The sequence below is a fragment of the Asaccharospora irregularis DSM 2635 genome (assembly GCF_900129815.1).
In the GTDB taxonomy this organism is placed as follows: Bacteria; Bacillota; Clostridia; order Peptostreptococcales; family Peptostreptococcaceae; genus Asaccharospora; species Asaccharospora irregularis.
On the sequence record NZ_FQWX01000003.1, the window covers coordinates 115,343 to 173,013 of the forward strand.

Genomic DNA, 57,671 nt, shown 5'->3' on the forward strand with positions numbered 1-57,671 from the left:
GGAGGGAAAGGAATGAGAATAATAAACTGTAAAGAAGAATTATTCTCAAGTTTTGATATAGCGAGTTCTGAAGCTCTATCTGCCTTTTCTAATAGCGACCTATATATGGAAAAATTTATAGAAAACCCTAGACATATTGAGGTTCAAGTGTTCGGAGATAAACATTCAAATGCTATACACCTCGGGGATAGAGATTGCTCTATGCAAAGAAGAAATCAAAAAGTAATAGAGGAATCGTTAAGTCCATTTCTTTCTGATGATCAAAGAAAGAATATATATAAAACAGCTTTGGATATAGTAAAGGGAATTGGCTATATAGGTGCCGGAACTATCGAATTTATAGTAGATAAGGATAAGAATTTTTATTTTATAGAAATGAATACAAGAATTCAGGTAGAACATACTGTAACAGAGATGATTACAGGCTTGGATCTTATAAAACTTCAAATTTTAATAGCTAATGGAGATGAAATACCTTTTAAACAAGATGATATAGTCTTTAGAGGTCATGCAATAGAATGTAGAATAAATGCTGAAGATCCTTCAAACGATTTTACTCCGTGTCCAGGAAGAATAGAGTCAATAAATATCCCTGGGGGATTTGGGGTTAGATTTGATACATTTATTTACTGTGGATATACAATCCCACCAATTTACGATTCTATGATAGGTAAGCTAGTTTGTTGGGCAGAAACTAGGGAAGAGTGCATAAGTAGAATGAATCGAGCTTTGGATGAGTTTATAGTAGAGGGTATAAAAACAAATGTAGATTTTCAAAGAGAGCTTGTGACTAGTGAAGCATTTAAAAACAATACCCATCATACTAAATTTATAGAAAATGTGTTTATAAATGAAGCGAGTACAATGTAAGGGAGTAAATAGATTATGATAAAAAAATTTCTATCATCTAAGGAATCTAAATACGTCACGATTTCTCTAGATGACAATTTTAAAGAAAATAGTGTAGACGATAAGTTTTGGATTTACTGTAAGGGATGCGATAAACATGTGTTTAGAAAAAATATAGAAGAAAATTTAAACATATGTCCTAGCTGTTCTTATCATTATAAATTTAAAGCAAGGGATAGAATAGATTTACTTATAGATAAGGGAAGTTTTGTTGAGTTTAATTCAAATATAGAAACTCAGGATCCTCTAAACTTTCCAAACTATAAAGAAAAATTAGAAAAATATAAAGAAAGTACTAATGAGTCAGAAGCTGTTATAACAGGCTATGGAAGAGTAAACGGCATAAAAACAGTTATTAGTGTAATGAATCCTGACTTTATGATGGGTAGTATGGGTTCTATTGTAGGAGATAAGATAACATATTCAATCGAGTATGCAGCAAAAAATAATTTACCTGTAATAATATGTTCGGCTTCTGGAGGCGCTAGAATGCAAGAAGGAATGGTATCTCTTATGCAGATGGCTAAGACGTCTCAAGCACTTTCTAAGCTAGAAGAAAAAGCTTTACCTTATATATCAATACTAACAGACCCTACGACTGGAGGAGTAACTGCTAGCTTTGCAATGCTTGGTGATATTATAATTTCTGAACCAAATACCTTAATAGGATTTGCCGGTCCTAGGGTAATAGAACAAACTATAAATCAGAAGTTGCCAGAGGGATTCCAAACATCAGAATTTTTACTTGAAAATGGATTTATTGATATGATAGTAGACAGAAAAAGAATGAAAGAAGTACTTTATAAAATTTTGAGTATCCACTCATAAGTTCAAATGCACGAGGAGGTGATATTTTGGCTAGTAGAGCTATATCTAAAGATGTAATAAAAGATAAAATAAAAGAATTAGAAAATGATATAAAACAGTTGATCTACATTTCTGAAAATAACAGCCTAGATTTAACTGATAAGATAAACTCACTCAAAGATAAATTAAGTAATCTTAAGGAAGAAGAGTTCTCAAATTTATCTCCATATGAAAAAGTTTGCATAAGTAGAGATATAAAAAGACCCACAACGAAGGATTATATAGATAATATATGTACACATTTTTTAGAATTACATGGAGATAGGTTATTTAAAGATGATCCATCGATAATAGGAGGAATAGGTCAAATTGATGAATATAAAGTTACCATCATAGGACATCAAAAAGGAACTGATGTAAAAGAAAATATAAAGAGAAACTTCGGAATGCCTCACCCTGAAGGTTATAGAAAAGCCCTAAGATTGATGAAACAGGCAGAGAAGTTTGGTAGACCAATAATAACGTTTATAGATACTCCTGGAGCATTTTGTGGTTTAGAAGCTGAGAAGAGAGGTCAGGGAGAAGCTATTGCAAGAAATTTACTAGAAATGAGTAAACTTTCAGTACCCATAATTGTATTTGTAATTGGAGAAGGGGGTAGTGGAGGTGCACTAGCAATAGGTGTAGGAAATGACATATGTATGTTGGAGAACTCTGTTTACTCAGTTATAAGCCCAGAGGGGTTATCTAGTATATTATTTAAAGATGCATCAAAATCTAAAGAAGCTAGTGATGTAATGAAACTTACAAGTGAAGATCTATATAACCTAAATATTATAGATAATATAATAAAAGAACCTCTTGGAGGAGCTCAAAAAGATCCAGCTTCAGTATCGAAAGAAATAAAATCTTATATAGTTGATAGATTAAATTATTACAAAAACTTTTCGAAAGAGGAGATTATAAAACAAAGATATGATAAATTTAGAGAAATAGGGAAGTGCTTATAAGGTAGACTATATCTAATTTGTAGATAATGTTAAATTTTATAGATAAATAGTAGATAAATAAAGGTTTTTTTTCTTACTTATAGAACTATATTGTAAACGACAATAACTTATTCGTAGTAGATAATTTATTAAGTATATAGTTTAAAAGGAGATGTTGAAATGGAAGTACTAAAGGTTTCCTCAAAATCTAATCCTAACTCTGTAGCTGGAGCTTTAGCTGGAATAATAAGAGAAAAAGGAAGTGCCGAAATGCAAGCTATAGGTGCGGGTGCATTGAATCAGGCCATAAAGGCAATTGCAATTGCCAGAGGTTTTGTTGCCCCAAGTGGAATGGATCTTGTATGTGTTCCGGCATTTACAGACATAATTATAGATGAAGAGAAAAAAACTGCAATAAAATTACTTGTTGAACAAAATAAGGCAAAATAAATAGTTAAAAACAAGTTTATGATTGAATTATGATTAATATTTAAATTGAACGTATAGATTAAACTATACGTTTTTTATTTTTCCTATTTTTACAATATATTGTAATTTCAAGCCTAAGAAGTGTTATATATAACTAGTCTTTAAATGTATATTTAGGGAATAGTTAAACTAAAACTTATTTATATCTACTTTTTTCTGTTAATAACAGAAATATTTCTAAATTGCTTATACTTTCTTATTTTTAAAAAATTTACATATTCCCTTACCTTGTATCTAATTATTTATTAAATGTATCTAATTATTTGTTAAGTTAAATAAAAACAAAAATTTATTATCTTTTTAGATATATTATTTATTTAGGATTAATTACAACTTATATAGATTTATTCGTATTATATTAATAACCTAATTAATATAATTACTTTTATTTTGTAAAGCTACTTCTAATTCAATTATATTTAAATAACTATGTTTATATCTATATACCTCATATCTTAATACTGCTTTTAATACTGCTAACCTTTAATGCTCTTAATAATCTCTTTGTTTATCGGTCTACCTAAAATATATAGTTTTAAGGAATAGTTGAACTTAAAAAAACTATATGTTATTTTATATTTAAGCTAACTATGGAGGTGATATTTTGAGTGACAAGAAAATAATAAAAATACATAATAAATCAGACAAGCCAGATAATATCGTGATCAGAGACAATACCCTTATAGAGCGATGTATTAATATAGAAAATAAACTTCCAAAGTTTATGAAGGACTATTTCATCTATTTAAAGGGATCTGTGGCAGTTTCTACGAGACTTGCCTACCTAGAAGACATACACTTCTTCTGTTCCTATTTGGTTGAATCACAAGAGCTTACAAATGCATCTGACATTAAAGATATTACCCAAAGTGAATTTGATAGAATTAGTGCAAGGGATGTAAACTTATTCTTGGGGGACTATTGTAGCAGGTATTATAGGCAAACTGACAAAAATACCCTAATATTTGAAAATAACAATAGAGCTTTAGCTAGAAAAAAATCTTCTATCTCTACTCTATTTAAGTTTTTATTTAGAAATGAACAAATAAAAAACAATATTACTGATGGATTTAACCCAATAAAGCTTCCAAAGCCTCAGCCAGATGCCATAAAACGTCTTGAAATCGATGAAGTCGCCAAAATGTTAGATGCTGTTGACACAGGAGAAGGTCTAACTGAAAAGGAAAAGGTATATTGGAAAAAGACTAAGCTTCGTGATAAAGCTATCTTAGCCCTATTTGTAACATATGGATTAAGGCTTAATGAACTTAGAGAATTAAATATTTCTTCATTTAACTTCTCAAGAGGTGAATTTAAAATATACAGAAAAAGAGGCAAAGAAGTTTTGATGCCTATTAACCATACCTGCGAATCTGTAATAAAGGATTATATTCTAAATGAAAGACCTCAATCTGAACTATTAGAAGAAGACGTAAGAGATGCCCTGTTTTTATCGTTACAGAAAAAAAGACTTACTCCAAAAGCAATAAGATCTTTAGTTAAAAAGTATACATCAATCTCTATGGAAACATCTAGAGAAAGCGGATATAGCCCGCATAAACTAAGAGCCACTGCTGCTACATCCTTAATCCAAACTGGTTTTTCTATTTATGATGTTCAAAATCTACTAGACCATGATAATGTAACTACTACCCAGTTATACGCTGCACATAAGAAAAATGTTAAACGAGACATTGTAAACAACTTTGAATGGATTGATGATGATAACGACAACAAAGAAATATAATTTAATCTATTTTTATATAGTATACAATAATGCAATTATGTAAACTACATTAGACTATATATAAAAATATAAAAAGTGCTAAAAATGCGACCTCCGAACAGATGTTCGCGAAGGCTGTTTTTGGCATTTTTTTATTAAATAAATAAATTTTTTCATCAAATAACAGTAAATCAAACAATTTCTCACTCTATATTAACTAAGTATTTATAAACTATACTCTAAGTATTGACCGTATATATGCCTTTAATTCAGCTAAAGAACAAATGTTTGTATAAATATTTGTATTATGTTACAATATATAGTAATAAGGTATTTATCTACCCTTATTAAGCTAAATTAAGTTTGGAAATGAGTGATTTTATGTATTTAGATTTAACTGATAAACAAGTTTTAATATTAGAATTTATAAAGTCTCAAATTATTGAAAAAGGATACCCACCTGCTGTAAGGGAGATTTGTGATGCCGTAGGATTAAAATCTACATCTACTGTCCATTCTCATCTAAATAAGCTAGAAAAACTAGGATATATAAGAAAGGACCCTACTAAACCTAGAGCTATTGAAGTTCTGGATGGAGGTAACTCTAATAGTGTTTCTGGAATAAACCAAGAAATATTAAATCTACCTTTAGTAGGCCAAATAACTGCTGGAGAACCTATATTAGCAGAACAGAATATAGAAGAATATATTCCCCTTCCAGCTAGTATAGTAAAAGGTACTAACAACTTTGTATTAAAAGTCAAAGGTGAAAGTATGATAAAAGCAGGTATTTTAGATAAAGATTATGTTATAGTTGATAAGAAAAATACAGCTTCAAACTCTCAAATAGTTGTCGCCCTTATAAATGGAGAAGCTGCTACTGTAAAGAGATTTTTTAAAGAAGAAGACAATACTATAAGGTTACAACCTGAAAATGATTTTATGAGTCCTATGATATTAGATGCTCGAAATGTTGAAATCATAGGTGTTGTTACAGGTGTATTCAGAGTAATAAAGTAAATAAAAAAAGATATGGATTTCCATATCTTTTTTATTTATAACGATTTATTTTACTACGTTTAAAGCTATCTCCATCATCTTTGTAAATGTTTCTTGTCTTTCTTGTGCTGAGCATTCTTCTCCTGTAAAAATACAATCTGATATTGTAAGTATACTCAATGCATTAACTCCTGCTCTTGCAGCATTCATATATAAAGCAGCTGATTCCATTTCTGTGCATAGAACTCCCATTTTTTTCCATCTCTTATAACTTTCTAAACCTTCATCTCCATAGAATATATCGCTAGATAATATATTACCTACAGTTACTTCTACTCCTTGTTCTCTAGCTACATTAACAGCGCTCTCTAATAAAGTGTAGCTTGCTGTTGGAGCAAATGTTCCTGGTAAGTTATATTGATGTGCATAGTTTGAATCTGTGCATGCACCCATTCCTATTACTACATCAAGCATTTTTAATTTGTCACTTATTGCACCTGCAGAACCTACTCTGATAAGGTTTTTAACTCCATAAAAATGTATAAGCTCATAAGAGTATATTCCCATAGATGGCATACCCATTCCAGACCCTTGAACTGATATTTTCTTTCCTTTATAATAACCTGTATATCCAAGCATACCTCTAACAGTATTGTACTGAACTACATCTTCTAAAAAGTTTTCTGCTATAAATTTAGCTCTTAAAGGATCTCCTGGAAGTAGTATTGTTTCTGCTATATCTCCTACTTTTGCATTATTATGTGGTGTTGGTGTTTTACTCATATTATAAATCTCCTTACTATAATCTATTTATTTAATTTAACTTAACTTAAAATAGTATCCCCTTAATTATTATTTTCCATAACATCTATCGCATGGATCGAGTTTATTACTTTCTTTTATTGTTCCTGAGAGGATAGTTTTACTTCTAATAAGTGCACTACAATCTCTTCTTGAATGATAACTTTTTCCTTTAGGAGTGTAATACACTATTTCATCATTTTGACCACTTTGCTGATTATTAATTTGCTGGTCGTTATTTTGAATATCTGAGTTGCTACTTTCTCTTTTACCTGGAGTGTAACTTCCCGCTTTACAGTTTGTTGAGACTCCATCGCCAGTTGAGATAAATATTATATCAGAACATTCATCATTTCTATGTACTTCTATTCCTAGTCTTTTTAACTTATCCATGGTCTCTTTATGTGGGTGTCCATAGGAGTTACCCTTTCCTACTTGAATTACAGCATATTCAGGAGTTGTTTTTTGTAAGAGTTCATCTGTTGAACTACTACGAGAGCCATGATGACCTACTTTTAAAAGGTCTATATCACAAAGTTTAGGCATAATTTCTTTTTCTGTTCCTGCTTCTGCGTCTCCTGTAAATAATATTTTATCATTTTTATTGGTAAAAAGTAAGACTAAAGATTGTTCATTGGTTGTACTTCCACCATTAGTGTTTAAAACCTCAAAATAAGAGTTTTCTAAGAAAAATTTATTATTTTCTAGTGGTACACTTGGAGATAGGCCTTTGTCTGACAAAGCATTTATAAAGTCTCTATAGCTTTTAGAATCTGCTGATCCATTAGATACGAATGCATTTTCAACCGCAAAGTTTTTTACTACCGCATCTAATCCACCTAAATGATCTGCATGTGCATGAGTAGATATAAGATATTTGATATTCTTTACACCCTGATTATTTAAATATCTTACCATAGAAGCTTCATCATCATTGTCTCCCCCATCTATTAGTGTGAAGGTTTCTCCTTCTTTAATTAGTATTGCATCACTATTTCCTGTATCTATAAAGTGTATTTCAGCGTTATTCAAGCTAGAAACTTGCGAATTAGAAATACTCTCAGATTCAATGTTTTCTTTTGAGGTAACTTGTTTTGGATTTTCAGTGTTATTACACCCATTTAAAAACAATGAAGTCGATACCAAAAGTAATGTCAATAAACTTTTAAATTTGGTGATTTTTTTATGCATAAATATTCCCTCCATAACAATATCAATTATATCATCATAGAGGGAATATAACAATTTTTTACCTTTATCTACATTTATTTTAACAAGCTAACATATTTATCTAATTTAGTCTATTTTAATCTCATACTTTATCTCTACTCTTCTAGATGCATCTCTATTTACCTCTCCATTACTTTCTTTTATAAGCTCAGCTTGTGATCTCCCAACAGCTATTATGTCTTTTCTTAACTTATCTTTGTATTTATAATCTCCTATTTCATCTCCAACCATATACTGTGCAACACTGTATGCTCTTCTTTGAGATAAATCAAGGTTGTATAAATAAGTTCCCACATCGTCTGTATGTCCTTCTATAACTATTTTGGATATATTTTTACCGTAATCCTTGTAAATAGTTTCTACATACTTAGGGATAAAAGTCTTTAGTATTTCTTTAGCTTCCGGCTTTAATTCTGAACTATCTACATCAAACATAGTTTTTTCTCCAAATGTTATCTCACCAGTGTTTTTATCTACCTCAACTGGAATTTTATTTTTATCTAGTGTTTCCTTTACTGAGATATTTACATTTTTGGCTAGGTCCTTTTCAACTGATCCTGCTATACTCTCTGAACTAAATAAAATTAGTATTACAACCATCAACACCGTTGATATTAAATCTGTAAATGTAGGCCAGAAACCACTTTGTTCAGATTCCTTATTTATAGTTCTTCTATATTTATTAATCATTTAAATCATCCTCATCTATATCTTTTATAATTGAGTATTCTTTTTCTATTTCATAAATTTCTTCATTAGAAGGTACTATATAATTTTTATCTTTTATTGAAGATATACCTGAAGCTTCTTTATATAAATCAAGGTAATTAAACATCATATCTAGTTTATCCTCTATATCCTTTGATGCATTTGATATTATATTACTAAGATTGTTTAAGTCTTCTTCTAGGCTTATCTTTCTGTCGTAAATATCTCTTTGGTTATCTATTATATTATCCTCTCTATCCACTAGCTTTAATAGTAAATCCTGTGCACTTCTTTCATATAATCCAAAAGTTGCACTTAGATTTCTCATATATTCACTAACTCTATATTGATTTTCTGTTAAATCATAGATTGATTTTGCAGACTCTTTTATATCGAGAAGAATTTCCTTATTTATATCCTCTTGCTTATCGTAATTCTCAAATAATCTATTAAATTTTATATTTAAAATATTGAATTGTTTATCTAGCTTTCTTATATTTTGATCAAATGTTTTAATAGAGTTTTGAGATCCTTCTAGTAATCCCTTTAAAACTTCTATTCCACCTATAAATTCCTCGTTAAATTCAGTTAAATCCTTAGATATTTTATCAAATCTTTCTATAGCTTCAATAGATTTACTTATCTGTTTTATAGTATTTTTCACTTCTTCTATTTTTGAATCAACACGTTCTGATTTAACATGTGTGACATCTGAAGTTATTAAATTTTCAAGTTTTAGCATAATTTGTACCATTACATGCTCGCAATTATTAATTTTTGTTGAGAAATTTATTATCATTGAACAAATTATACCAAATATACTAGTCGTGAATGCAGTTTGCATACTACTTATTGTACTTGGTAGAGAGTCTATAATATTTTTAGTATCTACATTTAAGAGCATCATAGAAAGTCCTACAAATGTACCTAACACCCCTAATAATATACATGTTGAAGATGATCCTTTTATACTTCTTATTTCCTCTATCATAGGCTTATTTTTATGTCTAAAATCTGAAGCCACCTCTTCAATAAAGGAAGTCATATTAATTTCTAAGTAAGGATTTTCCTGTTGATATACACTGTACTTACTTTTAGCGTTTATGTATAGTTTGCTATTTTTGTAATTGCTATTTAACTCTATTAACTCGGTATTTATGAAATTGTATAAATTTCTATTTTCTAAAATTCTTACCAACATATATAGAGTTATCGCAATTAAAAATATTACTGTTATGGAGTTTGTAAATATTGAACTAATTAAATTAGAACTTATATTACTCATTATCATCACCCTGCCTTATAATTTATTTATCAATAAATTTATATGTACTAGTTGCTAATAAAATACAAAATAAAAGTAGCCTAGTTAAATTTAACAGGCTACTTTACTTTTATTTTATAGTAATTTCCATATAATCACCAAGTGCATGTTGTATAGGAATTATAAGAGTTAAAGAATTTTTATCTCTATAACTAAATACTTCAGGATATACAAACTCTCCATTATTGTTAGAAAAATCGGCTTTTAATAATGAATCTTTTATCCATGCTTCATCCTTTTGTTTTATATAATCCTTTTGTACCTTAGCTAAGTTTTTATCCTTTGTTTTTAATTCGTACTTATCATCACTTAGTAATACTTGAGTAACTATATCTACATCCTCATAGTCTTTAAGTCTTATTTTAGACTCTTTTTCTAAGTCTATATTAGTTGTACAAGCAAAGCTAGTCGGATATGCATTGTTTGAATTATTATAATATCCCTTATACAGTATAGATATCATGTTATCATTTAGAAGTTTTATTTCATAATTAACTTCTAATGTAAAATCTTTAGAATCAGAAGTATAGTGTTTCTTTATATTAGATATGTCATCTTTTATTATAGTGTTTATCTTTTTACTTTTATCTTTATTATCCTTTAACTCTATTTGAGGATACTTTATTAATATGTCATCCATTTCGTATACCACTTCTTTTACACTCTTATCACTACTTTGTGATAAAACACTACTTTTAGATACTTCCTTTTCTTTTGATACACTTTGCTGGCTACAGCCAGTAGCCATAAATCCTACTATTATCATCATAGGTATTGCTATAAAGAATTTTCTCATATGAAATTTTCTCCCTCTTTAAATTATTTAGATAACACATAGAAATTCTTGGCCCAAGAAGCTTCGATTTGTGAACAAAAACAATTTCATCGTTGTGTTTAAATTTATTATTTTGTATTTAATTAATTCTCACTATATACTAACAATTCCTTGTTGTTTTTAAAAATTAAAATAAAATATTATTGACTGATTTTAACAAATTTTATAAAAAACCCGTCAATAATATTTTATTTGTCTATATTTAGTGAATTAACACTATATTTTAACAATATATTCTAACAATATTTTTTTAACTATTACATTTATAGCAAACACATTTGTAAACAGAATTATCACAATTACAGTTACAGTAATTTTTTTGGTCACATTCTAAATAGTTCATATTGCATCCACAATGATTTGTATAGTGATTTTCGTAGCAATCAGCTGCTTTATTTAAACACTCTTTAGCTTCATCCATCAAGTTTTCACTCATATCAGATAGTTTTTTATGTTCACACCAAAGGTCTTTAGCCCTATTTACTTCTTCATTATATTTCTCTTTAAGGCACTTAGCTCTTCTGTCTGATTCACTTGCCTCATTAGCAACTTGATTAGCCTTTTGACTTAAACAACAAGCCTTTTGACATTTTTCATTTGCAATTTCTTCATACTTTTTGCAATTAGGATTAAAACAATTACAGTTTTTATTAAAGCACTTATTTTTGGACTTATTGCTAAATTTATTATTACATTTATGGTGGTTATATTTACAAGTTTTCCCCTTATTCCAATATTGCATTCAAATCACCCTTTAAATTATATTATTTGAGACTTATTTTCATTTATTTAAATCTCTTATTGATATCATTATATGGAAGTATACCTAAAGTGTTACAAAATAACTCTATATACACAAATAAACGACATATTTCTTTTTATCTAAGGGATGAGATTATCTACCATAATTTACAATTATTTTTTTATATATGCTGATGTTATAATATTAATAGAGGTAGGTAGAGGTAAATTTTATTATATTTATTTTAAAAATATTGTAAATGGGGGAAATAATATGGCAAATGCAAACGATATCATAGTAAATGAAGAGGGATTCTGGTCTAGGGAAATCAGATGTCCTAAATGTGGAAGTTCAAATCTAAATAGCTTAGTATCTAAATCTAAATCTTTATATCAGTATTGTGAAGAATGTAATTATGAAAAAGATAATTCTTTGAAACACGTATCTATTGATTCTATTCTAATGACAATCAAAAATAATTTTAAAAAACTTGAAAAGAATAATACAAACCTATTAAGTATAGATTTAGTCCAAGAAAAATCTAAACTAAGTTTATTGGTGAATAGAGAAAATTTAATTAGCGAAAACATTCCTAATGAATTAAGCAATAATGACATATTTTTTATAAAAAATAGTATCTATTATTTAATAGAAGATTTCTATAGCTATGATAATAAAGTACATAACAATATATCTATAAACATAATATAAAACAAATATAAAACAAAATCCCTGAAACTAATTATAAGTTACAGGGACATATATCATAAAGTATTAATACCTTTACCACAATATTAACATTTTTGTAAATGCAAAAAATTCTCTAATATAATATACAGGTACAAATGATGCTTTAGATTTACTAGTGTAGAATGTAGCACTAGTAAATCTATTTTTTTTGGCTAATATACTACTTCTAAAGGCATGAAAATCTGTAGTCACAACCTTTATATTTAAGTCTTGAATCTCTTTTTTTGAATGATTTTCTATCATTTTTTTAGAGAATTTAAAATTCTCATATGTATTTTTAGACATATTTTCTTCGATTATTATATTTCTATTAATTCCATTATTTATTAAGTACTCCTTCATAGCAAAAGCTTCCGATACATTTTCTCCGCTTCCTTTTCCACCAGATACAACTATATAACAGTCGTCGTTTGTTTTGTTTATATACTCTATGGTGCTATCTAACCTTCCCTTTAATGTTAGGCTTGGTGTATTATTTTTTACAGCAGCTCCAAGTACAATTAAATAATCACAGTCATCTTTAATATTTCTTTTGGGATAAAAAATAAATACAGATTCTAGTATTAAAAATACCGTCAACAAAGTAGTAAACGATAACTTTAAAAATCTATAGAGTTTCCTATTTATTTTTTCCTTTATTTTATGGTAAATAATTAGTACTATCCCAAAAATCAGGAAAATTTCATCAAAGGATATGCCTCCAAAAAACAGCCTTAAATAAAAATAATATATTATAAACACACTAGCTATCATTAAATCTATATTCTTTTTCATAAAAACCTTCCTATCTATATAATTATGGTTTGTTCTTATATATAAGTATAATACAAAAGAGACTGTTTATAAAATGGGGAAATTATAAACAGTCTCTCTATGTTGTTTAAAAGTTAAATATCTACATCAGGGGGGATGTATAATATTTATGGGATATTGGGATAGTATATTAATACCCGGGTAATTTAGTTTAAAACATTTTTATACAAAATAAGTAAATTTTTTTATCCTAAAACTCTTTTAGTAAATTAACCATTTCTATAGCAGTAACTGCTGCATCATAACCTTTGTTTCCAGCTTTAGTTCCAGCTCTTTCTATAGCTTGTTCTATTGTATCAGTAGTTACAACTCCAAATATAACAGGTATATCGGAGTTTAAAGATACTGTTGCCACTCCTTTTGATACTTCTGCACATACATAATCAAAGTGCGGAGTTGCTCCCTTTATAACTGCCCCTAGACAGATCACAGCATCATATTTTTTACTAACTGCCATCTTTTTAGCCACTAGAGGTATCTCAAATGCGCCCGGTACCCATGCTACATCTATATTATCTTCTTCTACTCCATGTCTCTTTAGAGCATCTAATGACCCTCCTACTAATTTTGAAACAATAAATTCATTAAATCTAGCTGCTACTATTCCTATTTTTGCACCATCTGCTACTAAGTTTCCTTCTAATATTTTCATATTTTATCTCTCCCTTTTTTATTATCATATTATAAGTATATAATTTATTATTTTTAGTAAATTTATTATTCTTAGCAAGTTAACATATGTTGCATCTTCTCTTTTTTAGTTTTTAAGTAAAACTCATTTACTTCATTGTGATCTATCTCAATAGAAACCCTTTGAATTATTTCAATTCCATAATTGCTTAAACCAAGTATCTTTTCAGGATTATTTGTCATCAAATTGATTTTTCTCACTCCTAGATCTTTAAGCATTTGAGCCGCCATACTATATTCCCTCATATCTGCATCAAATCCAAGTTCTAAATTTGCCTCTACAGTATCAAGACCTGTATCTTGAAGTGCATATGCTTTTAACTTATTCATAAGGCCTATACCTCTACCTTCCTGTCTCATATATAAAAGTATGCCTCTACCCTCTTTTTCAATTTCTCTCATTGCCCTAGCATACTGATCTCCACAGTCACATCTCTTTGATCCTAAAACATCTCCTGTTAGGCACTCTGAATGTATTCTAGTAAGTACTGGTTCATCTCCACTTAAATCACCTTTAACCAAAGCTATATTTTCTTGTCCAGTAATTTTGTCTATAAATCCATACATATCAAAATCTCCATACTTTGTAGGCATTTTTACTTTTGCAACCCTCTCAACTAACTTTTCATTTGCTTTTCTATATTCAATTAAATCTTCTATAGTTATTATTTTTAAATTGTATTTTTTTGCAAATTCTATAAGTTCTGGTGTTCTAGCCATTGTTCCATCATCATTCATTATTTCACAGATAACTCCACCAGGTTTAAGACCTGCTAGTCTTGATAAATCAACAGAAGCTTCAGTGTGACCTTTTCTAACTAATACTCCTCCCTCTCTAGCTACTAGTGGGAAAATATGTCCTGGTCTTCTAAAATCATCTGCTTTTGAGTTGCTATCTAGTAGTTTTTTAACAGTATGTGCTCTTTCAAAAGCCGATATACCTGTAGTTGTATCTACATGATCTATAGATACTGTAAAAGCTGTTTCATGATTGTCTGTATTATTATCTACCATTTGACCTATATTTAAGCTACTAAGAAGCTCCTTTGTCATAGGTGCGCATATAAGTCCTCTTGCGTATTTTGCCATAAAGTTTACAGCTTCTGGTGTAACTTTATCAGCAGCTATTACTAAATCGCCTTCATTTTCTCTATCAGGATCGTCTATTACTATTACCATCTTTCCATCCCTAATATCTTTTATAGCATCTTCTATTTTGTTAAATTCAAACATAATTTTTGTTTCCCCCTCTGTGTAAAATTTTAAATTTTGTTTATATTTCGACTTATAAAAATCCATTTTCCTTTAGAAAGTCTTCTGTCAAGGATGTCTTTTTAACTCCATCTTCTTTACTTTTAAAGCCTAAAAGACGTTCTATGTACTTACCAACTAAATCACATTCAATATTTACATTTTCTCCTATTGTTTTAGAGAGTAATATAGTTTCCTCACCAGTATGAGGTATTATAGATACTTTGAATACTTCATCATCAACATAAGAAACTGTCAAACTTATCCCATCAATTGCAACAGAACCTTTGTAGATAATGTATTTTAATATATCTTTTTGAGGTCTTATTGTTAAAACAACTGCTATATCCTCCCTTTGCATTAGAATTATTTGCCCTAATCCATCTATATGTCCACTTACCATATGTCCTCCAAGCCTAGTGTTTAGACTTAAAGCTCTTTCTAGATTTACTCTACTTCCAATTTTGAGACTACCTAAATTACTTACTCTTAAAGTCTCAGCCATTATATCAGCCTCAAAAGTTTCTTTGTATATATTCTTAACAGTCAAACATACACCATTTGTACATATGCTATCTCCTACTTTAGTATCTTCCAGTACCTTATTTGCCCTTATCGTGAAGCTAGAAGAATTATCACCTTTTTTTATATTTTTAATAGTTCCTATCTCCTCTATTATTCCTGTGAACAAAATCCCACCCCCTTAACTTACCTGTTGAATTTATAAAGTAAAAATTCTAATTTAGATTTACTTGTCTATATATCCCTCAATAAGTACATCTTCTCCTATATTTGAGGTAATCATATTTTTTAGTTTAAAGCAGTCTGATAGCTTATCTATTCCAAGCCCTCCTATTGGAGTTTTTGAATTTACACCGCCTATTATTTTAGGAGCAATATAAAATTGAACCTTATCAACTATTCCCTCATTTAAAGCGGAAAAATTAAGTTGTGATCCACCTTCTAAAAGGATACTATCTATCTTTAATTCTCCAAGCTTTCTAATCATATCTTTTAAATCAACTCTGTTTTCTTTTGAGTTTGTAAACAATAGTTCAATTCCTCTATCTTTTAGTTCTTCTGCTTTTTTGTGATCTGCCCTATCAGTAGTCACTATAATTGTTCTAGACTGATTGTCATTTATAACATTAGATTCCAAAGGAATCCTAAGGGTACTATCGGTTATTATCCTTATTGGATTTTTTCCGCCCTCAATTCTACAAGTAAGCTTAGGATTGTCTTTTATCACTGTGTTTACGCCAACTAATATAGCACTAAGATTGCCTCTTAATTTATGAACTTCATCTCTTGATTTATCACAACTTATCCATTTTGAATGTCCTGAAGCTGTACATATTTTCCCGTCTAGTGACATTGCAATTTTCATAACTACAAAAGGTATTTTTTCTATTATGTACTTCATAAAAACTTCATTTAGGCGTTTATTTTCATCATCTAAAATCCCCGTAACCACTTCTATCCCATTTTCTCTAAGTTTTTTGATACCTCTTCCAGATACCAAAGGATTAGGATCATGCGATGCTATAACAACTTTTGATATTTTATTTTTTATAATCCTGTCTACACATGGTGGAGTATTTCCATAATGTGAACACGGCTCTAAAGTTACATACATAGTTGAACCCTCAATACTTTCTGTAGCACTTTTTATTGCATTTACTTCTGCATGATTTTGGCCATATTTCTCATGATATCCCTTTCCTATTATCTTATTATCTTTTACTATTACAGCTCCAACCATAGGATTAGGGTTTACCAAGCCAATACCTTTTTTCGCTAAGTCAAGCGCTAGTTTCATATAGAATTCTTCCAACCTATCTCACCACCTTATTTTTAAAAGCCCTAAGTCATAGATAACTCAGGGCTCTTGGATGAAAATAATACTATATTTTTTATAGTTATAAATAGATAATAAAAAGCTCTGAAATAAAAATATTCCAGAGCTTGATTAGACATATAAAATAACTACACTAAATTTACATATATCAAATATCTTCTTTCATCCAGACTGTACTGTCGGCTTCGGAATCTAACCGAATCATGCCATTTAGGCTCGCGGGCTTTACCGCCGGTAGGGAATTTCACCCTGCCCTGAAGACTTATATTAAGTTTATACTTAAATAATAGTTATCTTTATAAGAAATGTCAATACTATTTATCGTTAATATCAGTTAATATTTTAAGACTCCTTTTCAAAATACCGTTCATATAGGCAATAATAATACCGTAGTTAGTAAAAGGAATGTTCTGATCTATAGCGCAATTTTGACGATGTATAACCTCACGTTCATTTAACATACACCCACCACAATGAACAATCAAACTATATTTTTCTAAATCATCTTTAAAGTCCCCACCAGATGTAAATTCAAATTTTAAATTTTTCCCAGTGTGTTTCTTTATCCAGTTTGGTAATTTGACCCTTCCTATATCGTCGCATTGACGGTGATGAGAACATCCCTCACATATCAAGACAGTATCTCCATCATTTAATTTCTCGATATTTTTAGCCCCACTAGCTACTGTGTTTAATATTCCTTTATACCTTGCAAAAATTATCGAGAAGGAAGTTAATAAAACTGTTTCAGGCACAATATCTTTTACCTTAGAAAATACTTGACTATCTGTTATGACCATTTTAGGATCTTCTTTAAGTGATAAAAGTACATCGTTTAATTGTTCAGGTTGAGTAACTACGCATATTGAATTTGAATCTATAATATCTCTAATTGTCTGTACTTGTGGCAGTATCATGCGTCCCTTAGGTGCTGATAAATCAATAGGAGTCACAAGAACTACTATGTCAGATTTCGATAGTTTATCACCTATTATTTTGTTATTGTTTTTTTCTGCCTTAGCTAATAAAATAATTTTATCCTTTAACTTATTGATATTTAAATTTAGGGTTGCACTAACTGCTATTTCATTATCATTTAAATTATCAATAGTTTTTAGATCGCTTTTATTGTACACAACTAAATGTGGAATAGACTTTTCTTTAAATAATTTGACCAAATCATCATCAATATCAGTATAACCCTCGCTACTATCTACTACTAAAACAGCTATGTCTGTTTTGCCTAAAACTTGCTTTGCCTTTTTAACACGTAGGTCTCCTACTAAACCTTTATCATCAATCCCAGGAGTATCTATAATTATAACAGGACCTAAGGGTAATAACTCCATAGCCTTTTTTACAGGATCAGTCGTTGTTCCCTTTATAGGTGATACAATAGATACTTCTTGAGAAGTTAGCACATTGATAAGACTAGATTTACCGGCATTTGTCTTTCCAAAAAAACTAATATGAACTCTATCAGAATTAGGGGTTTGATTTAAATTATTTGACATAATATATCCTTAAAAACGAAAATCACGTTTACCGTTTTCAATTTCCTTTAGGTTGTTTTCACATATTTTACGAACTTTTTCTTTTGGTATATTATTTAATTCACTTTCTATCATCTTTTCCCCTACTTTTTTAGTTTTCTCACTTGCATAATCCTCTAAAAATTCTTTTAGTGTCATAAGAGCATTTGGATGGCAGCAGTTTTGAATTTGTCCAGTCTTACAAAGGCTCATAAATCTATCTCCTGTTCTTCCCTCACGATAGCATGCTGTACAAAAAGATGGTATATATCCTATTTCCATTAACCATCTTACAACCTCATCAAGACTACGTTGGTCAGATACATCAAATTGTTCAGTATCATGTGGACGTTGATCTTCTTCATAGCCACCGACACTAGTTCTAGATGCTCCACTAATTTGAGAAACACCAAGACGAATTATCTTTTCACGAACTTCCTTGCTTTCTCTAGTAGAAATTATTATTCCAGTATAGGGTACACAGATGCGTATTAAAGCACAAAGTTTCTCAAATATCTCATCGCTTATACTGTTGTCAAAAACATCTGGATCAATATCATCTGCATGCTTAATACGAGGTAGACTTATTGTGTGAGGACCAACTCCATGAACTGCTTCTAAATGCTCTGCATGCATAAGAAGACCTGCAAATTCATATCTATAAAGTTCCAGTCCAAACAATACACCCAAGCCTACATCATCAATTCCACCCTCCATAGCTCTGTCCATAGCTTCTGTATGATAGTTGTAATTGTGTTTAGGACCTTTTGGATGTAATTCTTCATAGCTTTTTTTATGGTAGGTTTCTTGAAACAAGATGTACGTTCCTATTTCTGCTTCTTTAAGTTTTCTATAATTTTCTACAGTAGTCGCTGCAATATTTACATTAACACGGCGAATTGCTCCATTTTTATGTTTTATAGAGTATATAGTTTTTATAGATTCTAGCACATATTCAATAGGACTATTAATTGGATCTTCTCCACATTCAATGGCAAGACGTTTGTGTCCCATATCTTGAAGGGCTATTACCTGTTCACGAATCTCATCTTGTGTAAGTTTTTTTCTTGTAATATTGGAGTTTTGCTTATGGTATGGACAGTATACACATTCATTTATGCAGTAGTTTGAAAGATACAAAGGTGCAAACATTACAATACGGTTTCCATAAAAATCTTTTTTTATTTGTTGGGCCATATCATAAATTTCATTTAAAATTTCAGGGATTTCACAGGCAAGAAGCACAGAAGCTTCACGGTGGCTAAGACCCTTACGCTCCTTTGCTTTATCAAGGATTTGACGAATAAGATGTAAATTATCCTTGTTTTCATCAGCATATGCTAATGATTCTATTATTTCCTCATGATTAATAAATTCTTCAGCCTTCATTGATTTTGGATTATACATTTATTTAACTCCCTTTCTTCTGGGTCAGATATAATCTTTCCCATTAGTAAATTTATATTATTTTGTAGTCACCGCGATTAACGGTTAAATTGTATCCTATATATTTAATGCTATGTTCCAAATTAAATTTATACTCTGCAGATTCTTCTTTAGAACAAGCTTTATTGTTATACAAAGTATACTTTTCTCTAACACTTTCTGGTGACAAATTAGGCATAACTACATTTGCACCTACTAAAATTCCTCTTTCCCGACCACATGGATCAATTGTTGCAAGTGCCGTTGTAGACGGTAAAAGAACATTTGGAAGCATTAGCCTAATTATACTTAGTAATTTTAATGTTAAATCTATTGTCCCCGGTGAATGATTTTTAAATGGAGTATCTTTGTGTGGTATAAATGGGCCAATACCTATCATATGTGGGTTAAGTTCTTTAATAAAAAGTAAATCCTCTACAATATTATCGAGTGTTTGATAAGGGGATCCTACCATAAATCCACATCCTACTTGATAACCAATTTCTTTTAGATCCCAAAGGCATTGTTGACGTTTTTTTAAAGACATTGATTTGGGATGGATTTTGCTGTAGTGATTTTTATTTGCCGTCTCATGCCTTAGTAAATATCTATCTGCCCCTGCATCAAAAAATGCCTTATATGATTCATAACTTTTTTCTCCTATAGAAAGTGTTATTGCACAGTCAGGGTGAGAAGACTTTATTGAACTAACAATATCTACTATTTTGTCAGTACTAAAGTAAGGATCCTCTCCACCTTGCAACACGAAAGTTCTAAATCCTAAGGAGTACCCTATGTCAGTGCAATTAAGTATTTCCTCTTTTGTTAATCTATATCTCTCAATATTGTTGTTGTTATGACGAATACCACAGTACAAACAATTGTTTTTACAGTAGTTTGTAAACTCGATTAAACCTCGAATATATATATCACGACCATAAATACTATGACTAGTATCCCTAGATTTTTCGTGTAAGTACCCAATTGATTTTACATCTTCAGTCTCTAGAATTTTTTTAAACTCATCAACTGAAAGTATCTTTTCCCTTTGAAGCTTATCAACTAATTCTTTTATCATTTATCTAACCCTATGTAATTAGAATATGCGATCTTACTGTTTATTCCATCTAGGCGTCCTATTTTACCTGACAATGCATTTATCATATCTTGTGGCGCATCTATTGCAATACTAATAATGTTAATCCCCTTCTTACGATATGGTACTCCCATACGACCTATAATATAGTCTCCGTATTCATGCAAAATACTATTTAACTTATCAATTGAGTCATTATTTTCAACAATAACCCCAATAAGTGCAACTCTTGTTTCCATATGCATCCCCCTTTTTATTCAGATTATTCTGTCAATTTATTATATTTTTGCATATAAATTTCTAATTGTCAACATATGTTAATTTATTAATAGTGTGTTTTGATATATAAAAATCCCTGAGATAAAAAACATCTCAGAGAATTTTATTATAATTATATTTAATTTATAACCATATCAAATCTATTTTTTTAATCTGCTAGCAACTCATTAAGAGCTTCATATGAAAAGTCTATTATCTCAGAACAACTTATCTTATTTTTTTTCAGTTCTGAACATATTTCTGTATTATATTTATTTCTAACTCTATTCATTAATTCTCTTGAATATTTTCTAGCATCATTAGGTTTTGAGTTATCATCTCTTCCCTTTACATACCCAACTACTAATGCCGCACCATTTACAGCCCCACATAAACTTCCAACTGTCATCCCAACACCCATACCACTTCCTAGTGATACTGGTATATTTGTATTGTGTTCTTCATTATATGATTTTATTATAGCCTCTGCGCAGTTGTAGCCTTGGCTATGATATATTGATGGTTTTGTCATTTCTTACTTCATCCCCTTAAACTTTATTTTTGATATATATTATTTATATATTTCCATAAGTTATATTACTTCACTAAAATATTTAAATCTGTGATTTTGTCACAAATACTGTAAATTTAAACCAGTAATACTTAAAGACATAAAACCAAGTATAAGTATAAAATATTTCCTTTATTATAACAAGGTTATTTAAATTATATTTTTGTTAACCACTTGCTAGTTGCTATTGCTATAATATATACTTTACGAGGAAAGACTTACAACATAGGGAGGTAATCATGAAAAAATTATGGAAATACATATTTAAATATAAACTCCTATTTTTTGCACGTATAATGACCATTTCTTTGGCTGCACTATCTGTCATTGGCTTTGATTTTATGATGGGGTTTATTGTAGATATTTTTTCTAATGGAGAAAAAGAAAAGTTCATTCCAATTATTTTAACAAGTATCGCACTTATAGTAATATTGTTTATAACAGAATATATCGATGGATATGTTATGTCATCCTATATAAAAAACACTGTAAATTACCTTAGAACAGATATTTTTACTAAGGTCCTAAATAAGGATATAAAAGATTTTGCACTCGATAATAGCGGTAAATATATATCAATACTTTATAATGATATAAAAATAATTGAGGATAGCCTTTTAAATAATATATTTTTAGTCATTTCATCTTTTATTTCATTTATTATTTCATTAGTGTTTTTATTTTCTATAAGTCCAGCTATAGTTTTATTTATAACTGTGTTTGGAACTCTTGGTTTTGTAATTCCAAATGCTCTTTCTAAAAAATTAGTGATTGAGAGAGGAAATTACTCTAATAATCTAGAGGAAATTACTTCTGTTACTAAGGACTTATTTTCTGGGTTTGAAGTTATAAAGGGATTTAATATAGGCGAGAAAGTTAATACCATATTTAAGAAATCATCTAATACAGTTGAAACTAGCAAGAAAAAATGTTCTATACTTGAGTCTATAATAAAAGGTTTTTCTCTTTCATTTAGTGTGACAATATACTTAGGTGTTCTTATTTTAGGTGGATATTTGATGTATAAAGGTGAAATTTCTGTGGGTACAGCTATTATAATAATACAACTTAGCACACATATAGTAAGTCCTGTTAAAACTAGTATCTCTTTAATAAACCAGATAAAATCTGTTTCACTTATAGCCGATAAAATAGATGAGTTGATTTATGATTCTTGTGAAGATATCGAAAAGTACCAATTGCCTAAATTTGAGTCTAAGATAGAATTCAAAAATTTAAGTTTTTCCTATACTCCTAATAGAAAAACTCTAAGTAACATAAATTTGACATTTGAAAAAAATAAGAAATACGCTATCGTTGGCGAAAGTGGATGTGGAAAAAGTACACTAATAAAACTACTAATGAGGTATTATAAGGAATATGATGGAGAAATACTAATAGATAATAAAGATCTACAAGAAATAATTACTCATGACTTGTATAAAAATATGTCTATGATTCAGCAAAACGTATTTATGTTTGATGAATCTATAAAAGAAAACGTAAAATTGTTTGCAAACTATAGCGATGAAGAGGTCCTAAATATTTGTGAGAGATCAGGTCTTTCTAATCTAATAAAATCACTTCCTGATGGAATCAACTCTTTAGTAGGTGAAAACGGAAATAAATTATCAGGTGGAGAAAAACAGAGAATAGCTATTGCTCGTTCTTTAATAAATAATACAAAAATTTTAATTTTAGATGAATCTACCTCTGCCCTAGATAATGAAACTGCTTATAATTTAGAGAATTCTTTGCTAAACATAGACGATTTGACATTGGTTGTTATTACTCATAAACTTATAAAAAATATTCTCATTCGCTATGACGAAATAATAGTTATGAAGGATGGTATGATAATAGAAAAGGGTTCTTTTGATGAACTTATAAAGCTTAAAAAATATTTTTATAGCTTATATTATCTAAAAAATGAGGAAATATAACAAAAGTGGTGAACCTAATTTAGATTCACCACTTTTCTATTTTCACTATAGTTTTATAGTTGTAATCTTTTTAATTATTACTCTGCTGTTATTGCTGAAACTGGACAGTTATCTCTAGCTTCTTCAGTACTAGCCTCTAAATCTGCTGGAACTTCAGTAGTTATAGCTACAGATTTTCCATCATCGTCCATACTAAATACCTCTGGACAGATTGATGTACATAATGCACACCCTATACAAGTATCTTTATCTACGTTTGCTTTCATAATTAAAACTCCCCTCTCTTTATATCATATAATCTTGCTCAATATAATTATATCATATAAAAAATTTATATATGGAAAAAATTTGTATAATTTGATATTTTTTTAAACAAATTTAATATGTTTAAAACATTAGTTAGATAGTTTGTTTTATATTCCCTGTTTTAAACAAGTTTTTAAATCTTCATCAGGCGTACTTATAGGTCTTAAGTCAAATGTATCAACTAGATATTGAAGTACATTTGGACTTATAAATGCTGGAAGTGTAGGTCCTAAGTATATTCCTTTTATTCCTAATGATAATAAAGCTAATAAGTCTGCAACTGCTTTTTGTTCATACCATGATATTATTAGAGATAAAGGAAGACCGTTTACATCAGTTTCAAATGCATCCGCTAATGCAGTTGCAATTCTAACTGCTGAATAAGCATCATTACATTGACCAACATCTAAAAGTCTCGGAAGACCTGCAACCTCTCCAAACTCTAACTTATTGAATCTATATTTACCACAAGCTAGAGTAAGTATCACGCAGTCTTTTGGTACCTTTTCTGCAAACTCAGTATAATAATTTCTACCAGGTCTAGCACCATCACAACCTCCTATTAAGAAGAAGTGTCTTATCTTTCCTTCTTTTACTGCATTAACAATAGTTTCCGCATGACTTAATGTAGCATGATGACCAAATCCGACTAGTATTTCATGTGGTTCTTGATCCTCTTTATAACCGCCAAGTTCTAGGGCTTTATTTATTATTTCAGTAAAGTCTTTTTTGCCGTCTTTGTTTTTACCTATATGCTTAACTCCATCCCAACCCACAACACTAGTAGTAAAGATTCTATCTTTATAAGTTTCTCTAGGTCTCATTAGGCAGTTAGTAGTCATAAGTATACAACCTGGAATACCATCAAATTCTTTTTGCTGTTCTTGCCAAGCCCCACCAAAGTTCCCTACAAGATGAGAATATTTTTTGAGTTCTGGGTAACCATGACTTGGTATCATTTCACCATGTGTATATATATTTATACCTTTTCCTTCTGTTTGTTCAAGTAACATTTCTAAGTCCCTTAAATCATGCCCTGATACAACTATAAATGGTCCTTTTTTAATATGAACATTTACTTTATTAGGAGTTGGATTTTTGTAAACTGTAGTATTTGCTTCATCCAACTTCTTCATAACAGCCACACTCATATCTCCAGTTCTCATAGTCCATCTTATTAAATCTTCTACCCCTAAATTATCATCTGTTGTTGCTTCTAAAGCTCTTACATAGAAATTATCTACCTGGTCATCATAATAACCAAGTTCTCTTGCCTGATGACCATAAGCTGAGATTCCCTTTAAACCATATATTATAGTTTGTCTTAAAGAACGTATATCTGGGTCTAATTCTTGGTCATACATTATCCCAGCTTTTTTAGCATCTTTAAGCATCTCAGCCTTTGTGTCACTTAGGTTGTATGTAACGTGTTCAGTATTATTTTTTATACTTCCTACTTTACTTCTTAATTTTTCTTTTATTTTTTGAGATTCTCTTAACATTTCTACATGCACATCAGCATCGAAGTTTACATTTGTTAGTGTTGTAAATAATGAACTTTCAATAAATGTAACTATATCCTTGTCCACATTTTCGCCTTTGTCTACTAGTTCTTTTGCATAACAGCTTATTCCTTTTATTTGAAAAATCAATAAATCCTGAAGTGCAGCTATTTCTGGGGTTTTACCACATACCCCCATTTTTGTACATCCCTTACCTCCCACTGTTTGCTCACACTGGTAGCAAAACATAGGATATTCTATAGCCATATTATTTTCCATATTAAAGACCTCCTGATTTTATTTTTTACTTTCTCTATATATAATTCCACAAATATCTTAAAAATATAGCTAAATATGGAATATATATTAAAATTATTTAAAAAGTACACTAAAAAATGATATATATAGAAATGTCTTTTGTTTGTAAACTATATTTTTCATATGTTTTTAATACTTTATTATCCAAGTGAAACGTCTAAAACCATCATAATCATAAATCCAATTGCAAACCCTATAGTATTAATATTTGAATGTTCTCCTTGGGACGCTTCTGGAAGTAATTCCTCTACTACTACGTAAATCATTGCACCTGCTGCAAAAGCTAATAAATAAGGTAGTATTGGTGTTACAAATCTTGTCAATAAAATCGTTATAAATGCAGCTATTGGTTCTACTATACCTGATAATGTTGCATATAAAAATGCTTTTTTTCTGCTATTTCCCTCACTTTTTAGTGGTAATGATATTATTGCCCCTTCTGGGAAGTTCTGTATTGCAATTCCAATAGCTAATGTAATAGCCCCTGCCATAGTTATCTCACCATGACCTGATAATACTCCTGCAAATACAACACCTATTGCCATACCCTCAGGTATATTATGTAGTGTAACAGCGAAAAGTAGCATTGTGTGTTTTTTTAAATTACTTTCGAGTCCCTCAGAAGTTTCACTGTTTATATGCATATGAGGAACAAGCATGTCCATAAGGTATAGAAAAACAATACCAAACGAAAAGCCTACAACTGCCGGTACAAATGCAAATTTACCCATATTTTCTGACATATCAAGTGCTGGTATTAAAAGCGACCAAACGGATGCAGCCACCATAACTCCCGATGCAAATCCTAGTAGTCCTTTTTGGACATTAGGGTTTATTTTATCCTTTAGAAAAAATACACAAGATGCCCCTAATGTCGTTCCTATAAATGGAATCATTATACCTAGAAATATATCCATATGATCACCCTCTTCTTTCCTATTTAATTTTAATGGGAAAAAATTTTTTATAATGCATAGAAAATTTTTTTATTTTATATACTATAATTATAAGCTATTTCTCTTGTAATTGGAGAATTTTATATAATATTTAACAAAATTAGTCTAAAATTCTCATATGATAACAATGTATAGCATACTCTCCCAGTTTATCTACTAACTTATTGTTGACATATGCTCCAACGATTGCACCGATTCCTGGAACTAATTGAAGTAATTTAGCTATATCTATATAATCTCTATACTCCTGCTGGAACTCCTTCCAATTAAATTCATTTATATCATCAAATAAAATATCTTCAAAATCATCCCAAGCTTCTACTTTCTTAAATACTTTATTCACATACTCCTGACTTGAGAAAGCAAGTTGAAAAATATAGAGGATATATAATCTTTCTTTATAATCTTTTGTATCAAATCCATATACACTAGCAACTTCATAAAGTAATTTCAACTTTATACTAAGAAGCAGCGGAAAATCTGCAAGCCCTATAAGTAATCCACCAGCTCCAGTTCCTGCCCCTTCAAGCATAGCTGTTTTTTTGAATAATTTAATTTTTTCATAGGCTATCTTATCTCTTTCTTCTAAAGAAAGATCTCTCAAAGGTTTTTTTGTCGTATACTTAGATCCAAATAAAACAACTTTTGTCATATTCTTTATAGCTACAGTTAGTACAGTATGATAATTTTCAGGTAACATAGAATTCATATTATCTTGAGTTTTTTTTGAGATTTTATTTATAAAAGAAGGCTTTTTTCTCATTTTAGACTTCCAATTTTCAAGTTCCTTTAGTTTTTCATAATTGTAACTTTGCATTTTATCACCTACTTTTTATCTATATCTATCTATTTTGTATCATTTGAGATTATCAAAAATGAATGATAGTTATCCATTAATTTCAAAAGTATTTCTTCATTAAGCATATTATCATATATGGAAAATGCTGTATACATATAAGTATATCCTCATTAATAGATTACTATTTACTTCAACTAAGCAAAATGTTATTTACTATATATCCTTAACATATCTTTTATATTTTCTATTACAGAATCTCTAAGTTCAAACGGGCTGATTACCTCTGCATCTGAACCTAACTGTAATATCCATTTTGTTAGTCCAGTGCCTAGTTTTGCATTAAATCTAGCTTGATACGTATTATCATCAATTTTGCATATACTAACGTCCTCACCGAGTTCATCAATTATTACATTCAACAAAAATGGCCTAATGCTTAAAACTACTTCACAACAATCTCCCGAGAACATTTTAAAGCTCTTTTTAGAATACATTGCTGCATTAAAATAACCTTCTTCACAGTCTTTTATATCTTTTAACGGTTTTATATCTTCCTTAAGAATTTGAACATTTTTCATTCTATCTATTCTGTAATTAGTTAAATCATCATATTTATCATGATTGACTATTGCATAGTAGCAATCTTCTTTTAATATTAGCCCTACAGGAGTAGCAGTATACATTTTTTTATCTAGACTATCCTTTTTTAATCTTGGGATTAACTCTCTTTTGTAATTATAATCATAATAGTTAAATGATATTTTCTTCTTAGAATTTATTGCTTCATTTATATTGTCTATACTATATAATATTTCTTCATTTATAGACTTAGATCTATCATCGATAAATATTTGCTTGTTTAGGTTATATGCTATGTATCCATTGTTTAAATTACATAGTTTATCTATAAGTTCTTTAGTTTTCTTTTTTGTTATAAATCTATTTGCAGATATAGAATCAACTAGCACCCTAAGTTCATATGGTTCAATTGGTTTTGTAATAAGTGCATACCCTATTTCATTTTCTTCAAATGTACTCACCTCAAACCCTATTTCTTTTAAATCATTAATATAATTATATATTGTCCTTCTATCCAAAGTTTGGTTTATCTTATCCATCATCTTTTCGTTTATTTCCTTTATAGACAAAATCATATGGTTTGATTTATTTTCTTTTGATACTTCTAAATGTGGATTTATATAAGAGTATGTACTAAGTATCTTTATAAAGTGATAAAATTTTATATTATTGCTTACCTTACTTCTATTCATATAACAGACCCCTTTATTTTTATTTATAATAATATTGTACGAACTTATAGGAATATTTTTAACTAAATAAATATTTTAAAGCCTCAAAAGGGCTAGATTTTACGCTCTAGCCCTTTTAGGTAATAGTTTTTATTTTACCTCGTATCCATCATCTGGAACAAATTTCACGGTCACGCTACTTAATTCTATAGTATCACCATCCTTTAATGCTGCGTTTTGTTCCTCTCTCTGGTAGAAGTTTTCCTCTCCTTCTACTCCCATAATAAGATTAATCCCACTTGAGGACATTACATTTCCTCCACCTTTTACAGCGTATATATCATACACCCCTTCTGGTATGTCTTTACCTACTAAATAAGTACCATTTCCTAAAGTAACAGTTCTAGCTTCTAACTCTTTTTGTTTTTTTAATTCATCTTCTTTTCGTTTTTCTTCTGCTAGTTTATCTTGTTCCCTTTTATTTTCTTCCTCTTTTTTCAATGTTTCTATTTTTAAAGCTTCTTTTTCAGCATCCTTCATTTCAAAAAATGTTTTTGCCTCTTCTACTTTTGCTTGTAAGTTTTTATTTTCTGCTTTTAATCTTTCATAATCATCTTTTGGTACCATTTCTGATGACCCTATCCCAGACCCTAAAAATAATGCAGTTATAAATATAACGCCGTAACTTATTATTTTTTTTGACTTTTTTGAACCTAATGATTCGGATTTCTTAAATGGATTATTCACCTATATCTCCCCTTTTATATAATTTTTACCCATGCTTTGATTATATTTAAAAAGGGAGGTTTATTGAATTAGGGACCTGTACATAAATGTGTATAGAGTTATTACTTATTTTTAAATCTTGTTTTATAATACTCTCTTATTCTAAATTCAATAGCATCTTTTACGTTATCCTTAAAATTCTCACTATTTAAAAATACAGATAGTCCATTATTTAAACATACATAACCTTCATCTTCATAGAAAAATTCACCACTAGTTTTACATAAGAAATACACAGGATTTTTTCTAGCAAAATTTACATACTGTTTATCTGTCCAATATTTAAAATTAGATGTACTCTTATCCTTTAACATATCAACCGCATTCGACCCTTTACTATAGAATTTTCTAAATGATTTAGCAATGTCTTTATCATCTATTTTTAACTTCATATCTCCACCATTATAAAAAGTTAATATTAATGGCATTTTAGGAGTTTTACTCATACTAGTTGTTTCTATTAAGTTAATAAATTCAGCTCCTAGAGTATTTTTAAAATTTAATTCTTCAATAGTTAGTTCATCAACCTTATCTAAAAAACTTAAATAATCCTTAAAAATATTAATTTTAGATTTTTTCTTCATATTGTAATATAAATCACTATCCATATAAGTAAACATCTCAACTCTTGATGGTCTATGCCCTAAATCTTCTTTTATTTTGAAAAATTCTTCTTTTATCATATCCTCAATCTTTATATTTGCCTTGTTCATTTTTTCAAATATATCTACAAGTCTAAAATCAAAATCTATAAAACAATCTTGTGGATAATCTTCTTCACTAAGTATGCTCTCTCCTATATTTAATAGTTCCTTACTCTTTCCCGATAGTAAAAAAGGTACTAAGTTAGCTTTTTTGTAATTACCTATAAAATCAAGAACATTTAAATAGTTTTTCTCAGTATCTTTTCTGAGTCCCCTACCTAATTGTTGCAAAAATACAGTAGGGCTTTCAGTAGGTCTTAAGAACATAACCATATCTATACTCTTTACATCAAGTCCTTCATTGAACATATCAACTGAAAATATAACCTGTATATCCTTATCTCTAAGTTTTTTTAGTGCAATACTTCTTTCTTCGTTATATTTACCTTCTTTTCCACTGTAGACAGCACAGGCTTTTATACCTTGTTCATTGAAGTATCTAGCCATAAATTCTGCATGTAATTTACTAGTACAAAATCCTAGAGCCCTACTAGATTTATATTTTTTATAATGTCCTATAATTAAGTCAGCTCTCTTATTTATACTTAAAGCATCTTCAAGTTGCTTCTCATTGTATTTCCCATTTTTAAAATCTATTTCCTCATAATTTACACTATCATCATAAATTCCATAATATCTAAATGGTACTAACCATCCTTTGTCTATTGCACTTTTTAAGTTTACTTCATAGACTACATTATAATCACAAACACTAAATACATCCTTGTTATCTAGTCTTTCTGGTGTTGCTGTAAGCCCAAGCATAAATTTTGGTTCAAAATAATTTATTATATTTTGATAATTTTTAGATACTGCATGATGAAATTCATCTATTACTATATAATCAAAGGAATCTTTTGCAAAATAATCTTCATTTAAATATTCCTTTTTTCCTAAGCTTTGAACTGATGCAAATATTATATCACTGGTAGTATCTTTCTCAGAATTCATGAAAAACCCCATGTTATATTCTTTATCTAGGTTTCTAATTTTATTATTTTCGCAGGGATCTGCTACCTTATTCTCGCTTTCCAAGTCTATTTTTTCATAATTTATTAATTTATCACTTCTTATATTTTTAAAGCTCTCATAAGCTTGTCTTAATATTTCTTCTCTATGTGCTATAAATAGTACTCTATCAAAACCTATACTATCAAATGCTGCCAAATACGTTTTCCCGATACCTGTAGCTGCAACTACTAACCCTTTGTCATTTCCATCTAGCCTTGTATTTTTTAGTTGATAAAGAGCTTCTATTTGTGCTCCCCTTGGTTCAAATAGATTAGATACGTTTGAATCTTCATAAGTATAATTTATGTCTTCTTCTTTATTATCTACTTTTGCATATATTTTAGGTCTTTTCCATGACTTAGAGTATTTTTCAAGTTCTTCATCATTTACTATTATTGAATTATTAAAGAATAGTTCCTCAAACATTTTTTTAAAGTATTTAAAATCATCATAGTTTGCATTTTTATCTATTCTATAGTTCCATTCTATACCACTAGTCCATGCAGACTTTGAAAGATTCGATGAACCGATAAAAATTTCACCGCCGTCTCCTTTTTCAAATATATATGCCTTTGCATGAAAGCTTCTTGTTGTATCATTATAAAATCTTAAGTCCACCTTATTTCCAAGTAAATCCTTTAAAAGATATAATGCTGATGGTTGAGTTATATTTAAGTAGTTCCCAGTTAGGATTCTTATCGGAATGTCCCTATCTCTTATTGCCTCTAAATCTTTTTGTATTAATTTTACCCCTGATTCCATTAGAAAGGATACTATTATATCTATCGATTTTGCTGTATGTATGCTTTGTTTTATGTGTTTATACAAATGATCGTTATGACCTGTTATGCAATTTAGTTTCATATTTTTTCCCTTTCTATATATTTAAAATTAATTACATATTTTTCCATATAAGCTAACTTCATTTTATCATATTATTATTTTATTTATAAAAACAAAAATGACACTTTACATTGTTATTTCTATTCATCAATATACTCGTATCTTATCATATTTTGACAAATACTTTTATTACTTTTATAATTTTAAATATAATTATTTTTAGGAGGTTTTGTATGAAAGTCTACGATAAATTGGTTAGAGATAGGATTCCTGAAATTATTGAATCTAGTGGTAATAAATGTGATATTGAAGTTGTTAGTGATGAGGTTGCTTTAGATTACCTTTATAAGAAACTTAATGAGGAAGTTAGTGAACTTATTGAAGACAAAAATCTTGAAGAAATTGCTGATGTTATGGAGGTACTTTTTGCGATTGCCTCTAAATATGGATATAACGAGAAAGATGTTCTTGATAAAAGGGATGAAAAGAAATCTGCACGTGGCGGATTTGAGAATAATTTAGTTTTAAAATCTACTTATTAATTATTTAAATACACCCCCTTACAATTCAATATAGCATCTTTACTAAATTTAATATTTTTAATATAGTTTTATTTTTATATTTACACCCCTTAGTTAACATATTTTATACAGTATAAAATATATAATAACTAAGGGGGTGTTATTATTTCTAATGTTTTAATTGCCAATAATCATTTAATCGATACAAATTCTAGCCTAAAATCGAAACTTTCTTCCTATTTTAATATTTATGACAACTATTCTATAAACAAATATGATTTTGATTTTATGGCAGAGTTTAAATTATCTAATTCTAAGTTCTTTCTTAACAGAAAAAATGTAGTATGGTCTTATGACAACAAAGAGTATATATTTGCAAAGAATTTTGATAAATTAATGAAATCTGACTTTGATAATTTAATTGTTCCATTTTCTAATTTCATATTAAATGATTATGTTAATCCTAACAAGAATCACATGTATACTTATATCACCTTATTCCTATCTTCTAACTATACCGATAAAAATCTAATCGATTCTATAAGAAAATATTCCAAAAGGAAGAGTTATAAGTTTGGTCTTAGAGGATATTCTGTGTTTAGAATTATTCTTTTTAATAATAGTACAAATGAATTATTCTACAATAAGGATTCCAAAGACACTATAAAATTTTATAGGGAGGTTTTACTTATATGAATACTTTTACATTATTGATTGGTAGTGCTGTAATTTTATTTATTGCCTACATCGTTTATGGAGGGTATCTAGCTAAAAAATGGGGTATTGATGATTGCAGAAAAACTCCCGCCCATACTAAGTATGATGGAGTTGATTATGTACCTTCAAAAGCACCAATATTAATGGGACATCATTTCGCTTCAATAGCAGGTGCTGGCCCTATAATGGGTCCTATCCAGGCAGCTATATTTGGATGGATACCTGTTGCACTATGGATATTGATTGGTAGTATATTCTTTGGTGGTGTTCAAGATTTTGGTTCTTTATTTGCTTCTATTAGACATGATGGAAAGTCTATAGGTGAAATAATTGAGGTGAATATGGGACATAAAAGCAAGAAGTTATTCTCTTTATTTGCCTGGCTTACTTTAATTCTTGTCGTTGCAGCCTTTTCTAATATAGTCGCTGATAGTTTTGTCAGTACTCCTGCAGCAGGTACTGCATCTATTTTATTTATAGTACTTGCAGTTGTATTCGGTTTTGCTGTTTACAGATTTAGATGTCCTCTACCTATAGCAACAGTTATAGGTGTAATTCTTTTATTTGTGTGTATTTACCTAGGATTTTTATTTCCTATTTCACTTTCTAAAGGTACATGGATAGCTCTTTTATTAGCCTATATATTTATAGCTTCTGTTACTCCGGTTTGGATACTGCTACAGCCTAGGGATTATCTGAATTCATATTTATTATATGCTATGATGTTTGGTGCACTAATCGGTATTACTGTGCTTAGACCTGAAATACAAATGGATGGATTTACAGGATTTACTGTTAATGGACAATTTTTATTCCCAGTACTTTTTGTTACTGTTGCATGTGGAGCTATATCAGGATTTCACTCATTGGTTGGATCTGGTACTTCTGCAAAGCAACTATATAAAGAGAGTGATTCTAAAAAAATTGGTTATGGTTGTATGCTTGTAGAAGGTTTGTTAGCAATAGTGTCTCTTATTACAGTTGCATATATATCAAAGGGTGATTTTGCTAATCTTCTAAAAAATGGCGGTCCTGTTAACGTATTTTCTGAGGGTATAGCAAGTTTTATGCTGTCTTTTGGTATACCTTTTAAAGTCGGTAAAGTATTTACTTCTCTTGCTATTTCAGCATTTGCATTAACTTCACTAGATACATCAACTAGACTGGCTAGATTTATATTCCAAGAGTTTTTTGACCAAGATAATAAAAAAATTAATAATACTAAAAATTCTCTTACAAATATGTATGTTTCTACTGCATTTACAGTGGCTGTTTCTGGACTTTTAGCTGTTATGGGATATCAAAAAATTTGGCCGATATTCGGCTCAGCAAACCAACTATTAGCAGCTATTTCATTACTAGCAATAGCTATATGGCTTGCTTCTTCTAGAAAAAGTTATAAAGAACTTGTTATACCTATAGTATTTATGTTTATAGTTACTACATTTTCACTAATACTTAACATTAAATCTAATATAGGTACTAACCTAGCCCTAGTTGTTATAGCTTTTGTTCTACTGGTTCTTTCTGTAATATTAATTTTAGAAGCTATTAAAGTGGCCAAAAAACACAAAGGAGATTCTACCCAATAACAAAAATAATTAACTATAAAAAGTGCATCTATTTTCAGATGCACTTTTTACTTAAAACTAATTTTCTAAATTATTCTACCTATCTTATGATAAATGAAATTGAAATTTAATCAATCTTTTTCACATTTCTAATAAGAAGCTGATTAATAATCAAGTAGCAAAGGATAATACCTAAGTAAATTAAAAGATATAACTTCCAGTTAAACTCAAGATTTATTCCACAAGCTACATTAGATGCTAAATATGGATAAACCCTATCCATTATAAATTTTGCTAAAGGAATGCATATAGCTGCCCCAACTGCAATTACATAAAAGTTTGCATTTAAATATAGTTTTCTAATTTCCCCTGTTCTAAAGCCAAATATTTTCCATAACTTTTTCTAATATCTTTTATTTCTAAATACATAGTTCTCTCCCCCTGTGAAATTTTATTTTAAAATTTTTTAATTTAATGATATTTTTTATCACTAACATAACATTGTTATGTTGATGGTAAATTTTTAGCTATATCGCAAAATTATAAATTTATCGGTATATAGCCTAATTTTTTAATATTATATAATCTTATTTTCTAGAACTGGTAAACATAGAGCACCATCCACCCATTAAATAGTTTGCAATTACATAAATATGTTTTTTAGCTTCTTCTTTTGTTAGGTCATGGGCAATAATCTCGGCAAATGAGCTAATTTGCATATGAGAAATCCAATGAATTATATAATCATCTATTGTAGGAACATTTAATTCTTCTGATAATCTATCTGCAAATATTCTGTAGTGCTTTTCTGTGATTTTGTGATCAAAAGCTTGAACTCATCATTATATTCATATAAATAATCAACTATATCAAAGGCTGCCTGAATATCCTTTCCCATATTATTGTTTGTCGAATACTACATTTTATTGAATGCAGAATTTTTATCTGATATACTTTAAAGTGCTGTCAAATATTATTTAGGAGGATGAGTGTGGAATATTTAAAAATAATGCTTTTATCAATGGTTCCCTTTACTGAACTAAGAGGGGCAATACCGATAGGTATAGCAATGGATTTAAATCCAATCGGAGTTTACATAGTAAGTGTAATCGGTTCTACAATAGTGTCTGTACCTTTAGTACTTACATTTAGACACATATTGCATTTTTTAAAGACTAAACAGATTTTTGCAAAGTTAGTAATAAAGATAGATAAAAAAGTAAATTCAGGTATTAAAAGATTAAAGAATGTATCAATAGTTGGGATAATACTATTTATTGGTATACCATTACCTACAACAGGGACATGGACAGCTTCAGCAGTTGCATCTATTCTTAAGATGAGAATAAAAGATACTCTTTTAGGTGCATTGCTTGGAAATATGCTATCTGGTATTATAGTTTCTGCTATCTCATTACATTTGATATAAAGGTTTAGTTATAAATTTTCCTATATAGTCTAAAGGAGGCAAATTAGTATGGGAAAATTATCAGTTATTATACCTTCATATAATGAAGAGCAAATGATTTCTAAAACATCTAATGTAATATCTTCTCTTTTAGAGAATGAACATATCTCTTTTGAGATAATCTTTGTAAATGACGGTTCAAAAGATAATACATGGAAACAGATTCAAGAATCATGCAATCAAAACAAAAATATTAAAGGATTTAATTTTTCAAGAAACTTTGGTAAGGAATCTGCTATTTTCGCTGGTCTTAGCTACGCATCAGGAGACTGTTGTGCTGTAATAGACTGTGACCTTCAACATCCACCCAAAGTTTTAATAGAAATGTATAGAAAATGGGAAGAAGGATATGAGGTTATTGAGGGCGTAAAGGCATCTAGAGGAAAGGAATGTTTTCTCCACAAAATGTCTGCTAAATGCTTCTACTCTCTTATTAGTTCAGCGACCAATATCGATATGTCAAGAGCCTCAGACTTTAAGTTATTAGATAAAAAGGCAGTAAGTATACTTAGATCTATGCCAGAAAAACATATTTTTTTCAGAGCTTTATCTTCCTGGGTTGGGTTTAAAACTACATCAATTGAATTTGATGTTCAAGAGAGAGATTGTGGTGATTCTAAATGGTCTACCATTTCTTTAATAAAATATGCTATTACAAATATAACTTCATTTTCAACTGCACCAATGCAGATAGTTACATTAATGGGAATAGTATTCTTAATATTCTCAATTACTTTAGCGGCTCAATCTCTATATAAAAATTTTACTGGCCAATCATTAGAAGGATTTACAACAGTAATTCTATTATTATTGATAATTGGAAGTATTATAATGCTAAGTCTAGGTATTATAGGGTATTATATAGCGAAGATATATGAAGAAACTAAAAATCGCCCAAGATTTATAGTTTCCGAATTTGAAAATCATCAAGAACAAATTTACGAAAAGGGTATTTAATTATGGAAAAAGTATTGTATCTATATAAAAAATATAAAGAAATTTTATTGTACCTGTTTTTTGGAGTGCTTACAACTATAGTTAGTCTTTCAACCTATTATTTTTTCAGTGAAATATTAGAAATTCATTATCTTATTAGTAATGTTTTTTCTTGGATTTTTGCTGTATTATTTGCATATATAACTAACCGCCTTTGGGTATTTAAAAGCAAAAATAACGACATAAAATCAATTTTGAAAGAAATGTTTGCTTTTATAAATTGCAGGTTACTATCAGGTGCTATTGATATGGTGGTTATGTTTTTACTTGTAGATATATTAATTGTAAATTCTATGTATGCAAAACTTATTACACAGATAATTGTAGTTATATTAAATTACATATTTAGTAAGTTAATTGTGTTTAAAAATTAATACTTCGCATTTGAATTTAGGAGGGAGTAAATGAAAAATAAAATATTAAAAAACCCCAGATTTTTTATATCTGTAGCATTGTCCATCTTTTTTGTATTTTTAATAGCCCAAGTACCATATAGCCATGATGATTGGCAATGGGCAAGCCAAATCAAATGGGAATTAATGCTTAATGGATTTAAAAATTACAACGGTAGATATTTAGGGAACTTGTTTGAAATACTTATAACAAGAAGTATCTTAGCTAAAAATATTATTTTGGGTTTTGGTATGATTGCTATTATATTGGTAGTATATAAGTTTGTAAGTTATGAAGCTAAGGCTAAAGATAAGACTGCACTATTTTTATTATCGTCTATATTATTACTAGCAATACCTAGAGAACTATTTAGGCAAACCTATTCCTGGATTGCTGCATTTATTAACTTTATACCGCCAGTGATATTAATAATTTTATACCTAATTATTATAAACAATATATTTGATGATAAAAAGTTTAATTGTTCAGCATTAAAATACCCATTATGGTCGACTTTTCTTATGATACCCTTGGGTATATCAACACAACTTTTCAGTGAACATACTACAGTGTTTACTGTTTTGTTGGCAGGTTTTATAGTAGTTTTTACATTTATTAAATATAATAAATTTTGTAAGCTTCAGTTAGTTTACTTAATTTCGACTATAATTGGTGCTATTATAATGTTTTCTAATGGATCATATTTCAATGCTGCTAACAATACTGATGGATATAAGCAGATATCACTTTCAATTATAAGTATAATAAATTTATACTCAACTCAGATATCTGATAACTTGTTTTTAAATAATTATTTATTAAATGCTATACTTGCTATAACATGTATAATAATTATTACAAAACACTTAAATAAAAATATTGTATTTAATTTAATCGGAAATATTCAAATATTTATACTATCTACCTATATGATATATGGATTTGTTCATAAGGTATATCCTGCTTGGAATATTTTTACAAACCCCGATAAAACATTGATTTTTAATGCTCTATATTCATTATTATTCTTTGTATGTATTATAAGTGTAATAATTATATATATTAATAATGAAGGCCTTAGAATGAAGATATTTATGATGTATGGGTCTTCGTTGGCTGTTGCTATGCCATTAGTAATAGCTAATCCAATAGGACCTCGTTGTTTTTATGCATCTTATGTATTTACTATAATATCTACCCTTCAACTACTAATATATCTATTAAATAACTCAAATATAGAGTTTAATTTATTTAGTTCTATAGCATCAGGTATTTTAATTATGATATGTGTGTTTTATGCTAGTATGTTTATAGATGTGGGTATTGCCGAAAAAACAAGGGTAGAAACTATAAACAATGGAGTATCTAATGGCGAAAAATCTATCACTCTTAATAGATTGCCTTATGAAGATTATTACTGGACTACTGTTCCACCTAATGAACATTGGGAATCATTCTTTAAGGAGTTTTACAATATACCTATGGAAACAGAGCTTCATTTTAATTAATTATAAATAATTTTAAAACAAACACCAAAGGCTGTAGATAATGATTGATTATTACCTACAGCCTTTTAATTATTATTCATTTCCATAATTATAGAATCGGAGCCTGGTTATTCATCGAATATCCATCGCTTCTTACATCGCCAACATCTACTGTGTCCTTTTTTATTTCAACCTTTCCAAGTTTTTTGACTGCACCATAAGGCTGAACTAATGAGAGTTTATCTCCTCTTGCTGATATAACCCATAAAATCTTATATCCTCTAGGTGTTACTTTTAATCTCTTTTCACCCTTACCATCAGTAAAATACACCAATAAGTTTATATTTTTATTATTAGCATACTCAAAAACTGGGTTAAACTTGGTTGAACCTCTTATATTAATTCTATCCTTTATATCCTTTATAGACTTAACTTTGTATACGCGTCTAATTTCGCTGTCACATTCTATAATTGTTATTTCATTGTTGTAGTTTTTTACTATATTGAGTACTTCTTTAATAGCTTGTTCGAATTCCTCATCACTAATACTTCCACTTATATCAAGTGCGACAGCTATATTTGCCTTATGACCTCTAAGTTCACCTCTTAAATCTAGTCGATCTGGTTGTCTTCTATTTCTTCTAGTTATAGTTTTTTTCTTATTGCTTTCAACCGTTCCCATTAACTTCTTAAGGTATAAATTCCAAGGTAATTCACTTTTAGAATTTTTAAGTGCTGATATAATTCCTCCTAAATAATCTGGTATTTTTCCCTTTTGAGAGTTATTGACAACTTTTTCTGTAAATTCTCTAAGAGTTTTTTGTTCTATATCATCAGAATCATCCCAAATATCATGGGTATTTTCCGGATTATATTCAGTTTGTATGTTTTCATCTTTCATGTTTTTGTCGCTATCATCTTCTTCGCCTTCGTCATCTACCTCTTGTAAATCCAGTTCAGTCTGTATATTTTCTACATAATATTCAAAGGTTTCATACGGCTCAAGCCTCAAAGAATAAGTATTATTTACAGACTCAAGAGTTGTTGCATAAGGTGGTAGGTTACTTAAGTACTGATTTACTACTATATCCATAGCCATATTTATAGCTAATGTACTGTATTTGCCCTTTAACTCTTTTGCTCTTATTAAGTGCATAGATACTACATGAAGAATCTCATGCTTAATTGTACTTTCCATTTGTCTTATATTAAGGCTTAAGAAAATTATTGGGTTAAAGTATATGATATACTTAGCTCCTTTAAAGTTAACAGCTGTCGGGCTACTTATATCAAACCTTATATCTCTTGACATTTGAAATAAAAAATATCCATAGAAGTTGTCCTTTTCCTCCATAAGACTTAAGCTAACCTTGTCTACAAGTCTAAAAAATTCAGCCTTAAAATCCTGTGGGATGTCTACTTCAAACTTATCGCCCTTATGGTTTGCCTTTGACATAAGGTAAGTGTCTATAACCATATTTGATTTGTCGTAGAGTTCTCTTTTTTGTTTATCAAAATAAGTTTCCATATCTTATCCCCTTATTAAACTATAAGATTCAAAATATAATTTTACAAACTCTTCATTATCTATAGACAATTTGTATACTTCAGAATAATTATTTTTTATTTCTTTCATAACTCCGACCATCAAATCCACAGGATATAATTTTAGAAACTCAATAAGTCTATTGATATAGCCGTCTAAGCCTGTATTATTATCTTTAATATTTGATTCCAGCCTTTTTAGGATATTCATAGCTGTTAAATAAAGTCTTGTATGGCCTTCGTTTTTTACTCTGTCTATTACAGAAGGATTTAAATTGTCCCCTAAAAAAACATCTTCATATGACAATAATTGTTTAGAATCTGATTCAACAAAATTTATAAACTCCTCTGCAATAACCTTTCCTACATTTCCTCTCAAAACGTTCAAAAATACATTTCTAGGTATTGAATCTTTTTTCTCTTTATAAATCTTATAACTCTTAGATACTCTTTCATAACTTCTTGGAGTAGCTCTTACGTCTTCTTCATTTACTTTATTAAGATACTCTGGGAATGTGGAGATAAATTCTATAACCTTTTGTTCAATTCCTTCGCCTATAGCCCAATTTAACCACTGTGTGTGATCACTTTCCATATTAAGCCATACAAATCTATTTTCCTGGGCTGCATCCATATCTACAACTTGATAATCAAAATCTGAACCATATTTACTAGATGGGTTCATTGCAGCTAAGATTTTGACATCTTCATGTAGCTTATATCCGTTTATCTCTCTATTTAAAATCAGGTTCATAAGCTCTTGTTGGACTGTATGCTCACAACGGTTTATTTCATCAATAAATAAAAGAACAGTTCTTTCTTTAGCTATTTCCTCGTCAATTTCTCTTAATCTATTGTGAACAGCATATACTGTAGTCTTCTTTTCTATTTCAAATCCATTAGAATCAATAACCTTGTAAGATTCAATTGTAGGAAGGCCTCCTATTTCACCTTCTTTAAGTAGATTTCCATCTATAACAACTAAACTCCAATTATTTTCCTTAGCAAGCTTTTTTACTAAAGCCGTTTTTCCTATTCCACTTTCACCAACTACTAGAGGTACCTCGCCAGTAGATAGTACTAAGTCAACGCTTTTTAATGTCTCTATAAAATTCATGTTCGCTCTCTCCTATATCATATTTAATCTTTCATCTACAGCTATTTTTTTTGCCTTTTTACTTCCGTATTTATAAATAAACATTACTTTATCTATTTTTATGGTATCACTATTTATATCTATAATACTACAGTTTAAAAAATCTCTAACATACTTTTCATCTACATCCTCATCTGACAAAACTTCTTTTAGCAATTTTTCTAATTCTTCTTTATTAACCTTTTTTGCTATATATTTTAGTATTAAAATATTAACCTTTAAAAACTCTAATATTTTATCTTTATTTAAGTCTCTTATAAAACTAATGGCAGCTTCATTATTTTTAATAGCTACAATTTGTGCATTATAGCTAGGAGATTTTATATATCTCAATGCACTATAGTTTATTTTTACAGCTTCTATTTGAACACTTTCATAAGGATTTTCTATATATTTTATTGAATCATAGTTTTTCCTTACCGCTAATAGTTGTAATTCCTCACTAGGTTTTTTTGCATATTGTATTGCCCATCCAGCCTGATTTATAGCTAGTTTGATTATTTCATCGGTTGGATTTTTGATATGGTCTAGTATTGTCCATCCGTAATCTATTGCCTTTAACATCATATCTCTTGTAGGATTCTCTATAAATTTAATCGCCTTAATATTATTGTCTATAGCAAGTTCTTGCATTTCTCTAGTTGGATTTTCTATGTACTCTAGTGTAAGACCATTTTTCTTAATAGCTAACAATTTCATCTCATCCGTAGGGTTATCTATAGTCGATATAATATTGGGATTGTTTTCTATCATTTTAATAAGTTTTGCTTGTTCCATAATGCTTCTTCCTTTTTCAATTTTTTTTATATATAATTAATATACTTTTTTATATTAATTCAAACAGAATAATTATAAGCATATTAAAATTTATTTTCCAATTAATCTTATTATACATAAAAAATCGTCAGGGTTAGATAAGTAATCTAACCCTGACATTCAATATATTAAATTTACTCTGTTTTATTCTATTCTCTAAATTAAATTAAATAAATTTTCTTGTATTACCTCTTCTTCTTTACCTATATTAAATTTATCTATATATACTGATTCATCAACTTTACTTTGCTTAACTTCATTAATGTCAACAAATTCTTTATTTGAAGTAGTCTTTTCTACTGTCATTAAATATATTTTATTAAACATAGCTCTTATAGATGAATTAGTAACATGTGTGTAAGATATTATCTGAACTCTAAACTTTTTAGCAAGGTCAAATATTTCCTGTAAAAAATCCTGTTGTGATGTTTCTCCAAAAGGATTGTCCATAAGTAGCACCTTTCCTTTGTATTTACTATGATCAATTATTGCCTTTCTATCATACCTTTTGTATTCCATCAATAAAATAGTAATAATAAATGATATACAGAATCTTTGCCCTCCTGTAGTTTCATTATTTATGTTATTCCATTTTACAATCTCATTTCTATTTATTTCATATTTTATAACTGATATTGGAATTCTCCCTATATTGAGTATCCTATTTAAAATATAAAACGTATTTATCTTTTGTTCAACATCACTTAAATTTGCATCTTCAATTATTTCATCTATAAGTATATCTACTAAATTTAAATTATTATCTATTTTATCTTGTTTTGGAAGATTAATATTGAATAAAGATTGCCCTTTATGTCTTCCAAGTTTATTAATTATTCTAAACTCTTCTACACAATCCATTATATAATCTTTAATTTGTCTTATAATTATATTTTTTTCTTTTTTAAGCTGTTCACTGTGTTTTTCTACTTTACTTATCTCTTCTCTTATAACTAATAAGACTATCTCAACTTGTTCTATCTGACGATTATAAGCATCCTTATTTACATTTAAACATTCTACAATATTACTGTAATTTTCTTGATATTTATAGTTAAATTCTTTTAATTTAGATATCATTTCCTCATATTGTTTTATTGATTTATCTATTTCCTCTTTAATAATTTGTAGTTTGTTTTGTAACCTTTTGCTTTCAGTAAATACATTCTGTGGCTGATATATTATAGCTTTTCCCTGTATCTTATATTTTTGTAAATCTCTTAATTCATCATCAAGTTTTTTCGCATTATTTACATTGTCACTTATAATCTCTAAAATATCTTTCAAATCTTTTTTTATTTCTTTTTTCCTTTTATTGAATTCAAAATCCTTTATAAATTTAGTCTCTAATGGTTCTTGTCCTTCAAATCGTCTAAATATATCTGTTTTTTTACTTTTCAATTCACCATTTTTTTCAGATATCATGCCTTGGATTTTTTCTCTATCGGCATTTAATTCATCTATAATTTTATTATTTATAGATATTTTATTCTTTAGTTCTTTTTGAGTATCAGAAATAACTATATTTTCATATGAATCAATTGTAATACTAGCTTTATACTCATCTAATTCATATGAGTAATTTTCTACTTTCTTAATACATCTTGAAATTTCCTCATTTAAATCTTGTATCTCTCTTTCAGTTGGATTCTTACTATATTCATCGTATTTTATTTCTAGCTCATTTAAACTAAGATCTATTAATTTTTTCGCATTATATGCTTTAAATGAATTTATCTTATTACTTAAACTCTTAATATTCTCTGAAATTATGTATCCCTTATGATTTGCTTCTTTTATATTTAATTCAATATACGTTGTTTTTTTATCAAGTTTTTCTTTTTCTCTTTTTATTTCTTCAATATGAGTAGTTAATTTAACTATTTCAGTTTTATTTTCTACTATTATTTCGTATTTATCCTTTAATTTTTCCAAATCTTTCAGTTTATTAAAATAATAATTTTTACTTTCTAGTAAACTCTCTTTATTTTGAATAAGTTCTTTTATCTTATCATTATGTCTATTTTTTTCGCTTGTTTTGCTCTTTATCTCATAACTTAAATTTAGTAACTCTTCTTCACGCTTTTTGATTTCATTCTCTATATTTAAATCAGAAGCATCAAAATTTATTCCATTTGTCTTTATTATAAACTCATCTAACATATTTTTTTCAAATTTAGAATCATCCAATTTACTTTGTATTTTTTTGATATAGTCTTTTAATTTGTTTATATCAAATTCTCTTTTTTGTGCATCTAATGAAGATTTATCAAAGTTACTTAATACATTTAACTTATCACTAATTACTAAATTATTTTGGGATGACACTATGTCACTTTCGATGTCCTCTCTTATTAGTATCGGTGTAGATATTTTTGTCTTGTTTTCTAAATTTATAGTTTTTAGTTTTTGATACTCTTTGTTTGTTATTATTATAGAGTATGGTAGTAACGGATTTTTAGAAATTAGTTTATTTTTATAATTTATATCACCCTCTAAACTTAATAGATACTTTATTCCTTCAATTGCCTTTATACCCGTTTTATCAAGTTCTAACAGAGTTTCCTCCTCAAAAATTATATCCTTATAATTTTCTAGGTCGTATAATTTATTTTCAAGTTCTTTTTTATCACCTTCTAAATCTTTTGTTTGAAGGGCTAATTTATTTAATTCTTTTTTAAGTTCTAAAATAAGCTTAGCTGAGCTTTCTAACTCATCGCTTATTTCAAATTTTGTTTTTATATTCATATACTCTTCAATAAAACTATCAATTAATTTTTTTCTATTTTTTAGTTCCTCAAGTTTTTTACTTTTTTCTTGATTGTTAAGTGTTAAAGAAGATATTATTTCTCCTATTTTTTCTATTTCTTTATATAAATTATCTATTTCCTTGGTCTCTAATAGTATATTATCTTCAACTTTATCGCGTTGATTTTCTATACTATTTATATATTTATCAAAGTCTATTACATCACCTAAAAAATTTGTTGATATAAAGTTATTAATATCTGGATTATTTTTTTTATAATCATGTATTTCTTTTTCAAAATCAACTTCTAAACTTTTAAATAGTTTCTTTTTACTATTTTCATCTACCAATAAATTTGTTAATCTATTCTTTTCAATTTCAAAATTTTTCTTCTTTTCTTCATACTCTCTACATTCATCTTTGTTTTGTTCTAAATCATTTATACTTTCATTTATTTTTTCTTTTAAACAAAAATGTATTGTACTACCAAGTTTATTAAGCGACTCTATTATTTCCTTATGACTTTTTTCTCTCAATACTTTTTCATTTTCTTTTCTTATTTTTATCTCTTGTTCTTCTTCTAATTCGAGTTTCTTATTTTTATACTTTAATATATTTAAGTGTTGGTTATTTAATGATAGCTTATCTTTTTCATAGCTTATTTTTTCTACCACATTATTTAACTCTGATTCATATTCGCTTATTTCTTTATTTATAATGTTACACTCGTAACTGGCTTCTTCATACTCTACCTGTTTTAATTCTAGTTTTTTAGAAATTTCTTGCTTTTCATACTGTACAATTTCTTCATTTAACTCATTTCTTTTATTTTCTATGTACATATATAAACTCGCTAATTCGTCTAATACAATATCTTTTTCTTCGCCCTTTTCCAAGATTTCATTTAATTTATTTTTTAACTCCTCTATTTTTTTATTTAAATATAAGTAGTTGTCATAGTCTAATAGTTTGTCTTTCATATCAATAATGTTATTTATGCATTTTTTTACTTGTTCTTTAATTTTTAATATAGGAGTACCTTCTTCTGTAGATAGACTCGTTTCAATTAGAGGTACTATTTTATCTCTTATAAGTTTTTCAGAAGTATTATATTCCTTTACAAAGTCAGATAATCCGCCTTCTTTATTATCACTATTAAGCTTTATTATTATTTCCTTCCATTCACTTTGATTTATTCCATATTCCGCTAATTTTTCTCTATATTGCTTTTTTGAATTGCTATTAAAATAGCAAACCTTACTTTTTCCATGTTTATCTCTTAATTTTTTTATGTACTCTTCAGTATTAACTAAGGATTGTACTACCTTTTTACCTTTATCATTGTTTTTTAGTAGCTGTATACTATCAATATCTATCCCTATTTCAGGAGACTCTTCTATTGTAAACATAAAATATTTATATAAGTCATCCTTTTTATCCTTGCCATCTTCTGATGCTATGCCTGCTTTTTTCTCAAACCCTATCCCCGTAAGAAGTAATGTTTTATCATCATCAAGCTTCCATTCAATCATAGAATATAGTGGTTCTTTTTTATTATAAATAGCAGTAAATGGTTTCGCTACATTAGCTAGTGGACAAATGCTTTGTATAATTGTTTGGATACTCATAGTTTTTCCAGCTGTATTTTCAGCTTCTACTTGTAAATTTTCGCCATAGAGTTCCATAGTTCTATTACTAAGTATTCTTTCTGATCCTTTACCGTACTTAAAATTTATAATCTTGTATTTATTAATTAGCGGCATTAAATTTTTTCTCCTTTTCTCAAAACTAATTCTTCTATCAGTATTTTTCTATCCTCATCTAAGAAGTAATTGTTCATAAGATCCATAAATCGTTTTGTAGGTTTTATCTTATCTTCATCAGTAATATATAGTATTAATCCTTCATTCTTTAGAAAAGTTATTACTCTTCTTACAAATCCTATTTGATAATCTGCTGATATTGTCTCTATTCCTTTTTTACTAGATTCATCCCACTTTCTTTTACTTTCCCAATAATTTTTTATCATAATTATGTTAAACTCACATCTCTTCTCTATTTCTTCTATATTATCCCTCGCTATAGAACGCTCTAAAGATTCTTGAACTAAATCAAGTATATGTACTACTTGAATATATGAAGCAGGAGCTACGCCATTTGTAAACTCAGAGAATATAATGGTCATGATTAAATATCCTAAATAACTGTCCTTTAAATCTTTCCCTAGCAATGACTCTTTTCTATAATCAAAACCTATAATATCATTATCATTGTTTGGGATTAAATATAAAGTATCTGAAATTGCTATAATTTTTATCTTAGATACCTCACAAATTCCATCTAATGCAGACCTTACATTACTATTATTTATATATGCTAAAAATAGTTCTTTAGCTTCTTTTTCTTTTAATTCACTTTTCTTAAGTAATCTATAGAAAATTTCATTTGCTATTTTGTACTCACTTAAAGATATATTCATTTTTTTACTCCTTATTTCTTTATTATTTCAAATTTTATATTTGTTATTTCCAGTTTCACTGCAGTCATAGTTTCTAAGTTTATTTCAGTATTTATTGTTATTTCGTCTCCAGATATTTTTTTACATTCTATAAAATTAACTTTATTTATAAGTTCAAATTCTTCAATCATTAAACTTTCTATTATTCTTTCAATTTGGAAATCTATACTAGGTGAAAATGTACTATGATCTAACATTTTAGTTATTTTTTTTATACTTATTTTATCTTTTTGATTGGCAAAAAATAATACTAAATTTCTCATTAACTTTGCATCTCTTGTTATATCTACATAAGCACCTTTGTTATGTGTCAGAAAATAATTTAAAAATTCCTTAAGTGTAAAACTATTTATTCTTACCCCATAATCTAATAAGTATTTGAAAAACTCAAAATAATAATTTTCACAATAAGCTATTTCTTCTTCTTTTTCTTTATTTTGAATTATTTCATAATCCCCATCATCAACAATATCATTTGTTATCTCTTCTTGACTTAGTAGCTTCTGTTCTTGATATGCAACACCAATATTGAATAAGTTTGGCATTTCTACTTTGAATAAAGAAATATATAACTCTCTAATTATACATATAAAATCACTATCTTTTTCTAGTCTATCTAATATTTCTTCTTTGAAATTAAATCTTTTAAGAACTGGAGTAGTTAATAGTCTTTTCAATATTTCATTAAATTCTTCTCTAAAAACTTGAACTCTAGTCAATAAATTCGATGCTGTGGATTTTGCCAATACCACTCCATTAATTAATTCTTTCATCTGTACTAATTGCATTTTAATATTTTTTATTTTTTCTTTATCTATTGGGTCATCTTTTTCTAAATAATCTTCTTTATCTTGAATTATGAGTTTTACTTCTTTTTTTAATTCTTCATACTTGTCCATTTCTTCTAATAGAGTTTCTACAGTTTTATCTATAACAGTAGAATATTTTTCTTCTTTTATATAAAATATATTTACTTTTATTATTTTTATGTAATTATCAATCTTTTGGCTTTGAATTTCTAGTGTATTTACTATGTCATAAATATCTTCCTTCGCCCCTTGATAATCTCCCTTTTCTATTCTCAACTTTGCAATCATTTGTGATATTTGAATTTGAAAAAGCTCATCATACTCTTTTGTTGCTAAAAGTAATCTATATCCTTCAGTCGTTAGAGAATAAGATAATCTTTCCTTGTTATTTACTTTTATATTCTTATCTTCAATTATTTTGATACTTTCATCTATATGGTTATCTTTTTCTATAGAATAATAGTTGAACATATATACTTTTCCATTGTTACTTAGTCCATTTATTATGTAATTTGTTAAATCGTCTAACTCGTCTTCTGAGTAAAACTTTTTATAGGATATATTGTTTAGCTCATCTATAAAAAACTTTATATCATCTCTTAAACAATGCTTTCGTCTCAATGATCTATCAAATATATAACATAATACCTCAATTAATAAATTGTAAAATTCTATATTTGTAAACTCTTTAAACTTATTCCTATTGTTTGCAATTGAAGCTATAAGATAATAAGATCCAATCGCATTTACCCTTTTGTTATACCCACCTAAAATACTTCTCATGTCCATATTTTATTCCTCCAGGTCATACATATTTAGAGATTCCTGAGGTATATATTTTCCCTCTAATAAGATTCTTCTGATTTTTTCTCTTAATTCAATGTTCTCTATATTTTCTAATGCATCTTTATACTTATCTTTTTGATTTTTTACCGAAAGTCTAATTTTTCTGTTGCTAGCTTTTTCAATCATATGATGATAAGCATTCTCAAATAAATTTATATTTAAATCCTCAATACTATTTTTTAATGAATAATAAATTGAAAGTCCAGTTCTATCTATATCTCCCCAATATAAAAACTTATTTTCTTTGTTCAACATGTACTCAAGAGTTATATCGTCTTTAATTCCTCTTATACTGTTAATTATCTTTCTTCCCTCTCCATATATTACTGTATCTATCTTATTTTTCAATACCTCTTTTTCTTCTAAAAGCATCTTTGTTACTGTTACATAAGTATCTTTATTTTCTATTATTAGTATTGTTTGTGGAGATACTCTATTTACTGATAAATATATAAATGGCTCTGGTGTATTATATACATTTAAATCTTTTACTATATCTATCTTTAAATTTTTGAGAACTTCCTTACCTTCTCTACTAGTTATAAATTTTTCGTCATTAAATATTTCGTAAGATCTTTCATTTATTGATATCCTCTTTTGTAAATTTGACGAATTTCTCAAAAAATAATCATTTAAATCCATTATTGCTGTTCTATGTTTTTTATAATCCTTTAAATTTCGTCTATAATAATCTATTCCCAATTTATCACAAGTTTTATAGTTAATTTCTTCTATATATTCTTTGTCATCTTCGGTTTCATGCTTAATAATTCTATATTTTGTATATATTTGTTCATGCATTGCTGTTAAATCTGATGTTTTTATCGGTTTTATTTTATTCTCTTTTATTAGTTTTCTGATTAAACCTACTAATTCTTTATGTTCTTTAATCTTATACAATTCCTTTATTTCATCTAAAAAAATGTATGTTTTTTTTATTTTTTTAATCATTTATTATTCTTTCCTTTTTTATTTTTTTAATTTTATTTCTTATATATTTAATTTTATTTCTTATATATTTAATTTATCATATACTCTATAATTGTAAATTATTTAATGAAAAACTTCTATATTTTATTAGTGAGCGCCTTAAAATACATATAAGTTACTATTTTTTATTATATCATTTATTATATATAAAAAAATTTTCTATGCATTATAAAAAAGGTACTGCTATACACTAGCAATACCCTACTCATATTCTTTAGAAATCTTTTTAATATTACTATAATAAGTAAACATTAAAGGAACAGCCGCAGCTATCCAAGCAATTGGGTCTGCTAAACATATCCCTGTAAATCCAATGAATTTAGGCAATATAAATGCAACTACACTTCTTGCAGCTAATTCATAGAACCCTGCCATCATTGGTACAAATGACTCTCCCATTCCCTGTAAAACATTTCTGTACACAAATATAAATCCCAGAAATATCATAAATACAGCTGAATAGTTTAATACTTCTTGAGTATATCCAATTATCTCAGCACTTGGATTCTCTATAAATAACATTACAAAATACTTACTAAATAAAACTAAAATAGCACCTGCTATTAAACTTGTTATTATAGAAATTTTATTCATTACTTTAACACCTTTTTTAATACGGTCAAATCTCTTTGCCCCTAGGTTTTGACCAGCATAAGTCGCTATTGTAACTCCAAATGATATTAATGGTTGCATCACTAATTGAAGAACTTTAGACGCAGCTGTGTATGAGGCTATTACATTTGATCCAAACACATTTACTGCACCTTGAACTATAATTATACCAACTCCTGTAACTGAGAACTGTAATCCCATTGGTATAGCTATTTTTAGATGCGTTTTATAGTAATCTTTTTCTACCTTAAAATCTTCTTTTTTAAGCCTTAACACTTGATACTTTCTATAACTATAAATTAAACATAACATTGCAGAAAGCCCTTGGGATATATTTGTAGCATATGCTGCTCCTGCAACTCCTAGTTTGAATTTTACAATAAACACTAAATCCAAAATTATATTAATTATTGAAGATATAATTAGGAAGTATAGTGGTGTTTTGCTATCTCCTAATGCTCTTAATATCCCTGCTGCCATATTATAAGCTATTTGAGTTGAGATACCTATATATATTATAGTTATATATGTGTTTGCATCCTCAAATATATTTTTTGGAGTATTCATAAGATCTAGCAACGGTCTTTTTAATATTAAAGCAATCACTGTAATTATAATAGCTGAAATTAGTGTTAGTGTGATATTACTTGCTACAGATTTTCTAATTTCTGTTTCATTCTTGGCTCCGAATTTTTGAGATACTAATACTGAAAATCCACTAGTAAGTCCTATTACCATACCATTTACTAAAAAGAACATTGAACCTGTAGAACCAACTGCCGCTAGTGCATCGACCCCTACAAATCTACCAACTATTATAGTGTCAACCATACTGTATAATTGCTGGAATATATTCCCTATTAACAATGGTATTGAAAACCAAATAAAAATCTTTAAAGGATTACCCTTTGTCATATCATTAGTCATAAATCACCTCTCTGATAATGTTTTTGTCCTATGGCCAAATATGTAATATGTCTATCATTTGTTCAATGATTCCATTTTTCCAACTTTTATAAAGGCCTATACCAAAAAATATTAATCCAACTATCATTAATGTTATACCTAAAGCTGAACCTGTGCTATCTTTAAACGCAAAGTGAAAGCAAATCATCCCTAATCCTATAAATGATAAACATGGTATTATCTTCTTCATTAAAAATTTCCTCCAATCTCTATATCCTAAATATAAATTTATACTAGGTTATAATAAATCTATATTTTATTATAGCATTAATAAAAATATAGTCTACACAGCTACTTAAATATAGTTTTATTTTTCGGTATTTTAACGAAATTATGTAAATATTCATATTTATAACTATACATTAAATTTATTTAAGGTTGCATTAGGCAAAGCACACAAAAAGAAGCATAGATGGGCAAGTATCTTATGAAAGTGCCCTCTATGCTTAAAAGGAGTATAAATTTGTTTGTAAATTGAGTTTATCTGAAAATCTAAAATTTAATATTTTAGAATCTTATCAGCTTATCCTAAGAACATTTTTAAATCATCTTCAACATTAGTTATTCCACCAATTCCAAAGTTTTCAACTAAAACATTAGCTACATTAGGTGATAAGAATGCTGGTAATGTTGGTCCTAGGTGAATATTTTTTACACCTAAGTATAATAGTGATAATAATACTATTACTGCTTTTTGTTCATACCAAGCTATGTTAAATGCTATTGGTAATTCATTTATATCTTGTAGTTCAAATACTTCTTTTAATTTAAGTGCAATAAGTGCTAAAGAGTAAGAGTCATTACATTGACCTGCATCTAATACTCTAGGTATTCCGTTTATATCACCTAAATTTAATTTATTGTATTTATATTTTGCACATCCTGCTGTAAGTATTACAGTGTCTTTTGGTAGAGCCTTAGCAAAATCAGTATAGTAGTTTCTTGATTTAGCTCTTCCATCACATCCAGCCATTACAAAGAATTTCTTTATAGCCCCAGTTTTAACTGCATCTACAACTGCGTCAGCTAGTGCAAATACTTGATTGTGCGCAAATCCTCCTACTATTTCTCCTGTTTCTATTTCTGTAGGTGGTTGACAAGTTTTAGCCTGTTTTATTATTTCTGAGAAGTCTTTGTTATCTTCACTCTCACCTTTTATATGCTTAACTCCTGCATATCCAGCTGCTCCTGTAGTGTATATTCTGTTTTTGTAACTATCTTTTGGTGGTACTATACAGTTTGTAGTCATTAATATTGGACCATTGAAACTTTCAAACTCTTCTTTTTGTTTCCACCAAGCATTTCCATAGTTTCCTGCAAAATGAGAATATTTCTTAAATGCTGGGTAATAATGAGCTGGTAACATTTCTGAGTGAGTATATACATCAACTCCAGTACCTTCTGTTTGTTTTAATAATAACTCTAAGTCTTTTAAGTCATGTCCTGATACAAGTATTCCAGGATTCTTTCTTACACCGATATTAACCTTAGTTATTTCTGGGTGTCCATAAGTTCCTGTGTTTGCACTGTCAAGTAGAGCCATTCCATCTACCCCTACTTTACCAGTTTCTAGAGTTAATGCTATTAATTCATCTATAGTTAAACTATCATCTAATGTTTTAGCTAAAGTTGACTGCATAAATGCATTTACATCCTCACTATCATAACCTAACGCATTTGCATGCTTCATATATGCAGATAAACCTTTTAATCCATATATTATTAATTCTCTTAAACTTCTTACATCTTCATCTTTCGTTGCCAATACTCCAACTTTAGTTGATTTTTCATCTAATAAACTATCTATATCAGTCTTTACTTCCTCTTTTCCACTTCCTAATATAGCATCCTTTATTTTACTTAAAATACCTACCTTTACATCCATTTCTGCATTTGAAGTTGCATTCCATAATGCCGCTTCTGGTAAGTCTGCCTTGTTAGTTAATTTTGATAATAATTGTTCTTTAGTTGCTAAAGTTTCTTTAACTCTTGCATAAAATACTGCATCATCAAAGTTTGCATTTGTTATAGTAGTAAACAAGTTTATAGTTATTAGGTGGTTAACTTCTGCACCTACTCTTTTGCCTTCTGCTCTAAGTCTTGTTGTTACTTCTGATAATCCTTTAGTTGTATATATTAATAGGTCTTGCATTCTCGCTAAATCTGGTGATTTTCCACATACCCCAAATTTAGTACATCCTGTGCAACCTGCTGTTTCTTGACATTGATAACAAAACATTGTATTCTCCATTTTTATTCCTCCAAATTTTAAATGTTTATTTTATATACACATTATATTGTATAATTTTTCTTTAATCCGTAACCTAGGTTACCAAGTTATATAATACTCTATTTATTTTTAAATGTATATTTATCTATATATATTTACTTTCTAATTTTTCTAATATAGATAGGTATTTACTCTTAGATTCCACGTTTTCTTCTTCAAAATCTTCACACTCTTTGTTTATAGTGTCTAAGATTTCATGATTTAATTGTTTTTCTGCAAATTTATATATAACCTTATCTTCCTTATCAATATGTCTTTCTAGTAAATGTGTGTAAGATACTGCGTTAGCTATTACATCTAATTTAGCTTCTTCATCCCCTGCTTTTAATCTATCCAAAGCTGAACGTAGCTCGATCATATGCAACCTACCTAAGTCATGTTCTACTAACATCCCATTTTTTACAATTCTCTCTGCAAGATCTCCTAAGTTTTCTACCATCTTACTAAAAAGTATCTCCTCTTCTTTTTTGTGATGATGAGAATCTGCATAATTTGATATAAAGTCAATTATTAAATCAAAATCATCGTAGTTTGGTTCTTTACCTTGTAATACATCAAAACTTACTTTTCTAACTACTTTCAGCATACGTTTTATATATTTATGTTCTTCATTCATTATCTCTATAGCTCTCATATCTACTCTCCTTATCAACTATATTAATTCCTCTATCTAATTTAATTTTTTATTTTGTTTTATAATGTGTATTTTATATACCCTTTTTATTTTTTAATTATTCATTATTTGCTGTTTCTGTATCTAGAGTATACAATATATATTCTTTGATTTATGTAACCTACGTTACAAACTAAAAAAACCTTAAAGTAGAATATACATATTTTTGTATCTACTTTAAGGTTTTTTTTAGAATCTTATCTTAGTTGAAATTTATATAAATAGTATTCCTCTTCCCACTGAATCACTACATATAGGTCCTTGTATCATTCCACAGAAACAATTATTTCCTGACTTAACAGCAACATATACATCGCCTATTTCATAGCAATCATCTAATGTGAACTCAAAAGTGCCTGTAGTAAAACTGCTCTCAATATTCCACTTTGCTTGTTTTAATACAACAGGTTCACTACTTCCTACAAAGCATCCATCCTCGTTATTTATATTAAAACAGTTTCCTAGTCCTTGACCCGTGTTTGGATCTTCAACTATTGCCTGTGGTGTAGAACTTTCCACTTCAGCATCCTCACATATCTGCAAGGCCCAACTACTAATATCTTGCCCATCTAACTCTGTCACAGTGTATATCCATGTCTGTTGTCCATTTTCACAATCAACACTATCAAGAGTTATTTCGTATACTCCTCCAAGTATAACACTATCTATTTGTCTATACATTTAAAAGCACTCCTTCATTGTAATTTTGTACAATCTGACCATCCTAAATCGTCTATTATAACATTTAAATCATTCTGACTTAGATTTGGTTTATATGATATAATCACACTTTTTATTCCTTCTATTGGCATATTCTCAGGCAGTGGTAAAGTATATTTAAAAGGTATGTCATCAAATCTACAATTATCTTTTTTGCCTGATAAATAAAAAATCCATTTGTTATTGTCTGTGAAACTCATTTTGGAGTAATATTTTTCTATAAGTTTAAAATAATTATTATCAGGAGTAAATATAAACAAGCCATTACTATCAACTACATTAGATTTATCTTCGTATAAAGCTACTTGTATAAATTTAATACATACTCTAAGAATAAAAGTATTTATTAACATAAAAAAGCTACTTGTAAGGTTATTTAAAATATTAATTAAGTCGCAAAGATCAATAGCTGGAAATCCTTTATCCAATTTAGTAGCATATTTTTTTATATCTACTCCATCTTTAATAATTAATTTTGAAATATTGCTAATAGTTATTTTTGTAAGTATTAATAAAAACTTATTTAAACGAAATACTTTGAGCTTTATCTTTTTTTTATTTAATGTTTTATCAATTTTATACACCAAGGTTTTTGCGAAAGTATTTATATTATCCTTGTTACTTGTTTCTCTTAATAGTTCCATTATAGTTTTATACGGTAATCCCTCTATTGGTGAAATTTGAGGAGTAATTAAATAATCTGGTGACTTTTTTCCTATACCAAGTTCATAAATAGTTTCAATCATATTCATATAACATGAATCGAGTAACAAAATATCTACTTTTTTACCCGTTTTTTCTGTAGCTTTATTAATAGCAACATTTACTCCATTAACACTCATTATTTGCGGACATTTCAATGTGTAATCTGGCAATATACCCATAAATCCTGCGCCATGACCTGCAAGAATCAACATAATATGTTTTGATGGAAACCTTTTAGTCCCCCATATTATAAAATCATTTAACGTACTTGGGTCTGCCATATTTACATCTCCTAAATCATCTAAAACTACTGATTGAAAATTTCTACTTTGTGGTGTATCTGGCTCCTCTTTAACTAAATAACGTCTTACACCACTCCAATCACCATCGATATCAGTTCTCCTAAATAAATTTGGACGTACAGTTTTAACTAATTCATACGGCGCCCTAGCTAATTGGACAATTACATTTGCATTGGTACCAGTTCCAATTCTTTCCATATCTAAAAGTGATTTACTAATTTCTGGTTCTAAATCACTGTTTCCATTCGCATATATCAGTACTGTCCAAAGCTTGTCTTTAGAAGAATTATTTTTCAAAACATTCACCTTCTAAAACAAAAGCAGGAAATTTTTTCCTGCTTCTATTTGTATATTTATTATTTTTTTATTCTGCACCATTACAACTACAAGTACATGGGGCTTCTTCACAGAAATCTCCATTACAGCTACAGCAGCAATATGCTTGAACTTCATATTCTACACTTTCTTCTTCTGGAAGAGGAACACATACACTGTATTCTCCATCACTATTAGTTATACCAACGTAATTATTTCCATCATTATCAGTTACCACTACAATAGAACCTGCAACTGAACTATCCTCGTTACTTGCACATAAAA

The 57,671-nt window shown here is 28.5% G+C and carries 53 protein-coding genes and 1 riboswitch (2 of these 54 running past the window's edge); of the genes, 14 read left to right on the top strand and 39 right to left on the bottom strand.

Annotated features, from left to right (window positions below):
- The 6 genes from accC to lexA all read left to right on the top strand — a co-directional run.
- A protein-coding gene (gene accC / locus BUB34_RS02545) for an acetyl-CoA carboxylase biotin carboxylase subunit (RefSeq protein ID WP_073123929.1) crosses the window boundary here: on the top strand, nucleotides 1–870 show its 3' portion. It extends 489 nt beyond the left edge of the window; only the last 870 of its 1,359 coding nucleotides appear in the window; its start codon lies off the left edge, out of view; it ends in the stop codon at nucleotides 868–870.
- Between the two features lie 15 nt (nucleotides 871–885).
- Nucleotides 886–1,737, top strand: coding sequence for an acetyl-CoA carboxylase, carboxyltransferase subunit beta (gene accD / locus BUB34_RS02550; RefSeq protein ID WP_073123931.1), 852 nt, complete (start codon nucleotides 886–888; stop codon nucleotides 1,735–1,737).
- Nucleotides 1,738–1,763: 26 nt separating this feature from the next.
- Nucleotides 1,764–2,726: an acetyl-CoA carboxylase carboxyltransferase subunit alpha gene (locus BUB34_RS02555; protein WP_242948811.1), complete on the top strand. Its 963-nt coding sequence runs from the start codon at nucleotides 1,764–1,766 to the stop codon at nucleotides 2,724–2,726.
- Between the two features lie 159 nt (nucleotides 2,727–2,885).
- The gene (locus BUB34_RS02560; protein WP_073123933.1) at nucleotides 2,886–3,155 is read left to right on the top strand and encodes a stage V sporulation protein S; all 270 of its coding nucleotides are present in this window, start codon (nucleotides 2,886–2,888) and stop codon (nucleotides 3,153–3,155) included.
- A gap of 640 nt (nucleotides 3,156–3,795) precedes the next feature.
- Nucleotides 3,796–4,941 (top strand): tyrosine-type recombinase/integrase, encoded by a 1,146-nt coding sequence (locus BUB34_RS02565; RefSeq protein WP_073123935.1) that lies wholly within the window; start codon nucleotides 3,796–3,798, stop codon nucleotides 4,939–4,941.
- A 360-nt stretch (nucleotides 4,942–5,301) separates the two neighbouring features.
- Nucleotides 5,302–5,940, top strand: a complete 639-nt coding sequence (lexA, locus tag BUB34_RS02570; RefSeq protein ID WP_073123937.1) for a transcriptional repressor LexA — start codon at nucleotides 5,302–5,304, stop codon at nucleotides 5,938–5,940.
- A 45-nt stretch (nucleotides 5,941–5,985) separates the two neighbouring features.
- Here the strand turns inward: lexA and deoD are convergent, their stop codons facing one another.
- From deoD to BUB34_RS02600, 6 genes are all read right to left on the bottom strand, one after another.
- Nucleotides 5,986–6,702, bottom strand: coding sequence for a purine-nucleoside phosphorylase (gene deoD / locus BUB34_RS02575; protein ID WP_073123939.1), 717 nt, complete (start codon nucleotides 6,700–6,702; stop codon nucleotides 5,986–5,988).
- Nucleotides 6,703–6,771: 69 nt separating this feature from the next.
- The gene (locus BUB34_RS02580; protein ID WP_242948812.1) at nucleotides 6,772–7,911 is read right to left on the bottom strand and encodes a ComEC/Rec2 family competence protein; all 1,140 of its coding nucleotides are present in this window, start codon (nucleotides 7,909–7,911) and stop codon (nucleotides 6,772–6,774) included.
- A gap of 105 nt (nucleotides 7,912–8,016) precedes the next feature.
- Entirely contained in the window at nucleotides 8,017–8,640 is a 624-nt protein-coding gene (locus BUB34_RS02585; RefSeq protein ID WP_073123941.1) for an OmpA family protein, read from the bottom strand.
- Complete coding sequence (locus tag BUB34_RS02590; protein WP_073123943.1) at nucleotides 8,633–9,943, bottom strand: hypothetical protein; 1,311 nt, start codon at nucleotides 9,941–9,943, stop codon at nucleotides 8,633–8,635. The genes BUB34_RS02585 and BUB34_RS02590 overlap by 8 nt, the downstream gene beginning before the upstream one ends.
- Before the next feature lie 109 nt (nucleotides 9,944–10,052).
- Nucleotides 10,053–10,778, bottom strand: a complete 726-nt coding sequence (locus tag BUB34_RS02595) for a polysaccharide deacetylase family protein (RefSeq protein ID WP_073123945.1) — start codon at nucleotides 10,776–10,778, stop codon at nucleotides 10,053–10,055.
- Nucleotides 10,779–11,067: 289 nt separating this feature from the next.
- Nucleotides 11,068–11,559 carry a hypothetical protein gene (locus BUB34_RS02600; RefSeq protein WP_073123947.1) on the bottom strand — a complete coding sequence of 164 codons (492 nt, stop codon included), beginning with the start codon at nucleotides 11,557–11,559 and terminating at the stop codon, nucleotides 11,068–11,070.
- A gap of 273 nt (nucleotides 11,560–11,832) precedes the next feature.
- Here BUB34_RS02600 and BUB34_RS02605 point away from each other — a divergent pair, with 273 nt between their 5' ends.
- Nucleotides 11,833–12,270, top strand: coding sequence for a hypothetical protein (locus BUB34_RS02605; RefSeq protein WP_073123949.1), 438 nt, complete (start codon nucleotides 11,833–11,835; stop codon nucleotides 12,268–12,270).
- 72 nt (nucleotides 12,271–12,342) lie between these two features.
- Here BUB34_RS02605 and BUB34_RS02610 read toward each other — a convergent pair whose 3' ends face one another.
- From BUB34_RS02610 to BUB34_RS02655, 10 genes are all read right to left on the bottom strand, one after another.
- On the bottom strand, nucleotides 12,343–13,083 hold the full coding sequence (locus BUB34_RS02610; protein ID WP_073123951.1) for a YdcF family protein: 741 nt from the start codon (nucleotides 13,081–13,083) through the stop codon (nucleotides 12,343–12,345).
- A 229-nt stretch (nucleotides 13,084–13,312) separates the two neighbouring features.
- Nucleotides 13,313–13,774 carry a 6,7-dimethyl-8-ribityllumazine synthase gene (gene ribH, locus BUB34_RS02615; RefSeq protein ID WP_073123953.1) on the bottom strand — a complete coding sequence of 154 codons (462 nt, stop codon included), beginning with the start codon at nucleotides 13,772–13,774 and terminating at the stop codon, nucleotides 13,313–13,315.
- Between the two features lie 71 nt (nucleotides 13,775–13,845).
- Nucleotides 13,846–15,045 (bottom strand): bifunctional 3,4-dihydroxy-2-butanone-4-phosphate synthase/GTP cyclohydrolase II, encoded by a 1,200-nt coding sequence (locus BUB34_RS02620; RefSeq protein ID WP_073123954.1) that lies wholly within the window; start codon nucleotides 15,043–15,045, stop codon nucleotides 13,846–13,848.
- Between the two features lie 52 nt (nucleotides 15,046–15,097).
- Nucleotides 15,098–15,754, bottom strand: a complete 657-nt coding sequence (locus BUB34_RS02625) for a riboflavin synthase (RefSeq protein ID WP_073123956.1) — start codon at nucleotides 15,752–15,754, stop codon at nucleotides 15,098–15,100.
- Between the two features lie 57 nt (nucleotides 15,755–15,811).
- On the bottom strand, nucleotides 15,812–16,882 hold the full coding sequence (gene ribD, locus BUB34_RS02630) for a bifunctional diaminohydroxyphosphoribosylaminopyrimidine deaminase/5-amino-6-(5-phosphoribosylamino)uracil reductase RibD (RefSeq protein ID WP_330392733.1): 1,071 nt from the start codon (nucleotides 16,880–16,882) through the stop codon (nucleotides 15,812–15,814).
- Nucleotides 16,883–17,071: 189 nt separating this feature from the next.
- Nucleotides 17,072–17,187, bottom strand: a riboswitch (FMN riboswitch).
- Between the two features lie 48 nt (nucleotides 17,188–17,235).
- Nucleotides 17,236–18,435, bottom strand: a complete 1,200-nt coding sequence (hydF, locus tag BUB34_RS02635) for a [FeFe] hydrogenase H-cluster maturation GTPase HydF (RefSeq protein ID WP_073123960.1) — start codon at nucleotides 18,433–18,435, stop codon at nucleotides 17,236–17,238.
- 9 nt (nucleotides 18,436–18,444) lie between these two features.
- Nucleotides 18,445–19,860, bottom strand: a complete 1,416-nt coding sequence (hydG, locus tag BUB34_RS02640) for a [FeFe] hydrogenase H-cluster radical SAM maturase HydG (protein ID WP_073123962.1) — start codon at nucleotides 19,858–19,860, stop codon at nucleotides 18,445–18,447.
- A gap of 52 nt (nucleotides 19,861–19,912) precedes the next feature.
- Nucleotides 19,913–20,956: a [FeFe] hydrogenase H-cluster radical SAM maturase HydE gene (gene hydE, locus BUB34_RS02645; protein WP_143153298.1), complete on the bottom strand. Its 1,044-nt coding sequence runs from the start codon at nucleotides 20,954–20,956 to the stop codon at nucleotides 19,913–19,915.
- The gene (locus tag BUB34_RS02650) at nucleotides 20,953–21,213 is read right to left on the bottom strand and encodes a TM1266 family iron-only hydrogenase system putative regulator (RefSeq protein ID WP_073123964.1); all 261 of its coding nucleotides are present in this window, start codon (nucleotides 21,211–21,213) and stop codon (nucleotides 20,953–20,955) included. Before BUB34_RS02650 ends, hydE begins: the two co-directional genes overlap by 4 nt.
- Before the next feature lie 188 nt (nucleotides 21,214–21,401).
- Nucleotides 21,402–21,764, bottom strand: a complete 363-nt coding sequence (locus BUB34_RS02655; protein WP_073123966.1) for a C-GCAxxG-C-C family (seleno)protein — start codon at nucleotides 21,762–21,764, stop codon at nucleotides 21,402–21,404.
- 278 nt (nucleotides 21,765–22,042) lie between these two features.
- Here BUB34_RS02655 and BUB34_RS02660 point away from each other — a divergent pair, with 278 nt between their 5' ends.
- Nucleotides 22,043–23,746, top strand: coding sequence for an ABC transporter ATP-binding protein (locus BUB34_RS02660; protein ID WP_073123968.1), 1,704 nt, complete (start codon nucleotides 22,043–22,045; stop codon nucleotides 23,744–23,746).
- A 77-nt stretch (nucleotides 23,747–23,823) separates the two neighbouring features.
- Here BUB34_RS02660 and BUB34_RS02665 read toward each other — a convergent pair whose 3' ends face one another.
- From BUB34_RS02665 to BUB34_RS02695, 7 genes are all read right to left on the bottom strand, one after another.
- Entirely contained in the window at nucleotides 23,824–24,012 is a 189-nt protein-coding gene (locus tag BUB34_RS02665) for a ferredoxin (RefSeq protein WP_073123969.1), read from the bottom strand.
- Nucleotides 24,013–24,159: 147 nt separating this feature from the next.
- Nucleotides 24,160–25,833 carry a hydroxylamine reductase gene (gene hcp, locus BUB34_RS02670; RefSeq protein WP_073123971.1) on the bottom strand — a complete coding sequence of 558 codons (1,674 nt, stop codon included), beginning with the start codon at nucleotides 25,831–25,833 and terminating at the stop codon, nucleotides 24,160–24,162.
- A 179-nt stretch (nucleotides 25,834–26,012) separates the two neighbouring features.
- A complete protein-coding gene (locus BUB34_RS02675; RefSeq protein ID WP_073123973.1) occupies nucleotides 26,013–26,789 on the bottom strand; it encodes a ZIP family metal transporter in 777 nt (258 codons plus the stop codon).
- Between the two features lie 139 nt (nucleotides 26,790–26,928).
- Nucleotides 26,929–27,645, bottom strand: coding sequence for an EcsC family protein (locus BUB34_RS02680; RefSeq protein ID WP_073123975.1), 717 nt, complete (start codon nucleotides 27,643–27,645; stop codon nucleotides 26,929–26,931).
- Between the two features lie 188 nt (nucleotides 27,646–27,833).
- Nucleotides 27,834–28,898, bottom strand: coding sequence for a helix-turn-helix transcriptional regulator (locus tag BUB34_RS02685; protein WP_073123977.1), 1,065 nt, complete (start codon nucleotides 28,896–28,898; stop codon nucleotides 27,834–27,836).
- 129 nt (nucleotides 28,899–29,027) lie between these two features.
- Complete coding sequence (locus BUB34_RS02690; RefSeq protein WP_073123979.1) at nucleotides 29,028–29,624, bottom strand: hypothetical protein; 597 nt, start codon at nucleotides 29,622–29,624, stop codon at nucleotides 29,028–29,030.
- Between the two features lie 101 nt (nucleotides 29,625–29,725).
- Nucleotides 29,726–32,242: a DEAD/DEAH box helicase family protein gene (locus BUB34_RS02695; protein WP_073123981.1), complete on the bottom strand. Its 2,517-nt coding sequence runs from the start codon at nucleotides 32,240–32,242 to the stop codon at nucleotides 29,726–29,728.
- Between the two features lie 212 nt (nucleotides 32,243–32,454).
- On the opposite strand from BUB34_RS02695, the gene BUB34_RS02700 reads away from it, so the two are divergent.
- A complete protein-coding gene (locus tag BUB34_RS02700; RefSeq protein WP_073123984.1) occupies nucleotides 32,455–32,763 on the top strand; it encodes a nucleoside triphosphate pyrophosphohydrolase in 309 nt (102 codons plus the stop codon).
- Between the two features lie 671 nt (nucleotides 32,764–33,434).
- Nucleotides 33,435–35,051, top strand: a complete 1,617-nt coding sequence (locus BUB34_RS02710) for a carbon starvation CstA family protein (protein ID WP_073123987.1) — start codon at nucleotides 33,435–33,437, stop codon at nucleotides 35,049–35,051.
- Between the two features lie 106 nt (nucleotides 35,052–35,157).
- Here the strand turns inward: BUB34_RS02710 and BUB34_RS13995 are convergent, their stop codons facing one another.
- Both BUB34_RS13995 and BUB34_RS13720 read right to left on the bottom strand, forming a co-directional pair.
- Entirely contained in the window at nucleotides 35,158–35,418 is a 261-nt protein-coding gene (locus tag BUB34_RS13995) for an FtsX-like permease family protein (RefSeq protein WP_084120119.1), read from the bottom strand.
- A 199-nt stretch (nucleotides 35,419–35,617) separates the two neighbouring features.
- The gene (locus BUB34_RS13720; RefSeq protein WP_278276660.1) at nucleotides 35,618–35,749 is read right to left on the bottom strand and encodes a hypothetical protein; all 132 of its coding nucleotides are present in this window, start codon (nucleotides 35,747–35,749) and stop codon (nucleotides 35,618–35,620) included.
- Nucleotides 35,750–36,015: 266 nt separating this feature from the next.
- Between BUB34_RS13720 and BUB34_RS02720 the strand changes: the two genes are divergently transcribed.
- Genes BUB34_RS02720 through BUB34_RS02735 form a run of 4 tightly spaced genes read left to right on the top strand, consistent with a single transcriptional unit; the run spans nucleotide 36,016 to nucleotide 39,395 of the window.
- A complete protein-coding gene (locus BUB34_RS02720; RefSeq protein WP_242948813.1) occupies nucleotides 36,016–36,459 on the top strand; it encodes a COG2426 family protein in 444 nt (147 codons plus the stop codon).
- A 48-nt stretch (nucleotides 36,460–36,507) separates the two neighbouring features.
- Nucleotides 36,508–37,455: a glycosyltransferase family 2 protein gene (locus tag BUB34_RS02725; protein WP_073123991.1), complete on the top strand. Its 948-nt coding sequence runs from the start codon at nucleotides 36,508–36,510 to the stop codon at nucleotides 37,453–37,455.
- Between the two features lie 2 nt (nucleotides 37,456–37,457).
- Nucleotides 37,458–37,868 (top strand): GtrA family protein, encoded by a 411-nt coding sequence (locus BUB34_RS02730; protein ID WP_073123992.1) that lies wholly within the window; start codon nucleotides 37,458–37,460, stop codon nucleotides 37,866–37,868.
- Between the two features lie 30 nt (nucleotides 37,869–37,898).
- Nucleotides 37,899–39,395 carry a DUF6056 family protein gene (locus tag BUB34_RS02735; protein ID WP_073123994.1) on the top strand — a complete coding sequence of 499 codons (1,497 nt, stop codon included), beginning with the start codon at nucleotides 37,899–37,901 and terminating at the stop codon, nucleotides 39,393–39,395.
- An 88-nt stretch (nucleotides 39,396–39,483) separates the two neighbouring features.
- Here BUB34_RS02735 and BUB34_RS02740 read toward each other — a convergent pair whose 3' ends face one another.
- The 14 genes from BUB34_RS02740 to BUB34_RS02805 form a co-directional block, all read right to left on the bottom strand.
- Nucleotides 39,484–40,902 (bottom strand): vWA domain-containing protein, encoded by a 1,419-nt coding sequence (locus tag BUB34_RS02740; RefSeq protein ID WP_073123996.1) that lies wholly within the window; start codon nucleotides 40,900–40,902, stop codon nucleotides 39,484–39,486.
- A gap of 3 nt (nucleotides 40,903–40,905) precedes the next feature.
- On the bottom strand, nucleotides 40,906–42,036 hold the full coding sequence (locus tag BUB34_RS02745) for an ATP-binding protein (RefSeq protein WP_073123998.1): 1,131 nt from the start codon (nucleotides 42,034–42,036) through the stop codon (nucleotides 40,906–40,908).
- 12 nt (nucleotides 42,037–42,048) lie between these two features.
- Nucleotides 42,049–42,852: a hypothetical protein gene (locus BUB34_RS02750; RefSeq protein ID WP_073124000.1), complete on the bottom strand. Its 804-nt coding sequence runs from the start codon at nucleotides 42,850–42,852 to the stop codon at nucleotides 42,049–42,051.
- Between the two features lie 195 nt (nucleotides 42,853–43,047).
- Nucleotides 43,048–47,403, bottom strand: coding sequence for a coiled-coil domain-containing protein (locus BUB34_RS02755; protein ID WP_073124002.1), 4,356 nt, complete (start codon nucleotides 47,401–47,403; stop codon nucleotides 43,048–43,050).
- The gene (locus tag BUB34_RS02760) at nucleotides 47,403–48,119 is read right to left on the bottom strand and encodes a DUF6063 family protein (RefSeq protein ID WP_073124004.1); all 717 of its coding nucleotides are present in this window, start codon (nucleotides 48,117–48,119) and stop codon (nucleotides 47,403–47,405) included. The genes BUB34_RS02755 and BUB34_RS02760 overlap by 1 nt, the downstream gene beginning before the upstream one ends.
- A gap of 11 nt (nucleotides 48,120–48,130) precedes the next feature.
- Nucleotides 48,131–49,756, bottom strand: a complete 1,626-nt coding sequence (locus BUB34_RS02765; protein ID WP_073124006.1) for a ligand-binding sensor domain-containing protein — start codon at nucleotides 49,754–49,756, stop codon at nucleotides 48,131–48,133.
- 3 nt (nucleotides 49,757–49,759) lie between these two features.
- Nucleotides 49,760–50,764 (bottom strand): Wadjet anti-phage system protein JetD domain-containing protein, encoded by a 1,005-nt coding sequence (locus BUB34_RS02770; RefSeq protein WP_073124007.1) that lies wholly within the window; start codon nucleotides 50,762–50,764, stop codon nucleotides 49,760–49,762.
- A gap of 240 nt (nucleotides 50,765–51,004) precedes the next feature.
- Nucleotides 51,005–52,342, bottom strand: a complete 1,338-nt coding sequence (locus tag BUB34_RS02775; protein WP_073124009.1) for an MATE family efflux transporter — start codon at nucleotides 52,340–52,342, stop codon at nucleotides 51,005–51,007.
- A gap of 28 nt (nucleotides 52,343–52,370) precedes the next feature.
- The gene (locus BUB34_RS02780; protein WP_073124011.1) at nucleotides 52,371–52,571 is read right to left on the bottom strand and encodes a hypothetical protein; all 201 of its coding nucleotides are present in this window, start codon (nucleotides 52,569–52,571) and stop codon (nucleotides 52,371–52,373) included.
- 333 nt (nucleotides 52,572–52,904) lie between these two features.
- On the bottom strand, nucleotides 52,905–54,632 hold the full coding sequence (gene hcp, locus BUB34_RS02785; protein WP_073124013.1) for a hydroxylamine reductase: 1,728 nt from the start codon (nucleotides 54,630–54,632) through the stop codon (nucleotides 52,905–52,907).
- A gap of 124 nt (nucleotides 54,633–54,756) precedes the next feature.
- Nucleotides 54,757–55,305: a hemerythrin domain-containing protein gene (locus BUB34_RS02790; RefSeq protein ID WP_073124015.1), complete on the bottom strand. Its 549-nt coding sequence runs from the start codon at nucleotides 55,303–55,305 to the stop codon at nucleotides 54,757–54,759.
- Between the two features lie 252 nt (nucleotides 55,306–55,557).
- A complete protein-coding gene (locus tag BUB34_RS02795; RefSeq protein ID WP_073124017.1) occupies nucleotides 55,558–56,025 on the bottom strand; it encodes a hypothetical protein in 468 nt (155 codons plus the stop codon).
- 14 nt (nucleotides 56,026–56,039) lie between these two features.
- Complete coding sequence (locus BUB34_RS02800; RefSeq protein ID WP_073124019.1) at nucleotides 56,040–57,368, bottom strand: clostripain-related cysteine peptidase; 1,329 nt, start codon at nucleotides 57,366–57,368, stop codon at nucleotides 56,040–56,042.
- Between the two features lie 67 nt (nucleotides 57,369–57,435).
- Nucleotides 57,436–57,671, bottom strand: partial view of a carboxypeptidase regulatory-like domain-containing protein gene (locus tag BUB34_RS02805; protein WP_073124021.1) — the 3' portion only. Its footprint extends 154 nt past the window's final position; 236 of the gene's 390 nt are visible here — the last part of the coding sequence; its start codon lies beyond the right edge, outside the window; the stop codon is at nucleotides 57,436–57,438.

Bases quoted from the DNA above. Each gene is read 5' to 3' on its own strand.
- accD (WP_073123931.1), top strand. From the start codon at position 886: ATGATAAAAAAATTTCTATCATCTAAGGAATCTAAATACGTCACGATT.
- BUB34_RS02560 (WP_073123933.1), top strand. From the start codon at position 2,886: ATGGAAGTACTAAAGGTTTCCTCAAAATCTAATCCTAACTCTGTAGCT.
- lexA (WP_073123937.1), top strand. From the start codon at position 5,302: ATGTATTTAGATTTAACTGATAAACAAGTTTTAATATTAGAATTTATA.
- deoD (WP_073123939.1), bottom strand. From the start codon at position 6,702: ATGAGTAAAACACCAACACCACATAATAATGCAAAAGTAGGAGATATA.
- BUB34_RS02580 (WP_242948812.1), bottom strand. From the start codon at position 7,911: ATGCATAAAAAAATCACCAAATTTAAAAGTTTATTGACATTACTTTTG.
- BUB34_RS02585 (WP_073123941.1), bottom strand. From the start codon at position 8,640: ATGATTAATAAATATAGAAGAACTATAAATAAGGAATCTGAACAAAGT.
- BUB34_RS02590 (WP_073123943.1), bottom strand. From the start codon at position 9,943: ATGAGTAATATAAGTTCTAATTTAATTAGTTCAATATTTACAAACTCC.
- BUB34_RS02595 (WP_073123945.1), bottom strand. From the start codon at position 10,778: ATGAGAAAATTCTTTATAGCAATACCTATGATGATAATAGTAGGATTT.
- BUB34_RS02600 (WP_073123947.1), bottom strand. From the start codon at position 11,559: ATGCAATATTGGAATAAGGGGAAAACTTGTAAATATAACCACCATAAA.
- BUB34_RS02605 (WP_073123949.1), top strand. From the start codon at position 11,833: ATGGCAAATGCAAACGATATCATAGTAAATGAAGAGGGATTCTGGTCT.
- BUB34_RS02610 (WP_073123951.1), bottom strand. From the start codon at position 13,083: ATGAAAAAGAATATAGATTTAATGATAGCTAGTGTGTTTATAATATAT.
- ribH (WP_073123953.1), bottom strand. From the start codon at position 13,774: ATGAAAATATTAGAAGGAAACTTAGTAGCAGATGGTGCAAAAATAGGA.
- BUB34_RS02620 (WP_073123954.1), bottom strand. From the start codon at position 15,045: ATGTTTGAATTTAACAAAATAGAAGATGCTATAAAAGATATTAGGGAT.
- ribD (WP_330392733.1), bottom strand. From the start codon at position 16,882: ATGAAACTAGCGCTTGACTTAGCGAAAAAAGGTATTGGCTTGGTAAAC.
- hydF (WP_073123960.1), bottom strand. From the start codon at position 18,435: ATGTCAAATAATTTAAATCAAACCCCTAATTCTGATAGAGTTCATATT.
- hydG (WP_073123962.1), bottom strand. From the start codon at position 19,860: ATGTATAATCCAAAATCAATGAAGGCTGAAGAATTTATTAATCATGAG.
- hydE (WP_143153298.1), bottom strand. From the start codon at position 20,956: ATGATAAAAGAATTAGTTGATAAGCTTCAAAGGGAAAAGATACTTTCA.
- BUB34_RS02650 (WP_073123964.1), bottom strand. From the start codon at position 21,213: ATGGAAACAAGAGTTGCACTTATTGGGGTTATTGTTGAAAATAATGAC.
- BUB34_RS02655 (WP_073123966.1), bottom strand. From the start codon at position 21,764: ATGACAAAACCATCAATATATCATAGCCAAGGCTACAACTGCGCAGAG.
- BUB34_RS02660 (WP_073123968.1), top strand. From the start codon at position 22,043: ATGAAAAAATTATGGAAATACATATTTAAATATAAACTCCTATTTTTT.
- BUB34_RS02665 (WP_073123969.1), bottom strand. From the start codon at position 24,012: ATGAAAGCAAACGTAGATAAAGATACTTGTATAGGGTGTGCATTATGT.
- hcp (WP_073123971.1), bottom strand. From the start codon at position 25,833: ATGGAAAATAATATGGCTATAGAATATCCTATGTTTTGCTACCAGTGT.
- BUB34_RS02675 (WP_073123973.1), bottom strand. From the start codon at position 26,789: ATGGATATATTTCTAGGTATAATGATTCCATTTATAGGAACGACATTA.
- BUB34_RS02680 (WP_073123975.1), bottom strand. From the start codon at position 27,645: ATGCAAAGTTACAATTATGAAAAACTAAAGGAACTTGAAAATTGGAAG.
- BUB34_RS02685 (WP_073123977.1), bottom strand. From the start codon at position 28,898: ATGAATAGAAGTAAGGTAAGCAATAATATAAAATTTTATCACTTTATA.
- BUB34_RS02695 (WP_073123981.1), bottom strand. From the start codon at position 32,242: ATGAAACTAAATTGCATAACAGGTCATAACGATCATTTGTATAAACAC.
- BUB34_RS02700 (WP_073123984.1), top strand. From the start codon at position 32,455: ATGAAAGTCTACGATAAATTGGTTAGAGATAGGATTCCTGAAATTATT.
- BUB34_RS02710 (WP_073123987.1), top strand. From the start codon at position 33,435: ATGAATACTTTTACATTATTGATTGGTAGTGCTGTAATTTTATTTATT.
- BUB34_RS13720 (WP_278276660.1), bottom strand. From the start codon at position 35,749: ATGCAAATTAGCTCATTTGCCGAGATTATTGCCCATGACCTAACAAAA.
- BUB34_RS02720 (WP_242948813.1), top strand. From the start codon at position 36,016: ATGAGTGTGGAATATTTAAAAATAATGCTTTTATCAATGGTTCCCTTT.
- BUB34_RS02725 (WP_073123991.1), top strand. From the start codon at position 36,508: ATGGGAAAATTATCAGTTATTATACCTTCATATAATGAAGAGCAAATG.
- BUB34_RS02730 (WP_073123992.1), top strand. From the start codon at position 37,458: ATGGAAAAAGTATTGTATCTATATAAAAAATATAAAGAAATTTTATTG.
- BUB34_RS02735 (WP_073123994.1), top strand. From the start codon at position 37,899: ATGAAAAATAAAATATTAAAAAACCCCAGATTTTTTATATCTGTAGCA.
- BUB34_RS02740 (WP_073123996.1), bottom strand. From the start codon at position 40,902: ATGGAAACTTATTTTGATAAACAAAAAAGAGAACTCTACGACAAATCA.
- BUB34_RS02745 (WP_073123998.1), bottom strand. From the start codon at position 42,036: ATGAATTTTATAGAGACATTAAAAAGCGTTGACTTAGTACTATCTACT.
- BUB34_RS02750 (WP_073124000.1), bottom strand. From the start codon at position 42,852: ATGGAACAAGCAAAACTTATTAAAATGATAGAAAACAATCCCAATATT.
- BUB34_RS02755 (WP_073124002.1), bottom strand. From the start codon at position 47,403: ATGCCGCTAATTAATAAATACAAGATTATAAATTTTAAGTACGGTAAA.
- BUB34_RS02760 (WP_073124004.1), bottom strand. From the start codon at position 48,119: ATGAATATATCTTTAAGTGAGTACAAAATAGCAAATGAAATTTTCTAT.
- BUB34_RS02765 (WP_073124006.1), bottom strand. From the start codon at position 49,756: ATGGACATGAGAAGTATTTTAGGTGGGTATAACAAAAGGGTAAATGCG.
- BUB34_RS02770 (WP_073124007.1), bottom strand. From the start codon at position 50,764: ATGATTAAAAAAATAAAAAAAACATACATTTTTTTAGATGAAATAAAG.
- BUB34_RS02775 (WP_073124009.1), bottom strand. From the start codon at position 52,342: ATGACTAATGATATGACAAAGGGTAATCCTTTAAAGATTTTTATTTGG.
- BUB34_RS02780 (WP_073124011.1), bottom strand. From the start codon at position 52,571: ATGAAGAAGATAATACCATGTTTATCATTTATAGGATTAGGGATGATT.
- hcp (WP_073124013.1), bottom strand. From the start codon at position 54,632: ATGGAGAATACAATGTTTTGTTATCAATGTCAAGAAACAGCAGGTTGC.
- BUB34_RS02790 (WP_073124015.1), bottom strand. From the start codon at position 55,305: ATGAGAGCTATAGAGATAATGAATGAAGAACATAAATATATAAAACGT.
- BUB34_RS02795 (WP_073124017.1), bottom strand. From the start codon at position 56,025: ATGTATAGACAAATAGATAGTGTTATACTTGGAGGAGTATACGAAATA.